This window comes from Acidovorax soli, assembly GCF_900107605.1.
GTDB lineage: Bacteria > Pseudomonadota > Gammaproteobacteria > Burkholderiales > Burkholderiaceae_C > Acidovorax > Acidovorax soli.
In genome coordinates this window covers 1-48,659 of record NZ_FNQJ01000026.1, presented here as the reverse complement: position 1 = coordinate 48,659, position 48,659 = coordinate 1, and the positions used below count along the sequence as shown (strand labels likewise).

General features: G+C 65.2%; 41 protein-coding genes and 2 pseudogenes. 29 read left to right on the top strand and 14 right to left on the bottom strand.

Features of this window, described 5'->3' with window-relative positions; translation table 11 throughout:
* From BLW02_RS15055 to BLW02_RS15040, 4 genes and pseudogenes are all read right to left on the bottom strand, one after another.
* Nucleotides 1–152 (bottom strand): annotated as a pseudogene (locus tag BLW02_RS15055) (electron transfer flavoprotein subunit beta/FixA family protein); the annotation flags it as partial.
* Nucleotides 153–341: 189 nt separating this feature from the next.
* Nucleotides 342–1,661, bottom strand: coding sequence for a mechanosensitive ion channel family protein (locus tag BLW02_RS15050; protein ID WP_092699879.1), 1,320 nt, complete (start codon nucleotides 1,659–1,661; stop codon nucleotides 342–344).
* Nucleotides 1,661–2,452 (bottom strand): enoyl-CoA hydratase, encoded by a 792-nt coding sequence (locus tag BLW02_RS15045; RefSeq protein WP_092699877.1) that lies wholly within the window; start codon nucleotides 2,450–2,452, stop codon nucleotides 1,661–1,663. Before BLW02_RS15045 ends, BLW02_RS15050 begins: the two co-directional genes overlap by 1 nt.
* Nucleotides 2,453–2,595: 143 nt before the next feature.
* The gene (locus BLW02_RS15040; RefSeq protein ID WP_208859743.1) at nucleotides 2,596–3,549 is read right to left on the bottom strand and encodes a histone deacetylase family protein; all 954 of its coding nucleotides are present in this window, start codon (nucleotides 3,547–3,549) and stop codon (nucleotides 2,596–2,598) included.
* A 41-nt stretch (nucleotides 3,550–3,590) separates the two neighbouring features.
* On the opposite strand from BLW02_RS15040, the gene BLW02_RS15035 reads away from it, so the two are divergent.
* The 6 genes from BLW02_RS15035 (at nucleotide 3,591) to BLW02_RS15010 (ending at nucleotide 10,628) form a co-directional block, all read left to right on the top strand.
* Nucleotides 3,591–4,511 (top strand): AAA family ATPase, encoded by a 921-nt coding sequence (locus BLW02_RS15035; RefSeq protein ID WP_092699873.1) that lies wholly within the window; start codon nucleotides 3,591–3,593, stop codon nucleotides 4,509–4,511.
* Nucleotides 4,512–4,522: 11 nt separating this feature from the next.
* The gene (locus BLW02_RS15030) at nucleotides 4,523–5,578 is read left to right on the top strand and encodes a DUF58 domain-containing protein (protein ID WP_092699871.1); all 1,056 of its coding nucleotides are present in this window, start codon (nucleotides 4,523–4,525) and stop codon (nucleotides 5,576–5,578) included.
* Between the two features lie 115 nt (nucleotides 5,579–5,693).
* Nucleotides 5,694–7,754, top strand: coding sequence for a transglutaminase TgpA family protein (locus tag BLW02_RS15025; protein ID WP_092699869.1), 2,061 nt, complete (start codon nucleotides 5,694–5,696; stop codon nucleotides 7,752–7,754).
* Nucleotides 7,755–7,764: 10 nt separating this feature from the next.
* On the top strand, nucleotides 7,765–8,865 hold the full coding sequence (gene mltB / locus BLW02_RS15020) for a lytic murein transglycosylase B (protein ID WP_092699891.1): 1,101 nt from the start codon (nucleotides 7,765–7,767) through the stop codon (nucleotides 8,863–8,865).
* A 30-nt stretch (nucleotides 8,866–8,895) separates the two neighbouring features.
* The gene (locus BLW02_RS15015) at nucleotides 8,896–9,861 is read left to right on the top strand and encodes an ABC transporter ATP-binding protein (protein ID WP_092699867.1); all 966 of its coding nucleotides are present in this window, start codon (nucleotides 8,896–8,898) and stop codon (nucleotides 9,859–9,861) included.
* 5 nt (nucleotides 9,862–9,866) lie between these two features.
* The gene (locus tag BLW02_RS15010; protein ID WP_092699889.1) at nucleotides 9,867–10,628 is read left to right on the top strand and encodes an ABC transporter permease; all 762 of its coding nucleotides are present in this window, start codon (nucleotides 9,867–9,869) and stop codon (nucleotides 10,626–10,628) included.
* A gap of 52 nt (nucleotides 10,629–10,680) precedes the next feature.
* On the opposite strand, the gene BLW02_RS15005 is transcribed toward BLW02_RS15010, so the two are convergent.
* On the bottom strand, nucleotides 10,681–12,027 hold the full coding sequence (locus BLW02_RS15005; protein ID WP_092699865.1) for a branched-chain amino acid ABC transporter substrate-binding protein: 1,347 nt from the start codon (nucleotides 12,025–12,027) through the stop codon (nucleotides 10,681–10,683).
* A gap of 93 nt (nucleotides 12,028–12,120) precedes the next feature.
* On the opposite strand from BLW02_RS15005, the gene BLW02_RS15000 reads away from it, so the two are divergent.
* Complete coding sequence (locus tag BLW02_RS15000; RefSeq protein ID WP_092699863.1) at nucleotides 12,121–12,510, top strand: Hsp20/alpha crystallin family protein; 390 nt, start codon at nucleotides 12,121–12,123, stop codon at nucleotides 12,508–12,510.
* Nucleotides 12,511–12,603: 93 nt separating this feature from the next.
* On the opposite strand, the gene BLW02_RS14995 is transcribed toward BLW02_RS15000, so the two are convergent.
* The 5 genes from BLW02_RS14995 to tsaD form a co-directional block, all read right to left on the bottom strand.
* Nucleotides 12,604–13,809 (bottom strand): ABC transporter permease, encoded by a 1,206-nt coding sequence (locus tag BLW02_RS14995; RefSeq protein ID WP_092699861.1) that lies wholly within the window; start codon nucleotides 13,807–13,809, stop codon nucleotides 12,604–12,606.
* A complete protein-coding gene (locus BLW02_RS14990; protein WP_092699859.1) occupies nucleotides 13,809–14,612 on the bottom strand; it encodes an ABC transporter ATP-binding protein in 804 nt (267 codons plus the stop codon). The genes BLW02_RS14995 and BLW02_RS14990 overlap by 1 nt, the downstream gene beginning before the upstream one ends.
* Nucleotides 14,609–15,964: an efflux RND transporter periplasmic adaptor subunit gene (locus BLW02_RS14985; RefSeq protein WP_092699887.1), complete on the bottom strand. Its 1,356-nt coding sequence runs from the start codon at nucleotides 15,962–15,964 to the stop codon at nucleotides 14,609–14,611. The genes BLW02_RS14990 and BLW02_RS14985 overlap by 4 nt, the downstream gene beginning before the upstream one ends.
* Before the next feature lie 75 nt (nucleotides 15,965–16,039).
* Entirely contained in the window at nucleotides 16,040–17,416 is a 1,377-nt protein-coding gene (locus tag BLW02_RS14980) for an efflux transporter outer membrane subunit (RefSeq protein WP_092699857.1), read from the bottom strand.
* 205 nt (nucleotides 17,417–17,621) lie between these two features.
* Entirely contained in the window at nucleotides 17,622–18,665 is a 1,044-nt protein-coding gene (gene tsaD, locus BLW02_RS14975; RefSeq protein ID WP_092699855.1) for a tRNA (adenosine(37)-N6)-threonylcarbamoyltransferase complex transferase subunit TsaD, read from the bottom strand.
* 122 nt (nucleotides 18,666–18,787) lie between these two features.
* Here tsaD and BLW02_RS14970 point away from each other — a divergent pair, with 122 nt between their 5' ends.
* Nucleotides 18,788–19,414: an ANTAR domain-containing response regulator gene (locus BLW02_RS14970; RefSeq protein ID WP_092699853.1), complete on the top strand. Its 627-nt coding sequence runs from the start codon at nucleotides 18,788–18,790 to the stop codon at nucleotides 19,412–19,414.
* 79 nt (nucleotides 19,415–19,493) lie between these two features.
* Here the strand turns inward: BLW02_RS14970 and BLW02_RS14965 are convergent, their stop codons facing one another.
* Nucleotides 19,494–20,279 (bottom strand): MetQ/NlpA family ABC transporter substrate-binding protein, encoded by a 786-nt coding sequence (locus tag BLW02_RS14965; protein ID WP_092699851.1) that lies wholly within the window; start codon nucleotides 20,277–20,279, stop codon nucleotides 19,494–19,496.
* A 429-nt stretch (nucleotides 20,280–20,708) separates the two neighbouring features.
* Complete coding sequence (locus tag BLW02_RS14960) at nucleotides 20,709–21,215, bottom strand: MarR family winged helix-turn-helix transcriptional regulator (RefSeq protein WP_092699849.1); 507 nt, start codon at nucleotides 21,213–21,215, stop codon at nucleotides 20,709–20,711.
* A 131-nt stretch (nucleotides 21,216–21,346) separates the two neighbouring features.
* Between BLW02_RS14960 and badH the strand changes: the two genes are divergently transcribed.
* From badH to BLW02_RS14890, 14 genes are all read left to right on the top strand, one after another.
* Nucleotides 21,347–22,114: a 2-hydroxycyclohexanecarboxyl-CoA dehydrogenase gene (badH, locus tag BLW02_RS14955; protein ID WP_092699847.1), complete on the top strand. Its 768-nt coding sequence runs from the start codon at nucleotides 21,347–21,349 to the stop codon at nucleotides 22,112–22,114.
* A gap of 39 nt (nucleotides 22,115–22,153) precedes the next feature.
* Nucleotides 22,154–22,936 carry a 2-ketocyclohexanecarboxyl-CoA hydrolase gene (badI, locus tag BLW02_RS14950; RefSeq protein WP_092699845.1) on the top strand — a complete coding sequence of 261 codons (783 nt, stop codon included), beginning with the start codon at nucleotides 22,154–22,156 and terminating at the stop codon, nucleotides 22,934–22,936.
* Nucleotides 22,937–22,956: 20 nt separating this feature from the next.
* Nucleotides 22,957–24,936 carry an AMP-binding protein gene (locus BLW02_RS14945; protein ID WP_092699843.1) on the top strand — a complete coding sequence of 660 codons (1,980 nt, stop codon included), beginning with the start codon at nucleotides 22,957–22,959 and terminating at the stop codon, nucleotides 24,934–24,936.
* A gap of 59 nt (nucleotides 24,937–24,995) precedes the next feature.
* Nucleotides 24,996–26,003 carry a tripartite tricarboxylate transporter substrate binding protein gene (locus BLW02_RS14940; RefSeq protein ID WP_092699885.1) on the top strand — a complete coding sequence of 336 codons (1,008 nt, stop codon included), beginning with the start codon at nucleotides 24,996–24,998 and terminating at the stop codon, nucleotides 26,001–26,003.
* Between the two features lie 78 nt (nucleotides 26,004–26,081).
* The gene (aliB, locus tag BLW02_RS14935) at nucleotides 26,082–27,239 is read left to right on the top strand and encodes a cyclohexanecarboxyl-CoA dehydrogenase (protein ID WP_092699841.1); all 1,158 of its coding nucleotides are present in this window, start codon (nucleotides 26,082–26,084) and stop codon (nucleotides 27,237–27,239) included.
* Nucleotides 27,240–27,270: 31 nt separating this feature from the next.
* Nucleotides 27,271–28,911 (top strand): cyclohexanecarboxylate-CoA ligase, encoded by a 1,641-nt coding sequence (gene aliA / locus BLW02_RS14930; RefSeq protein ID WP_092699839.1) that lies wholly within the window; start codon nucleotides 27,271–27,273, stop codon nucleotides 28,909–28,911.
* Between the two features lie 26 nt (nucleotides 28,912–28,937).
* Nucleotides 28,938–29,717, top strand: a complete 780-nt coding sequence (locus BLW02_RS14925; protein WP_092699837.1) for an enoyl-CoA hydratase — start codon at nucleotides 28,938–28,940, stop codon at nucleotides 29,715–29,717.
* A 138-nt stretch (nucleotides 29,718–29,855) separates the two neighbouring features.
* Entirely contained in the window at nucleotides 29,856–30,839 is a 984-nt protein-coding gene (locus tag BLW02_RS14920) for a branched-chain amino acid ABC transporter permease (protein WP_092699835.1), read from the top strand.
* A gap of 39 nt (nucleotides 30,840–30,878) precedes the next feature.
* Complete coding sequence (locus tag BLW02_RS14915; protein WP_092699833.1) at nucleotides 30,879–31,973, top strand: porin; 1,095 nt, start codon at nucleotides 30,879–30,881, stop codon at nucleotides 31,971–31,973.
* A gap of 100 nt (nucleotides 31,974–32,073) precedes the next feature.
* Nucleotides 32,074–33,270, top strand: a complete 1,197-nt coding sequence (locus tag BLW02_RS14910) for an ABC transporter substrate-binding protein (protein ID WP_092699831.1) — start codon at nucleotides 32,074–32,076, stop codon at nucleotides 33,268–33,270.
* 42 nt (nucleotides 33,271–33,312) lie between these two features.
* Nucleotides 33,313–34,086, top strand: a complete 774-nt coding sequence (locus BLW02_RS14905) for a 3-hydroxybutyrate dehydrogenase (RefSeq protein WP_092699829.1) — start codon at nucleotides 33,313–33,315, stop codon at nucleotides 34,084–34,086.
* A gap of 8 nt (nucleotides 34,087–34,094) precedes the next feature.
* Nucleotides 34,095–34,985 carry an FAS1-like dehydratase domain-containing protein gene (locus tag BLW02_RS20240; RefSeq protein WP_244273715.1) on the top strand — a complete coding sequence of 297 codons (891 nt, stop codon included), beginning with the start codon at nucleotides 34,095–34,097 and terminating at the stop codon, nucleotides 34,983–34,985.
* 13 nt (nucleotides 34,986–34,998) lie between these two features.
* The gene (locus tag BLW02_RS14895; RefSeq protein ID WP_092699827.1) at nucleotides 34,999–37,008 is read left to right on the top strand and encodes an acetoacetate--CoA ligase; all 2,010 of its coding nucleotides are present in this window, start codon (nucleotides 34,999–35,001) and stop codon (nucleotides 37,006–37,008) included.
* Nucleotides 37,009–37,037: 29 nt separating this feature from the next.
* Nucleotides 37,038–38,090 (top strand): zinc-binding dehydrogenase, encoded by a 1,053-nt coding sequence (locus BLW02_RS14890; RefSeq protein WP_092699824.1) that lies wholly within the window; start codon nucleotides 37,038–37,040, stop codon nucleotides 38,088–38,090.
* Between the two features lie 290 nt (nucleotides 38,091–38,380).
* On the opposite strand, the gene BLW02_RS14885 is transcribed toward BLW02_RS14890, so the two are convergent.
* The gene (locus tag BLW02_RS14885; protein WP_092699822.1) at nucleotides 38,381–39,811 is read right to left on the bottom strand and encodes a short-chain fatty acyl-CoA regulator family protein; all 1,431 of its coding nucleotides are present in this window, start codon (nucleotides 39,809–39,811) and stop codon (nucleotides 38,381–38,383) included.
* Between the two features lie 114 nt (nucleotides 39,812–39,925).
* Between BLW02_RS14885 and BLW02_RS14880 the strand changes: the two genes are divergently transcribed.
* Genes BLW02_RS14880 through BLW02_RS14860 form a run of 5 tightly spaced genes read left to right on the top strand, consistent with a single transcriptional unit; the run spans nucleotide 39,926 to nucleotide 46,192 of the window.
* Nucleotides 39,926–40,321 carry an acyl-CoA thioesterase gene (locus tag BLW02_RS14880; RefSeq protein WP_092699820.1) on the top strand — a complete coding sequence of 132 codons (396 nt, stop codon included), beginning with the start codon at nucleotides 39,926–39,928 and terminating at the stop codon, nucleotides 40,319–40,321.
* Nucleotides 40,318–41,472 carry a bifunctional 2-methylcitrate synthase/citrate synthase gene (gene prpC / locus BLW02_RS14875; protein WP_092699818.1) on the top strand — a complete coding sequence of 385 codons (1,155 nt, stop codon included), beginning with the start codon at nucleotides 40,318–40,320 and terminating at the stop codon, nucleotides 41,470–41,472. Before BLW02_RS14880 ends, prpC begins: the two co-directional genes overlap by 4 nt.
* Nucleotides 41,473–41,502: 30 nt before the next feature.
* Nucleotides 41,503–44,130 (top strand): Fe/S-dependent 2-methylisocitrate dehydratase AcnD, encoded by a 2,628-nt coding sequence (acnD, locus tag BLW02_RS14870; RefSeq protein WP_092699816.1) that lies wholly within the window; start codon nucleotides 41,503–41,505, stop codon nucleotides 44,128–44,130.
* Entirely contained in the window at nucleotides 44,130–45,311 is a 1,182-nt protein-coding gene (prpF, locus tag BLW02_RS14865) for a 2-methylaconitate cis-trans isomerase PrpF (protein WP_092699881.1), read from the top strand. Before acnD ends, prpF begins: the two co-directional genes overlap by 1 nt.
* Before the next feature lie 20 nt (nucleotides 45,312–45,331).
* A complete protein-coding gene (locus BLW02_RS14860; RefSeq protein ID WP_092699814.1) occupies nucleotides 45,332–46,192 on the top strand; it encodes an isocitrate lyase/PEP mutase family protein in 861 nt (286 codons plus the stop codon).
* Here the strand turns inward: BLW02_RS14860 and BLW02_RS14855 are convergent.
* Nucleotides 46,183–47,079 (bottom strand): LysR family transcriptional regulator, encoded by an 897-nt coding sequence (locus BLW02_RS14855; protein ID WP_092699812.1) that lies wholly within the window; start codon nucleotides 47,077–47,079, stop codon nucleotides 46,183–46,185. The genes BLW02_RS14860 and BLW02_RS14855 overlap by 10 nt on opposite strands.
* 233 nt (nucleotides 47,080–47,312) lie before the next feature.
* Between BLW02_RS14855 and msuE the strand changes: the two genes are divergently transcribed.
* Both msuE and BLW02_RS14845 read left to right on the top strand, forming a co-directional pair.
* Complete coding sequence (gene msuE / locus BLW02_RS14850) at nucleotides 47,313–47,894, top strand: FMN reductase (RefSeq protein WP_092699810.1); 582 nt, start codon at nucleotides 47,313–47,315, stop codon at nucleotides 47,892–47,894.
* Between the two features lie 42 nt (nucleotides 47,895–47,936).
* A pseudogene (locus BLW02_RS14845) lies at nucleotides 47,937–48,563 on the top strand (putative oxygenase MesX); the annotation flags it as partial.
* Nucleotides 48,564–48,659: the final 96 nt, after the last annotated feature.

The following is a 48,659-nucleotide window of genomic DNA, read 5'->3' as shown; positions in this document are numbered from 1 at the left end:
TCTTTCAGGCGCACCGCCTCTTCAACGGCGATTTCGTCAAACGGGTTCATGCTCATCTTCACGTTGGCAATGTCCACTCCGCTGCCGTCCGATTTGACGCGGACTTTCACGTTGTAGTCCACCACGCGTTTGACTGGGACCAGGACCTTCATTGCTGCGACTCCTCAATAGAGTTGGTTGAATTGACGTTTACGTTAAACGAAACATTCTATGCCGCACTGCAGCGAAATCGCTGCGACGGGCGATGCAAAGACATAAAAACGAACGATCGTGCTTTTTGTGGATTATAGGCCAGTGTGTCCACCCTTTGTCCAGCCCCTGTGTCACCTGCGGGTCGGGATTCAGGCGACCGGGGTTGGGCGGGCCTCCGGCGGTGCAGGCCGGTCCTGTGGACTCAGGTGCACGACACGCTGCGGGAAAGGAATGTCGATCCGGTGCGCACGCAGTGCCGCAAGAATGGCGCGGTTGATGTCCGAGCGCAGCCCCAGCGAGCCGTTTTCCGGGTCGGTGATCCAGAACCCCACGGTGAACTCCAGCCCATCGACGCCAAAAGCCGAAAGCGCCACCGCAGGCCCCGGGTCGTGCAGCACGCGCGGGTTGACCAGGGCCGCCTCGCCCAGCAGGCGGGTGACCAGATCGACATCGCTGTCGTAGCCCACGCTGACCACCGTGGACATCCACACGCGCGGGTCGGCCAGCGAGAGGTTTTCCACCCGCTGCGTGATCAGCATCTCATTGGGGACGATGGATTCGCGCCCCACGCCCGAACGGATCACCGTGTAGCGCCCCGTGATGTCGGTGATGCGGCCCTCGAAGCCATCGACGCGCACGTTGTCGCCAATGCGCAAGCTGCGCTCGGCCAGGATCACAAAGCCGCTCACATAGTTGGCCGCCAGCTTCTGCAAGCCAAAGCCGATGCCCACGCCCACGGCACCGCCCAGCACCGACAGGGCGGTGAGATCGATGCCCACGGCAGACAGCGCCAGGATCAGGCCCAGAAACATCAGCAGGGCACGCGCGGCATTGCTGAACGCCTTGCGCACCGACAGCTCGCTGCCCGTGACCGAGCGCAGCAGGCGCGACTCGATCGCCGACGAGATCCACAGCGCCACGATCAGCACGGCGCAGGCCGTGACAAAGCCTTCGATCATGGTGCGAACCGACAGCGTGGTGGCTCCCACCTTCCAGGTGATCTCGTCGAGTTGCTGCAGCACCAGCGGCAGCAGGCCCGTCACCCACAGCACCATGACCAGCCAGGCCAGCCAGGAAATGGTGCGCTCGATCGGGCGCACCCAGGTGGCCTGCGGAAAGGCCGCCTGCAGCACCTTGACCCCCACGCGGATCACCACCAGCGAGATCAGCACCGGAATGATCACCTTGAACGCCGCCAATGGCACCCACTGTGCCAGCACCGCCCGCGCGGCATAACCCAGGCCCAGCAAGGTCAGCGGAAACAGAACGCCATCCACCACCTTGCGCCCAAACAGGATGGAGCCCTGCTCATTGCGGTGCAGCGCGCGGCGCACGGCAGACACCATGAGCCAGGCCAGCGCCACGCAAACGGCCAGCGTACCCAGCTCAATCAGAACGGTGGGCTGCGCGAATGCCCGAAACCACTGCTGCACATCGTCGAAGATCGGCACGTCAGACTGCATGGGCATCAGGACTTCCAGGCGGGAGCACGTTTCTCGGCAAATGCCCGCGCACCCTCTTGCGCCGCCGCATCCATCATGTTGGCAGCCATGGCCTGGCCCGCCAGCTGGTAGGCCGCGTCCAGGCCCAGCTCGCGCTGCTGGTAGACCAGCGCCTTGCCCATGGCCACGGCAGTGCGTGGTTTTTGCACAATGGATTGCACCAGTTTTTCCACCTCATCATCCAGCGCCTCGGGCTCCACGACCCGGTTCACCAGTCCCTGCGCCAGCGCCGTGGGGGCGTCGATGAAGTCGCCGGTGAGCAGCATTTCCATGGCGCGCTTGGCCGGCACATTGCGCACCAGCGGCACACTGGGCGTGGCACAAAACAGGCCGTAATGGATGCCACTGGTGGCAAAGCTGGCATTGCTGGCCGCCACCGCCAGATCGCACTGCGCCACCAGCTGGCAACCGGCCGCGGTGGCCATGCCCTGCACCCGCGCAACCACGGGCACCGGCAGCTTGTGGATGCTCAGCATCATGCGGCTGCATTGCGCAAAGAGCTGCTGGTACCAGGCGAGATCGGGATGGGCCGCCATGTCCTTGAGATTGTGGCCGGCGCAAAACGCCTTGCCCGCGGCCGCCAGCACCACCACGCGGACGCTGTCATCCCGGGCCACGGCGTCCAGCGCCTGCTGCAGCGCGGCCAGCATCTCCGCGCCCAGCGCGTTGAAGCGGGCGGGATCGTTCAGGGTCAGGGTCACCACACCGCGCGCGTCGCGGGTGGTCTGCAGCAATTCATCAGAATTCGAAATCGTCATGTCTTTACTCCTATGTGTCGCAAGAGCTGGGCCGCCCGCAACCCACGCGGACCCCAAGCCAGTGCCACCGTGGAACTGGCTTTGCCAGGCCACGGATGGCGTCCCCCTCAGGGGGAAGACGCCGCAGGCGGCTCAGGGGGAATTCAAAGATCAGCCAGCACACGCACATGGGCTTCCACGCTGCGCGCCAGGGGGCCCATCACGTAGCCGCCTTCCAGGCACGAGACGATGCGGCCCTTGGCATAGCGCCGGGCGATGTCCATGATCCGGTGGGTGATCCAGGTGTAGTCGGCCTCGACCAGGCCCAGCTGCCCCATGTCATCCTCGCGGTGGCCGTCAAAACCTGCGCTGATGAAGATCATCTCGGGCTTGAAGGCTTCCAGGCGCGGGATCCACATCATCTCGATGATTTCGCGGATATCCATGCCGCGCGTGTAGGCCGGCACCGGCACATTCACCATGTTGGGCGCAGGATTCTGGTCGCCGCTGTAGGGATAGAACGGGTGCTGGAAGATGCCCACCATGAGTGCGCGCGGTTCGTTGGCCAGGATGTCTTCCGTGCCGTTGCCGTGGTGCACATCGAAGTCCACCACCGCCACGCGCTGCAGTTTGTAGCGCTGCAGCGCGTATTTGGCCGCCACCGCCACGTTGTTGAAAAAGCAGAAGCCCATGGCCTTGTCGCGGCAGGCGTGGTGGCCCGGCGGGCGCACCGCGCAAAACGCATTGCTGATTTCACCGGCCATCACCGCATCGGTGGCGGCCAGGGCCGCACCGGCGGCGCGCAACGCGGCCTTCCAGGTGTGCGCATTGATCGAGGTGTCGGTATCGAGCTGCGAGTAGGCGGGGCCACCTGCCATCAGATCTTCGTTGAGCAGGTCCGACAGGCCGCGCATGGCCGCCACATGGAGCCGGTTGTGCGCCAGCTCGATATCGGCCAGCGAAGCCTCGGGCGCTTCGTAGCGCTCCAGGGCATCGGCCACGCCGGTGATCAGCAGGCGGTCTTCGATGGCGTCCAGCCGCTCGGGGCATTCGGGATGCCCCGGCCCCATTTCGTGCTTTCGGCAATCGGGATGGGTGAAATAGCCTGTCTTGCTCACAGTGAAATCCCCGTGTCGCTTTTTTCAGATAACGTGGCGCCATGCATGCACAGCTCAAAATCAAGTCTCTTCTGGACCAGCTTAACACGGTGATTGTGGGCAAAAGCGCCCAGGTACAGGACTGCGTGGCCTGCCTGCTGGCGGGCGGACATCTGCTCATCGAAGACGTGCCGGGCGTGGGCAAGACCACGCTGGCCCACGCGCTGGCGCGCACGTTTGGCCTGCAGTTCGCGCGCGTGCAATTCACGGCCGACCTCATGCCCAGCGACCTCACTGGCGTGTCGGTGTACGAGCGCGGCAAGGAGGCCTTTGTTTTCCACCCCGGTCCGGTGTTCGCCCAGGTGCTGCTGGCCGACGAAATCAACCGTGCCAGCCCCAAGACGCAGAGCGCCCTGCTCGAAGCCATGGAAGAAAAACAGGTGTCGGTGGAGGGGGAAACGCGTGCCCTGCCGCACCCCTTCTTCGTGATCGCCACCCAGAACCCGCACGACCAGCTGGGCACCTTTGCGCTGCCCGAGTCGCAGCTCGACCGCTTCTTGATGCGCATCTCCATCGGCTACCCCGACCGCGCCGCCGAGCGCCTGCTGCTGGCCGGCAGCGACCGGCGCGACCTGGTGGACAGCCTGCTGCCCCTGCTGTCGCAGGACGAGCTGGCGCAACTGCAGCGCCAGGTGCTGGCCGTGCACACCGCCGAGCCGCTGCTCAACTATGTGCAGGACCTGATTGCCGCCACCCGCACGGGCCGCTGGTTTCTGCAGGGGCTGTCGCCGCGCGCGGGCATAGCGCTGGTGCGCGCCGCCAAGGCCCAGGCGCTTATCGAAGGGCGCGACTATGTGGCACCCGACGACGTGCAAGCGGTGCTGCCCCAGACCATTGCGCACCGCCTGGTGCCCGTGGGCGATGCGCGGCGCGGCGCGGTGGAGCAAGTGCGCGCGATGGTCGAGTCGGTGCCCCTGCCTTGAGCCTGCACGCCATGCCGCCCGCCTCTGCCGCCGATGCCGCAGCACCCACGCTCGCCGTGCCCTCCCCGCCCGCGCGCCTGTCCGGCCTGAACCCGCTGAGCCTGGCGCGGGCGCGCTTTCAGCGCTGGTGGGAAGCGCGCCTGCCGCTGTCCGACACCCTGGCCCTCACGCAGCGCAATGTGTACATCCTGCCCACCGGCGCGGGCTGGATGCTGGCCTGCACGCTGCTGGTGCTGCTGGTGGCGTCCATCAATTTCCAGCTCAACCTGGGTTACCTGCTGACCTTCTTGCTGGCCGGCAGCGCGGTGGTGGGCATGCACCTGAGCCACGCCACGCTGCGCGGCATCACGCTGCACCTGAAGGCGCCCGATGCACACTTCCTGGGCGGCAGCACGGCGTTTGAAGTGCAGCTGTTCAGTGACCGGCGCACCGCACGCCACGCCATTGCGCTGTCGGTACACGGCGATGGCCAGCGCACGCACGACTGGGCGCTGACGGACGTGCCCGCGCAAGGCAGCGCCAGCGTGCAGGTGGCGTTTCGCCCCGAGCGCCGGGGCCTGCACCGCGTGCCCACCCTGGTGGCCGAAACCCGCTTTCCACTGGGCACCTTCCGCGTCTGGAGCTATTGGCGCCCGGCCGCCCAGGTGCTGGTGTACCCCGCCCCCGAGGTGCCCGCGCCACCGCTGCCGCCCGGCGAGCCGCGTGCCAGCGGCACGGGCAGCGCCAGCACCCAGGGCATTGGCGAATTCGACGGTGTGCGCGCCTACCGGCGCGGCGACCCCCTCAAGCTGGTGGTCTGGAAGAAGGCCGCCAAATCGCTGGCCACGGGCACGGACGACCTCGTCAGCCGCGACGCCCAGCAGGCCCAGCGCCACGAGCTGTGGCTGGACCTGGCCCACGCAGCCCTGCCCGGCCACGAAGCGCGCGTCTCGCGCCTGACGGCCTGGGTGCTGCAGGCCGACCGGCTGGGCATCGACTACGGCCTGCGCCTGCCTGGCATGGAACTGGCCCCGGACACCGGCGCGGCCCACCGCCAGCGCTGCCTGGAGGCCCTGGCGCTGTGCTGAGCCTCGCCCCGACAATTGGTTGCAAAAAGGCCTGCAGCGCCCATCCCGAAAGCGCTGCAGGCTCTGCTTTTCACAGCGATTGCCTGCCGCTTGCGCAGGCGCCACGCCACACCCCATGACCCTGCGCCAGACCCTTGCCACCCTGCCACGCGACACGCGGGACACGCTGTTTCTGCTGCTGGTGATTGCCTGGGTCGTGGCCCCGCAAGTCGCCCACCTGCCGGTGTGGGCCAGCCTGATGGCGGGCGCCGTGCTGCTGTGGCGCGGCTGGCTGGCCTGGAACGGCCGGCAACTGCCGGGGCGCTGGGCCGTGGCCGGCTTGCTGGCGGTGGCGGTGGCCGGCACGCTGTTCACCCACCAAACCATCCTGGGGCGCGATGCGGGCGTGACGCTCATCGTTATGCTGCTGGCGCTCAAGACGCTGGAGCTGCGTGCGCGGCGCGATGCCATGGTGGTCTTCTTCCTGGGCTTCTTCACGATGCTCAGCAACTTCTTCTTCTCGCAATCGCTGCCCACGGCCGTGGCCATGCTGGTGGCGCTGCTGGGGCTGCTCACGGCCCTGGTCAACGCCCACATGCCGGTAGGGCGCCCGCCGCTGGCGCACGCGTTTCGCCTGGCCGGCACCATGGCGCTGCTGGGCGCGCCCATCATGGCGGCGCTGTTCCTGCTGTTTCCGCGCATGGCGCCGCTGTGGGGCATGCCCAGCGACGCCCTGGCCGGGCGCAGCGGGCTGTCGGGCGTGATGAAGGTGGGCAACATCGCCGAGCTGGCGCTCGACGACAGCGTGGCGCTGCGTGTGCGCTTCGACACCCCCGGCGGTGCCGCGCCGCCGCAGAGCGATCTGTATTTTCGCGGGCCAGTGTTTTCCACCTTTGACGGCAGCGAGTGGCACCCCCTGTCGTACCGCGTGGGCACGCGATCGATGGAGCGCCCTGCCACCCCGGCCCAGCTGCAGGTGCAGGGCGCCGCGCTGCGCTACGAGGTGACGCTGGAGCCCCACAAGCGCCCCTGGCTGCTGGTGCTGGATGCCGCGCGCGCCAAGCCCGCCGTGGCCGGCATGGGCGCCTTCATGACGGACGACCTGCAATGGCTCACCAGCCGCCCGATCACCGACGTGACGCGTTACCGCGCCGAAAGCCACCCGCAGTTTCGCCACGGGCCCGACGCCGCCACCCCCGCGCTGCGCGCCTACACCGAGCTGCCCCCGGGCTTCAACCCGCGCACGCTGGCACTGGCCCAGGAACTGCGCCGCAACCCGCGCATCGCCCCCGACCCGGCCCGCGACGCCACGCCCGCGCTGATCGACGCCGCGCTCACCCGCCTGCGCACCGGCGGCTACCGCTACACGCTGGAGCCCGGCGTGTACGGCCAGCACACGGCCGACGAGTTCTGGTTCGACCGCAAGGAAGGCTTTTGCGAACACATCGCCTCGGCCTTCGTGGTGCTGATGCGCGCCATGGACATTCCGGCGCGCATCGTCACCGGCTACCAGGGTGGCGAACGCAACGCCGTGGACGGCTACTGGACCGTGCGCCAGAGCGACGCCCACGCCTGGGCCGAAGTGTGGATGGCCGGGCGCGGCTGGGTGCGCGTGGACCCCACCAGCGCCGTCGCCCCCGGGCGCACCGGCGCCTTCGAGCGCCTGCAGGCCCCGCGCGGTGCGCTGGCCACAGCCATGGGCACCGTGATGAGCCCCGGCGTGGCGCAGAACCTGCGCGCCCTATGGGAGGCCGTGAACAACGGCTGGAACCAGTGGGTGCTCAACTACACGCAAAGCCGCCAGCTCAACCTGCTCAAGGCACTGGGGTTTGAATCGCCCAGCTGGCAAGACCTCGCCACCGTGCTGGGCGCGCTGGTGGGGCTGGCCGCGCTGGGTGGCGCCGGCTGGACGCTGTGGGAGCGCAGCCAGCACGACCCCTGGCTGCGCCTGCTGGCCCGGGCCCGCCAGCGCCTGGCCAGCAGTGGCTTGACCCTGCACGACACCCTGCCTCCCCGGGCCATGGCCGAACGGGTGCAGGCACAATTTGGCGATGCCGCGCAGGGCGTGGCCGGCTGGCTGCTGCGGCTGGAGCAATGGCGCTATGCCGCCCAGCCCGCTGCCGCTGCCAGCCAGCTCCGCGCCCTGCACCGCGAATTCCGAACCCTTTCCTGGCCCGCCCCCAGCGCGCGCCGATGAATCCACCGACATGCTGAAAATCGTTTCAACCGCCATTTTGTTGATAGCAATTTGCGCAATACCCATAAGCGCCACAGCCCAAAAACACCATCAATCCGAAAAAACCCGCAGCGCAGCCATCGCCCGCAGCGCTGCGGCAAACGGCAGCGTGGCCTACGCCACCCGCGCCGAGGCGCTGCAGTTTGCCGACGACCTGGCCGAGCGCCGCGACCTCGACCACGAATGGGTGCGCCAGGCCATCGGGCAGGCCCGCTTTCTGCCCCAGGTGCCCAGGCTCATGCTGCCGCCCGCCAAAGGCACGGCCAAGAACTGGCGCGTGTACCGCAGCCGTTTCATCGACCCGGTGCGCATCCGCGCGGGCCTGCGCTTCTGGCAGGACAACGCCGAAACGCTGGCACGGGCGGAGCGCGAATTCGGCGTGCCCGCCGAGATCATCGTGGGCATCATCGGCGTGGAAACCATCTACGGCCAGCAGATGGGCAACTTCCGGGTGATGGATGCGCTGGCCACGCTGGCCTTCGACTTCCCCGCCGCGCACCCGCGCGCCGCCGAGCGCACCGAGTTCTTCCGGCGTGAGCTGGAGCAGTTCCTGAGCCTCACGCACCGCACCAACGTGGACCCGTTCGAGCCGCGCGGCAGCTATGCCGGCGCCATGGGCCTGGGGCAGTTCATGCCGTCGAGCTGGGTGCGCTACGCGATTGATTTCGACGGCGATGGCCGCGTGGACCTGTTCAACAGCCCCGCCGACGCCATCGGCTCGGTGGCCAATTACTTCATCGCCCACGGCTGGAAGCCAGGCATGCCCACGCACTACAGCGTGCAGTTCGACCCCGACCCCGCCCGGGTGCAGCTCGACGAGCTGCTGGCCCCCGACATCCTCCCGAGCTTCAGCGCCGCCAGCATGCAGGCCAAGGGCGCCGTGCTAGATGCCGCCGGCGCACAGCACGCCGGGCCGCTGGCCCTGGTGGAACTGCAAAACGGCGACGAGGCCCCCAGCTACGTGGCGGGCACCGAAAATTTCTATGCCATCACCCGCTACAACTGGTCGAGCTACTACGCCATGGCCGTGATCGAGCTGGGGCGCGAGGTGGCGGCAGCGCGGGCACGCTAAGCTGCCCCACCTCTTTCACTCACCTACCGCATGTCTGCCAACCTCCCTTCGACCCCTTTTGCAGACGCCATCGTGCGCGTGCGCGGCCTCGGCAAAACCTACGCGGGTGGCTTCCAGGCGCTGAAGAACGTCAACCTGGATATTCGCCGTGGCGAAATTTTTGCCCTGCTCGGCCCGAACGGCGCTGGCAAGACCACGCTGATCAGCATCATCTGCGGCATGACCAATGCCTCCGAGGGCAGCGTGACGGCCGACGGCTTTGATACCGTGCGCGACTACCGTGCCGCCCGCTCCGCCATCGGCCTGGTGCCGCAGGAGCTGCACACCGATTCGTTTGAAACCGTCTGGGCCACAGTGAGCTTCAGCCGCGGGCTGTTTGGCAAGGCCCCCAACCCGGCGCTGATCGAAAAGATCCTGAAAGACCTGTCGCTGTGGGACAAGCGGGACACCAAGATCCTGGCGCTCTCGGGTGGCATGAAACGCCGCGTGCTGATCGCCAAGGCGCTGTCGCACGAGCCGAAAATCCTGTTCCTCGACGAACCCAGCGCCGGCGTGGACGTGGAGCTGCGCCACGACATGTGGCGCCTGGTGCGCGCGCTGCAGGGCGCCGGCACCACCATCATCCTGACCACGCACTACATCGAGGAAGCCGAAGACATGGCCGACCGCATTGGCGTGATCCGCCAGGGCGAACTGATCGTGGTGGAAGACAAAGACGTGCTGATGCGCAAGCTCGGCAAAAAGCAGCTGACCCTCACGCTGCAGCACCCCATGGAACGCGTGCCCGATACGCTGGCGCGCTGGCCCCTGGCCCTGTCGGCCGACGGCCATGCACTGACCTACAGCTTTGACACCCAGCAGGAAGACACCGGCATCGCTGCGCTGCTGCGCGCGCTGGGCGAGCACGGCATCGACTTCAAGGACCTGCATTCCTCCGAGAGCTCGCTCGAAGACATCTTCGTCAGCCTCGTCCACGAACGGAAAGCCAGCCAATGATGGGCCTGAACCTGCACGGCGTGCGCGCCATTTACCGCTTCGAGATGCACCGCGCCTTTCGCACCTGGGCGCAGAGCCTGATTGCGCCCGTGCTCTCGACCTCGCTGTATTTCATCGTCTTCGGCTCGGCCATCGGCTCGCGCATGGGCGACATTGGCGGCGTGGACTATGGCGCCTTCATCATCCCGGGCCTGCTGATGCTGTCGCTGCTCTCCGAGAGCATTTCCAATTCGGCCTTTGGCATTTACATGCCCAAGTGGTCGGGCACCATCTACGAACTGCTGAGCGCACCGGTCAACTGGGTCGAGGTGCTGCTGGGCTATGTGGGCGCCGCGGCCACCAAATCGCTGATGGTCGGTGCGCTGATTCTGGCCACGGCGCGGCTGTTCGTGCCCTACGAAATCGCCCACCCGGTGTGGATGCTGGGCTTTCTGGTGCTCACGGCCATCACCTTTTGCCTGTTCGGTTTTCTCATCGGGCTGTGGGCCGACAGCTTCCAGAAGCTGCAGATCATTCCGCTGCTGGTCATCACGCCGCTGACGTTCCTGGGCGGTGCGTTCTACAGCATCAGCATGCTGCCGCCGTTCTGGCAGACGGTCTCGCTGTTCAACCCGGTGGTCTATCTCATCAGCGGCCTGCGCTGGGCCTTCTATGGCGCGGCCGACGTGCACATGGGCGTGAGCGTGGGCATGACGCTGGTGTTCATGGCGGCGTGCCTGGGCCTGGTGTGGTGGGTCTTCAAGACAGGCTACAGGATTCGCCGCTGAGGTGGGTACAGCGCCCTGCGCAGGGAGCGCCCCGCCCACCGCGCAGACCCGCTCAATACCGCTGCATGCTGCAGCTGTGCGGCTGCTGCGCCCGGGCGGCGGGGATCTGCCGCACCACGCGAAAGCCGTAGCCTGAGCCTTCCACATCGAACTTCACACCGGGCGCGCCCTTTTTGTCCATCACGCCCACGGCCAGGGCCTGCTGGAACTGGTGGTCGGACGCGCGCATGCTGCCGCCCTGGCCTGCCAGCTGCACGCTGGCTTTTTCCATCTGCCGGGCCACGGCCACCACGTCGGTGCTGCCCGCGCGCTCGATGGACTGGGCCAGCGCCTCGACCATGAGCTGCATGCGCATGTGCACATAGTCGTCCTGCGGTTTGGGAAAGCGCGTGCGAAAGGACTGGTAGAACGCCTCGCTCTGCGCCCCCGGCACGTTGGGCAGCCAGTCGGCCACGGCCACCACCTTGCCCACACCGGCATCGCCCAGGGCGGCCGGCGCGCCCAGCGCGTTGCCATAGAAGGTGTAGAAGCTGCCGTCAAAGCCCACCTCGCGCGCGGCCTTGACCAGCAGCGTGAGATCGTTGCCCCAGTTGCCCGTGACCACGGCCTGCGCGCCGCTGGCCTTGATCTTGACGGCATAGGGCGCGAAGTCCTTGACCCGGCCGATGGGGTGCAGCTCATCGCCCACCACGGCCACGTCGGGGCGCTGCGCGGCCAGCTGCCGCTTGGCCTCGCGCAGCACGGCCTGGCCAAAGCTGTAGTCCTGCCCGATGAGGTACACGCTTTTGAGCGCCTTGTCCTCGCGCACCACCTCCATCAGGGCGGCCATGCGCATGTCGGCATGGGCGTCAAAGCGGAAATGCCAGAAGCTGCATTTTTCGTTGGTGAGGATGGGATCGACCGCCGAGTAGTTGAGGAACAGCACGCGCTTGCCCGGCTCGCGCTCGTTGTGCTTGTTGATGGCATCGATCAGCACCGCCGCCGTGGCCGACGAATTGCCCTGCAGGATGACCTGCGCGCCATCATCGATGGCCGCACGCAGGGCCGACAGGGCCTCTTCGTTCTGGCCCTTGCTGTCGTAGCGCTCCAGCGCCAGCGGGCGGGCACCACCGGCCGCTGCGGGCAGTTGCACGCCGCCGCGCGCATTCACGCGCTCGACCGCCCAGTAGATGTTGCGAAAAACCGCCTCGCCGGTATTGGCGAACGGGCCCGAGAGGCTTTCGATCAGGGCCATCTTGACGGGCCTGGCCTGCGCTACTGCCGCCGTAGGTGCCGGGGCCTGCGCCCAGCCGGCAGACACCGGGGCCAGCACGCCTGCCAAGGCGGCAAGCACGGCCCAAACGGATGGACGTAATGCCGCTGCGCCTGATTTCAAGCCCGGGGAGCGCAATTTATTCATGCCATTTTCTCCTTGAAATGCGGCGGGGCCGCACACACCTCTTTGGCATGCGGCGACCACGTCGAGAGCCGCGCAGTGTATAGGAGCCACCCCATGATTTTCGCCCCCATGATCCGCCGCGCCGCCTACGCCAGTGCACCCCGTTCTTCTGACCTGGCGCTGCAACGCTTCCTGATGGGCACTCTCGCAACACCGGCCCGCGCCAGCACCGCCGGCGTCACCGTGGCCCGCGATGACAAGGCCACCACGCTGCAACTGGACGTGCCCGGCCTGGCGCGCGAGCAATTGCAGATCAGCATCGACGGCAATGTGGTCCAGCTGCAAAGCGTGGAAGGCGCACCCCGCCAGTTGCAGCGCGCCTGGGAGCTGGCCAATGCCATTGACGCCGCCGCCAGCACGGCCAAGCTGGAGAACGGCGTGCTCACGCTCACGCTGGTGCGGCAGGTACCCGCCGACAAGTCAGTGCAGCTGGTCGTGCACTGAGCGGCGGCAAGGGGCAGCCTCCGGCTGCTCCCCATTCGACAAAAAAACGGTACGAATTAGCATCAAGCGGCGCGATCCATCACCGCGCCTGCGTCACTCGTGCCGCAGCGCATCAATCGGGTCCATGCGCGCCGCGCGGCGGGCCGGGAAGTAGCCGAACACCACCCCGATCCCCGCCGAGAACACGAACGACAGCAGGTTGACGCCGGGGTTGAAGAGGTAGGGCACATCCATCAGGGCCGACAGGCCCACCGAGGCGCCCGTGGCCAGCACGATGCCGATCAGCCCGCCCAGGGCTGCCAGCACCACGGCCTCGATCAGGAACTGCAGCAGCACCTCGCGTTCCAGGGCGCCAATGGCCAGGCGCAGGCCGATCTCGCGGGTGCGCTCGGTCACGCTCACCAGCATGATGTTCATGATGCCGATGCCGCCCACCAGCAGGCTCACCGCAGCCACGGCGCCCAGCAGCATGGTCAGCACCTTGGTGGTGCCCGAGAGCGTGTCGGCCAGCTGCTTGGTGTCGAGCACGTTGAAGTTGTCCTCGTCGGTATCCGACAGCTTGCGCAGCTCGCGCAACAGTTGCGTGAGGCTGGCCTTCACGCGCTCGGGGTCACTGCCGTCCTGCATGGACACCAGCAGCGTGTTGACGCGCGTGTTGCCGGTCACGCGGCGCTGCAGCGTGCGCAGCGGCACCAGCACGGTGTCGTCCTGGTCATTGCCGAAGGCGCCCTGCCCCTTGGAGGCCAGCACGCCCACCACCTCGCATGAAAACGCCTTCACCCGCAGCTGCTCGCCCACGGCATCGCGTGTGCCATACAGCTCGCGGCGCACGGTCTCGCCAATCAGGCACACGGCGGCACCGGCGCGCAGCTCGGCGTCCGTGAACACACGTCCGGTGCGCACGGCCCAGTTGCCGGTTTCGAGCCAGCCATTGGTGCTGCCGATGATGCTGGTGGTCCAGTTGCGCCCGCCGGCCACCACGGTGGCGCTGGTGCGCGCCTCGGGTGCCACGGCCAGGATGCCGCCAATCTGCTGGGCAATCACATCGGCATCGGTGTCCTTGAATGCGGGTGCCCCGGAACCACCGCCTGGGCCCATGCGCTGGCCAGGGCGGACCTGCAGCAGGTTGGTGCCCAGGCCCGAGATCTGGTTTTGCACCGCCATGGTGGCGCCATTGCCCAGCGTGACCATGGTGATGACGGCGCTGACGCCGATCACGATGCCCAGGATGGTGAGGAACGAGCGCATCAGGTTGCGCCGGATCGAGCGCAGGGCGAGCAAAAGGGTGTTGAGCAGCATCAGGAAACCTCGGGTGCAGGAACGACAGGCTCGACCGCTGCATGGGCGCGCAAGCCCACGGGGTGCGGGTTGGGCGCATCGCTGTCCACCCGGCCATCGACGAAGCGCACGATGCGCCGGGCATAGGCGGCCATGTCGGGCTCGTGGGTGACCATCAGCACGGTGATGCCCTGCTCGGCGTTGAGCCGCCAGAGCAGCTCCATGATTTCCTGGCTGCGCTGGGTGTCGAGGTTGCCGGTGGGCTCATCGGCCAACAGCACGGCCGGCTCGGTGACGATGGCGCGCGCAATGGCCACGCGTTGCTGCTGCCCGCCCGACAGCTCGGACGGCGTGTGGTGCTCCCAGCCCTTGAGGCCCACGGCATCCAGCGCGCGGGCCGCAGCGGCGTGGCGGGCCGTGGCCGATTCGCCCCGGTACAGCAGGGGCAGCTCGACGTTTTCCTGTGCCGAGGTGCGCGCCAGCAGGTTGAAGCCCTGGAACACAAAGCCGAAATACTGCCGGCGCAGGCGCGCGCGCTCGTCGCGCGAGAGCGATTCCACATGCACGCCCTTGAACAGGTATTCGCCGGCGGTGGGCCGGTCCAGGCAGCCCAGGGTGTTCATGGCGGTGGATTTGCCGGAGCCGCTGGGGCCCATGATGGCCACGAAATCGCCCTGGGTGATGTCGAGGTCCACCCCTTTCAGCGCCTGGAAGGCCAGCGCGCCCTCGCCATACACCTTGGTCACGCCGCGCAGGCGGATCAGCGGCGGCGCATTGCCGGGCAGCCGGCCGCCCTCACCCGGGGCGTTTGCGGCCTCGCTCATTTCGCGGCCCCGGTGGCGCGCTGGTCGGTGATGACGGCCATGCCCTCGGCCAGGCCTTCGCCGCTGACCTCGGTGCGGCGGCCATCGCTGATGCCCATCTGCACCGTCACGGCATGCGCGGCGCCATCCTGGAGCACCCACACCTGGCGGGTACGGCCCGCGCCGTCGGCCGCATCGCCGCCAGCGCCGCCAGCGCCGGATCGGCGTGTGCCCGAGCGCGGCATGCGCGGCATCAGCTGCGACATGATGCCGCCACTCGACGACGCAGGCTGCGCCGCCGCCCCTGCCGCAACGGCGGGCGTGAAGCGCAGCGCCGTGTTGGGCACCAGCAGCACATCGTTGCGCTCGGTGGAGGTGATGGTGGCTGCGGCCGTCATGCCGGGGCGCAGGCTCAGGTCGGCGTTGTCCACCTCCAGCCAGGTGATGTAGGTGACCACGTTGTCGGTCTTGGTGGAGCCGAACGACACCCGCGTGACCTTGGCCGGATAACGGCGCGACGGGTAGGCGCTGACCGTGAAGCTGGCTTTCTGGTCGAGCTTCACCGAGCCCACATCGGCCTCGTCCACGCTGACATCGAGCCGCAGCCGCGTGAGGTCTTCGGCCAGCGTGAACAGCGTGACGGCCTGCAGCGAGGCGGCCACGGCGTTGCCGGGCTCGACCGAACGGGTCAGCACCACGCCGTCGATGGGCGAGCGGATCGAGGCCTTGGACAGGTTGGTGGTGTCGGTGGACAGCGCCGCCCGGGCGTCGTCCACCGAGGCGCGGGCACTGGCCTCATCGGCGCGGGCCCGTTCGAGCGTGGCCCGGCCGGTATCCAGCTCGGCGGCCGAGGGCACCTTGCCGCCCGACAGGCGCGCCACCTCCTCCAGCCGCGCAAAACCGGCCTGCGCCTCTTTGGTGGTGGCCTGCGCCTGCGCCAGCCGCGCCTGCGCCGCCGCCAGCGAGGCGCGCGAGCGCAGCACCTGCGCATCGAGCTTGGCGGTGTCGAGTTCGACCAGCACCTGACCCTTTCTGACCTGGTCGTTCACGTCCACCAGCACGTTTCTGACGGTGCCCGACAGCTCGCTGCCAATGGTCACCGCCCGCGTCGGCTGCAAGGTGCCGTTGGCCGACACGTTGAGCGTGAGATTGCCCCGGACCACCTCTTCGGTCACATACACCGGGGCTGCGCTGGCGCGCTGGTGGCTCTGCCAGTAATAAAGGCCGCCCCCCGCGGCCACCAGCACTGCCACCCCCAGCCACAGGGAGGAGCGTTGCCACCAGCGGCGCGGCTTGCCTCCGCCGAGCAGCGCCTGCAGATCGGCGGCAGTGGAAGGGCTGGCGGGGGATGCGTTCTTTTCAGGAGAGTTCATGGCCATCGAATTCGGTGTCTGTTGGAGGTATCTGGTGGCGGTCCAACCGCTGTTTGCGGGCGTGAGGGGACGGCGCTACTGCCAGCCACCGCCCAGCGCCTTGTACAGCCGCACATGGTCGGCCGACACACTGGCCACGGTGGCGGCCACGCTGTCCTGGGTGGACAGCAGCGTGCGCTGGGTTTCCAGCACCGACTGGAAGTCGATCAGGCCGCTGCTGTAGCGCTGGCGGGCCAGCAAGTCCGCATTGCCCGCGGCGTCGGCGGCCGCCTGCAGCCGCACCAGGCGTTCGCGGTTCCCTTGCAGGGCTGCCAGGGCGTCTTCCACATCCTTGAGCGCCGTGAGCACCGAGGCTTCATAGGCCACGCGGGCCTGCGCCAGCGCCGCCTCCTGCACACGCACCTGCGCCCGCGCCGCGCCACCATCGAACACGGGCACCGACACACTGGCCAGCAAGGCGCTGACCACGGAGCTGCCATTGCCGAGGGCGCCCAGCGTGAGGGCGCGCAGGCCCAGATTGCCCGAAATGCTGAAGTCGGGGTAGCGCGCGGCATCGGCTTGCGACACCCGGGCCAGAGCGGCGGCAATGCGCTGCTCGGCAGCGCGCACATCGGGCCGCTGGCGCAGGGTTTCTGCAGGAATGGCCAGCGCCAGGTCTTGCGCGGGCTGGGGCACGGCGGCGGGCTCTGCCAGCAGCGCATCGAGCGCCAGCGGGGCCTGTCCGGTCAGCACGGCCAGGCTGTGGCGCGACTGTGCCAGGCTCGATGCGAGCGCGGGAATCTGCGCTGCCGTCTGCTCGGCCGCCGCACGGGCCTGCTCGGCCACCAGCGAGGTGGTCAGCCCGGCCTGCAGGCGCCACTGGGTGATCTGCAGCGTCTCCTGCTGGCTCGCCAGGTTGCTGCGCGCAATGGCCAGCCGCTGCTGCAGGCCCCGCAGCTCGACGTAGTTCACGGCGGTTTCGGCGGCCAGCGACACCTGCACGTCGGCCAGGCTGGCCTCGGCGGCCCGGGCATCGGCCTGGCTGGCGTTCACGCCGCTGCGCAGGCGACCAAACACATCGGGCTCCCAGCTGGCGTCAAACCCCGCCTGAAAGCTGTTGCCCGTGCTGTTCGAGGCCCGGCTGCGCTGCGCCGAAGCCGAAGCCCCCACGCTGGGCAGCAGGCCGGCAGCCTGCACATCCACCTGGGCGCGCGCCTGCTGCAAGGCGGCTTGCGCGCTGCGCACGCTGGTGTTGGCCTGCAGGGCCTGCGTGACCAGCTGCGTGAGCTGCAGGTCGTTGAACCGCTGCCACCATTGCGCCAGGGAGGTGGCGGGCATGTCCGCAGCAGTTGGCGCGGACCATGCGGGTGGCACCGGTGTCTGCGGTAGCCGGCTGTCGGGTGGCGCCAGGCTGGCACAGCCGGCCAGCAGGGCCACTGCCGAGGTCAAGCACCAGGGTAAAACCGCGCCCATCCGGCGACAAAGGATGCGCTGCGCAGGGCGCGCCGCGGTGGCAAAGGAACGTTCATTCATGGCAAAGAGGCAGCGTGCAAGGCATGCCCCATTGTGCGGTTCAGTCATGTCCTGCCCGCTACAGCCAAGTGAAGCCCGGGTAAAGCTGCCGCACATTGCACCCGAACGATCCCTGCGTAGCGGCGCCGGTCAACACCCCCGCAATTCAGCCCCCCAGGGCGTCCAGCGGCCAGCGGGGTTTGACGTCGAACGCATAGGTGCGGTTGGCCATCTGCTGGCCCGCCTGCAGCCGCATGGCGGCCGCCATGGCGATCATGGCGCCGTTGTCGGTGCACAGGTGCAGCTCGGGGTAGTGCACGCGCACCTTGCCCTGCGCGCAAGCCGCATTGAGCTGGGCGCGCAAATGCCGGTTGGCGCCCACGCCACCCGCCACCACCACGCGCTTCAAGCCCGTCTGCTTCAGGGCCGTGAGCGTTTTTTTCACCAGCACTTCCACAATCGCCGCCTCGGTACTCGCGGCCAGGTCGGGCTTGCGTGCTTCCAGTGTGTCACCCAGTTTTTTGGCCTGCGTCAGCACAGCGGTTTTCAAGCCCGCAAAAGAGAAATCAAGATTGCCGCTGTGCAGCAAGGGGCGCGGCAGCTTGAAGGCCGCCGGGTCGCCCTGCTCGGCCAGGCGCGACAGCGCGGGCCCGCCAGGGTAGCCCAGGCCCATGAGCTTGGCCGACTTGTCAAACGCCTCGCCGGCCGCATCGTCGATGGTTTCGCCCAGCAGTTCGTAGCGGCCCACGCCGTCCACCCGCATGAGCTGCGTGTGGCCGCCCGACACCAGCAAGGCCACGAAGGGAAATTCCGGCGGGTCGGCACTCAAAAAGGGCGACAGCAAATGCCCTTCGAGGTGGTGCACGCCCAGCACGGGCTTGTCGAGTGCGGCGCCCAGCGCGCAGGCCACGCCAGCGCCCACCAGCAGTGCGCCGGCCAGGCCCGGCCCGCGGGTGTAGGCCACCACATCGACATCGGCCAGGCGCTGGCCCGCCTCGGCCATGACGGCCTCGGTCAGCGGCAGCACGCGGCGGATATGGTCGCGGCTGGCCAGCTCGGGCACCACGCCGCCATAGGCCTGGTGCATTTCGATCTGGCTGTGCAAGGCATGCGCCAGCAAGCTGGGCACGGCCACCCCGCCGGTGGAGCGGACCAGCGCCACGCCGGTTTCATCGCACGAAGATTCAATACCCAGGATCAGCAAGCTCATGCCCCGAGTGTAAAACCCGGCGCCTGCCCAGTCGGGTCCACCGCCAACTCACAGCCAACACCCACAGCGTGCACCATCCCGGCGCACCAACATGTGGCGTAAATCTTGCTTGTTGCTGCGGCATGACCGACGCCCTGCGCATTGTGGTGGTGGCCCCCGACCTGGCCATTGCCGACCCCGACGACGAACACGCCGCCGCCCAGGCCGAACGCTCACGGGCGCTGCGCATCGGCCTGCTGGAAAACAACTTCAACCTCATTGCCACGCTGCCGGCCGATGTGTTTCTGGGCGAGCGGCTGGCCCAGCTGCAGCCCGACCTGATCATCGTGGACGCAGAAAGCGAGGCCCGCGACGCCCTCGAACATGTGGTGATGGCCACCCGCGACGCACGCCGCCCCATCGTCATGTTCACCAATGACGAGGACACCACGCATGTGAAAGACGCCGTGGCCGCCGGCGTGTCGGCCTACATCGTGGCCGGGCTGGCGCCCCAGCGCATCCGCCCCATCCTGGATGTGGCCATGGCGCGCTTTGCGCACGAGCAGGCACTGCGCACCGAACTGGCCGACGCCAGAACCGAGCTGCAGGACCGTAAAACCATCGACCGCGCCAAGGGCGTGCTGATGCAGCGCCAGGGCCTCACCGAACAGGCGGCCTACGAAAAACTGCGCAAAACCGCCATGGACAAGGGCCTGAAGCTGGGCGAAGTGGCCAGGCGGATGCTCGACATGGTCGATTTGCTGGGCTGAGGCACCACCCCGTCCAGGCAAAAAAAACGCTGCCCGAAGGCAGCGCTTTGCAGGTTGCGCAGAGATCGTGCAGGCGCGCTCAGAACGCTGGAACCACGGCACCCTTGTATTTTTCCTGCATGAATTTCTTCACCTCGGCGCTGTGCAGGGCCTTGATCAGCTTGGCAATGCTGGCGTCGTTGGCACGGTCGGCACGGGCAGCCACGATGTTGGTGTAGGGCGAGTCGGCACCTTCGATGAACAAGGCGTCCTTGGTGGGGTTGAGCTTGGCTTCGATCGCATAGTTGGTGTTGATCAGGGCCAGGTCCACGTCGGCCAGCGCACGGGGCAGCAGCGGCGCTTCGAGTTCCTTGAACTTCAGCTTCTTGGGGTTCTTGACCACATCCAGCGGCGTGGGCGTGAGGCTCTTGGGGTCCTTGAGCTCGATCAAGCCCTGCTTGGCCAGCAGGATCAGGGCGCGGCCGCCGTTGGACGGGTCGTTGGGGATGGCCACCGTGGCGCCGTCCTTGAGGTCCTTCAGGTTCTTGAGCTTGCTGGAATAGGCGCCGAAGGGCTCCACATGCACCTTGCCGCCCGGCACTTGCACCAGGCTGGTCTTGCGGTCCTTGTTGAAGCTGTCCAGGTAGGGCTGGTGCTGGAAGAAGTTGGCATCGAGCTGCTTGTCCTCCACGGCCATGTTGGGCTGCACGTAGTCACTGAACTCCTTGACCTGCAGGTCCACGCCCTGGGCCTTGAGCTGGGGTTTCACGAAATTCAGGATCTCGGCGTGCGGCACGGCCGTGGCGGCCACCTTCAATACATCGGCGGCATGGGCGCTGATGGCCAGTGCGGCGAGGGCCAGTGCGGACAGGGTCTTCTTCAACATGAGGGGGCTCTTTCAATGGATGAATACACGGCAGGGCTCCAAAAATACGGGATAACCCTGAGCTGGACAGCAAGTGTAAACAGCCATGCCGCCGGAAGGCGGCTCTTTAGCTATTTCTTGATATAAAAATTAGGTTTTATATACGACTCAATCCGCGCGTATCTCGTTTGCACCGGAGATGCCTCACGCGATGCCGAGGCATCCAATCGCCCGATTTCGCCCCAGCACTGAGGGCAAGTGCCTTGCGCGGCCATGAAAAGATCGTGAACACGTTCCGAGGCCAGCAAGCCAACAGGTCATGCCAGCTGCCACTCGACCGATGAAGGCGCGGGCCAGGCGGGTGGCATAGAGGTGATGCGAGGCCCCAGCCTGCGCGAAGACAGGCCTGCCGCCGCCGTCATCGGGGGCGAACTGGCGGCCTGACGCTTCTCAAGCTGGCTCATCTCCCTCTGCCGCGCCCTGCGCGGCATCGATGCGCTGCATGTTGTCCAGCAGCTTCAGCAGATAGTGCAGCGCATGCACCTGGTCGCTGACCGAGAAACCCTCCAGGGCCTGCGCGTAGTAGGCCTCGATCTTGACCTGGGCTGCATGCTCCCAAGTGTGGCGCCCTGCCTGCGTCATCGCAACCAGGCGTGAACGCCGGTCACGCCCGTCAGGGGCGCTACTCACATGGCCCTCGCGCTCCATGCGGCTGATCAGGCCGGCCAGGTTCTGCCGGCTCATCATCAGATAGCGCGCCAGCGCCCCGATGCTCATGCCCGCGGGCTCGCGCGACAACGCACCCAGCACGGCCCACTGCTGCGTGGTCAATCCCTCGGATTCGACCGCACGAGAGCCAGTTTTATGCAACATATTTGCACATTGATAGAGCCTGAAGAAAAGTCTATTGGCCAGCTCAGATTTCGCATGATCTCTCTTGAATTTAGGGTTTTCCATTATTTTCCTCTTGATTTCCAGTCTTGTTTTCAGGAATTTTTAGGCCTAATATAGGCAACATATTTACTTAAATGCTTGTCGCAACCTCTAACATGGCAAGCATAGCAACCCCTGACCAGGAGAGAAAGCACATGCAAGGACTCAAGAATCAGACCGTCATCGTGACCGGCGGCGGCGGTGGCATCGGTAGCGCCACCTGCCGGCGTTTCGCAGCGGAAGGTGCCAAGGTGGCCGTGTTTGACATGAACCTCGCCGCCGCTGAAAAAGTGGCTGCCGACATCCGCACGGCAGGCGGCCAGGCGGCCGCCTTTGCCTGCGACATCACCCAGCGCGACCAGGTGGACGCCGCCGTGGCCGCCACCGAGTCCCAACTCGGCCCCGTCAACGTGCTGGTCAACAACGCCGGCTGGGACGTATTCAAGCCCTTCGTCAAGACCGTGTCGGCCGAGTGGGACAAGCTGATCGCCATCAACCTAACCGGCGCGCTGCACATGCTGCACGCCGTGCTGCCCGGCATGAGCGAGCGCAAGTCGGGCCACATTGTCAACGTGGCCTCGGACGCGGCGCGCGGCGGCTCGTCGGGCGAGGCCGTGTATTCCGCCTGCAAGGGCGGGCTGGTGGCGCTGTCCAAGACCCTGGCGCGCGAGCATGCCCGCCACGGCATCAACGTGAACGTAGTCTGCCCCGGCCCCACCGACACGGCCCTGCTGGCCGGTGTAGCCGAGGGTGCACGCGACCCCGCCAAACTGATCGACGCCTTCAAGAGCGCCATCCCCATGGGTCGCCTGGGCCAGCCCGAAGACCTGGCTAACGCCATTGTGTTCTTTGGCAGCGCAGACGCGGCCTTCATCACTGGCCAGGTCATCAGCGTCTCCGGCGGTCTGACCATGCACGGCTGACCCCGCGCCGTTCCCATCCATTTTTCCAAGGAGCACATCATGCAATTCGAAGACATCCTGTACGAAGTGAAGAACGGCGTGGCCTGGATCACGATCAACCGGCCCGAGAAGATGAACGCCTTCCGCGGCACCACTTGCGACGAGATCATCAAGGGCTTGAACAAGGCCGGCTATGACAAGAGTGTGGGAGCCATCGTGCTGGCCGGCGCCGGCGACCGGGCGTTTTGCACCGGTGGCGACCAGTCGGCGCACGACGGCAACTACGACGGGCGCGGCACCATCGGCCTGCCCATGGAGGAGCTGCACACCGCCATCCGCGACGTGCCCAAGCCCGTGATCGCGCGCGTGCAGGGTTTTGCCATCGGCGGCGGCAACGTGCTGTGCACCATCTGCGACCTGACCATCTGCTCCGACAAGGCCGTCTTCGGCCAGGTGGGTCCCAAGATGGGCTCGGTGGATCCGGGCTACGGCACGGCCTTCCTGGCCCGCGTGGTGGGAGAGAAGAAGGCGCGCGAGATCTGGTACCTGAACAAGCGCTACTCGGGTCAGGAGGCCGTGGCCATGGGTCTGGCCAATATCTGCGTGCCGCACGAGCAGCTCGACGCCACCGTGCAGGAATGGGCCGAGACCATCTGTGAGCGCAGCCCCACGGCCATCGCCATCGCCAAGCGCAGCTTCAACATGGACACGGCACACCAGGCTGGCATTGCCGGCATGGGAATGTACGCGCTCAAGCTGTTCTACGACACCGAGGAATCGCGCGAGGGTGTGAACGCGCTCAAGGACAAGCGCAAGCCCGAGTTCCGCAAGTACGCCAAGTAAGCCCGACCGGAAAGCGCGCCATGCCAACCGATGCCCTCCCTTCGTCCGGCGCTGTGTGGTGGCCCGACCGCCACACGGTGGACAACGCCAACCTCACGCGCTTCATGCGGGCGCTCGGGGTCGACAGTTTCGAAGCGCTCAACGAGCGCGCCAGCGCCGACCCGGCGTGGTTCCATGACGCGCTGATCCGCTTCCTCGACTACCGGTTTGAACAGCCCTACGAACAGGTGCTGGACTTGGGCGAGGGGCTGCCCTTCGCCCGCTGGTGCGTGGGCGGCACCACCAACGTGGTGCTCAACTGCATCGACCGGCGCCGGGGCTCGCCGCGTTACGACCAGGAGGCGCTGGTCTGGGAGGGCGAAGACGGCACGGTGTCCGCCTGGACCTTCGCCGACCTCGACCGCGAAACCTGCCGTCTGGCCTGGGGCCTGCGCCAGCTGGGCCTGGGGCCGGGCGATGTGGTGGGCATGTACCTGCCCAACCTGCCGCAGGCGGCCGCCGCGATGCTGGCCGTGGCCAAGATCGGCGGCATCGTGCTGCCCATGTTCTCGGGCTTTGGCGCCGATGCCATTGCCCAACGATTGGCGGATGGCCAGGCCGCTGCGCTGATCACGGTGGATGGTTCGCTGCGGCGGGGCAAGCCGGTGGGCGCCAAGGCCGTCGCCGACGAGGCGTTGCAGCAGTGCCCGGGTGTGCGCCATGTGGTCGTACTGGGACACTTGGCCACCGAACACGGCTGGCAATCGGGGCGCGACCACTGGTGGCACGCGCTGGTGGCCGGCGCCCCAGCCGACTGCGCGGCCGTGCCCACCGAGGCCATGCCTGCCGACGCCCCCTTCCTGCTGATGTTCACCTCGGGCACCACGGGCAAGCCCAAGGGCGTGGTGCACTCGCACTGCGGCTTCCCGGTCAAGACGGCGCTGGACCTGTCGATCTGCATGGACCTCAAGCCCGAGGACCGATTTTTGTGGATGTCGGACATGGGCTGGCTCGTGGGCCCGATTCTGGTGTTCGGCGGCCTGCTGATGGGCTCCACGGTGGTGCTGGCCGAAGGTGCGCCCAACTACCCGCAGCCCGACCGGCTGTGGCGCCTCATCGAGCGCCACCGCGTCAGCTACCTGGGCCTGGCGCCCACGGTGGCGCGGTTGTCGATGTCGCTCGATGGCGCGGCGCTCGATGCCCTGGACCTCAGTTCGCTGCGCGTCATCGTTTCCACCGGTGAACCCTGGACGCCCGAGGCCTGGCAGTGGACCTTCGAGTGCGTGGGCCAGAAAAAAGTCCCGCTGCTCAACTATTCCGGCGGCACCGAGGTGGGCGGCATCCTCACCGGCACGGTGATCCACCCGCTCAAGCCCTGCGCCTTCGCCGGCCCGGTGCCGGGCACGGGCGCCGACGTGGTCGATGCGGAAGGCGCCAGCGTCGGCCCCGGCGTGACGGGCGAGCTGGTGATGCGCAGCCCCAGCATCGGCCTGACGCGCGGGTTGTGGCACGACCGCGAGCGCTACCTGGAGAGCTACTGGTCGCGCCTGCCCGGGCTGTGGGTGCATGGCGACTTTGCCAGCCGCGACGCCGACGGCATGTGGTACGTGCACGGCCGCTCCGACGACACGCTCAAGATCGCCGGCAAGCGGACTGGTCCCTCGGAAATCGAGGCGCTGCTGATGGCCACCGGCCTGGTCCAGGATGCCGCCGCCATCGGTGTGCCCGATGCGGTCAAGGGCACGGCGGTGGTCTGCATCTGCGTGCCGCGCCCCGGCATCGACCCGGCGGGCGCGCTCAAGACCCTGTCGGCTGCCGTCGTGGCCGGTCTCGGCGGCGCCTTCCGTCCGGCCCAGGTGGTCCTGGTGGACGACCTGCCGCGCACCCGCAACATGAAGATGATGCGCCGCGTCGTGCGCGCCGCCTGGCTGGGCGACGACCCGGGCGACCTCAGCACCCTGGTCAACCCTGAATCGGTCCAGGCCATCCGCGCGGCGTTGGCCGCCCAGGGAGGCGCGTGATGCGCCGTGACCACACACCGGCCTGGGTGCCGGCCAGCCATGACAACACAGGAGACACCATGACCCCCCTCGCATCCCACCGCAGCCTGCGCTGCCTCGCACGCCGCACCCTGGCCCTCGGTGCCGCCGCATTTCTCGCCACGGCCGCGCTGCCTGCCGCCAGCCAGTCCGCTGCGTGGCCGGCCAAGCCCGTGCGCCTGGTGGTGGGCTTCGCACCCGGTGGCGGCACCGACGTGATGGCCCGCGCCCTGGCGCAGTCGCTGTCTGAAGCCATGGGGCAGACCTTCATCGTGGACAACAAGCCCGGCGTCAGCGGCACGCTGAGCGCCAGCGAGGTGTCGCGCGCCGCGCCCGACGGCTACACCTTCCTCGTGGCGCCGACCTCGGTGGAAACCGTCAACCCGCTGCTGTTCAAGTCCAACCTCGTGCCCACGCGCGACCTGGCGCCCGTGATGGGCATCGGGCGCATGCAGATGTACCTGGTGGCGCGCCCGACGTTGGATGCCAAGGACGTCAAGCAGCTCCTCGCCCTGGCGAAATCCCAGCCGGGCAAGCTCAACTACGCGTCCTCGGGGCCCGGCACGCCGCCCCACCTGGCCGGCGAGCTGTTCAAGCAAAGTACCGGCACCTTCATCACGCACGTACCCTACCGAGGCTCCGCGCCGGCCCTGCAGGATGTGATGGCCAGCCAGGCCGATTTCGTCTTCGACCCCGGCATCGCCTTCCCCCACATCAAGGCCGGCAAGGTCAAGCTGCTGGCCGTGGCCAGCGACCGCAAGTCCCCGTTCTTCCCGGACGCGCCCACCTACGCCGACCTGGGCATCAAGAATGCCAGCCTGGACATCTGGTTCGGCGTCTGGGCGCCGAACAAGGTACCCGCCGAAATCACCGAGCGCCTGTCGCGCGAGATCACGAAGGCCCTGGCAGCGCCCGCGCTCAAGGAGCGCTTCAACAGCCTGGGCGCCGAGCCCGTAGCGCTGGAGACGGCCCCATTCCGCAAGCTGCTGGCCGACGAGGGCGGCACGCTGTCGGCGCTGATCAAGGACCGCAAGATCGTCGCCGACTGAGCACCCACGCCCTTGCCATCGACGGCGCCCCCGCCGAGCCACCACACCCGTGGGGTGGCGCCATTTCTGGAGACCCTGATGAACCCGAACCCCTATATCAACGAAGACCTGCAGGCGCTGGCCGAATCGGTGCGCCGCTTTGCCCAGGAGAAGGTCGCGCCTGGCTTCCAGGAGCGCGACCGTACCCGGGTGCTGGACCGTGCCCTGCTGCGCGAGATGGGCGAGCTCGGCTTCATCGTGCCCGAGTTGCCCGAGCAGTTCGGTGGCCTGGGGCTGGGCTGCCTGGCGGCCGGCGTGATCCACGAGGAAATGGCACGTGCCGACCTGAGCTTCTCGTACCTGAACCTGCTGGCCTCGCTGAACGCGCAGATCCTGTCCAAGTACGGCCAGCCCGAGGTGGTCAAGCCCTGGCTGCAAAAGCTCATCCAGGGCCAGGCCATCTGCGCCATCGCGCTGACCGAGCCGCGCGGCGGCTCCGACGCGGCCAACCTGCGCCTGCGCATCGAGCGCGTGGGCGATGCATACGTCATCAACGGTGAGAAGACCTCCATCTCGGCGGCCGACCAGGCCGACATCGCCGTGGTCTTCGGCCGCACCGGCACGCCCGAATCCGGCGCACATGGCGTCACGGCCCTGCTGGTGCCGATGGACACGCCTGGCGTCACCACCAACCGCTTCGACTGCCACGGCCAGCGCGCCATCGGGCGCGGCTCCATCTTCTTCGAGAACGTGCGCGTGCCCGTCAGCCACCGCCTGGGCGACGAGGACAAGGGCTTCGTGCAGGTGATGCACGGCTTTGATTTTTCGCGCTCGCTCATCGGCCTGCAATGCCTGGCCGTGGCGCGCGTGGCGCTGGACGAGACCTGGCAGTACATCACCGAGCGCCAGGCCTTCGGCCAGCCGCTCTCGGCCTTCCAGGGCGTGACGCACCCGCTGGCACAGTACGACACCGAAGTGGAAGGCGCGCGCCTGTTGTGCCTGCAGGGCCTGTGGCTCAAGGACCAGGGCCTGCCCCACACCGCCGAGGCCGGCATGGCCAAGTGGTGGGGGCCGAAGCTGGCCTACGACGTGATCCACCAGTGCCTGCTGTGCTTCGGCCACGGCGGCTACGACCGCGGCCTGATGGAACAGCGCCTGCGCGATGTGCTGGGTTTCCAGATCGGCGACGGCACGGCCCAGATCATGAAAACCATCATCGCCCGGACGCGGGCGGGACGCAAGAACGTACCCGCCTGAAGCTGCACACACAAAATCAAGGAGACAAACCATGCAATTCGACGCCGTACTGCTGCCCCCGCGCCGTGAGCGCATGATCACCCGGGGCCTCTGGCACGACCGCACCATCAACGATGACCTGGACGCTTGCGCCGCCACCTGCCCCGACAAGCTTGCGCTGACGGCATTGCGCGTGGAAACGGGAGAATTCCGGCGCTTCACCTACGGCGAGCTGGCACGCATGACCGACCGCATCGCCGTAGGCCTCACGCGGCTGGGCGTGGGCAAGAACGACATCGTGGCCTGCCAGCTGCCCAACTGGTGGCAGTTCACGCTGACCTACCTGGCCTGCTCGCGCATCGGCGCGGTGATGAACCCGCTGATGCACATCTTCCGCGAGCGCGAGCTGTCGTTCATGCTCAAACACGGCGAAGCCAAGGTCATGATCGCACCCAAGACCTTCCGCGGCTTCGATTTCGAAAAGATGGTCACCGACCTGCAGCCCAGCCTGCCGCACCTGCAGCACCTGGTGGTGGTGGACGGCACCGGCGCCAACAGCTTCGAGGCGCTGCTGAGCGGCCCGGAATGGGAGCAGGCGCCTGACGCGCGGAACATCCTCACGCGCAACCGCCCGGGCCCGGACGACATCACGCAGCTCATCTACACCTCGGGCACCACTGGCGAGCCCAAAGGCGTGATGCACTCGGCCAACACGGTGATGGCCAACATCGTCCCCTACGCCCAGCGCCTGCACCTGGACGCCGAGGACATCATCCTCATGGCCTCGCCCATGGCGCACCAGACCGGCTTCATGTACGGGCTGATCATGCCCGTCATGCTCAAGGCCAGCGTGGTGCTGCAGGACATCTGGGAGCCCAAGAAGGCGATCGGACTGATCCAGAAGGAAGGCGTGACCTTCACCATGGCCTCCACACCGTTCCTCACCGACCTGGCCAAGACCGTCACCGAGACGGGCCAGGGCGTGCCCGCGCTGCGCACCTTCCTGTGCGCCGGCGCGCCCATCCCCGGTCCGCTGGTGGAGCAGGCCCGCGTCGCGCTGGGAGCCAAGATCGTGTCCGCCTGGGGCATGACGGAGAACGGCGCCGTCACGTTGACCCAGCTCGACGACGAGGACGAGCGCTCCTTCTCCACCGACGGCTGCCCGCTGCCCGGCGTGGAGGTCAAGGTGGTCGATGTGGATGGCAATGACCTGCCCGTGGGCGAGACCGGCCGGCTGATGCTGCGCTCGTGCTCCAACTTCGGCGGCTACCTGCACCGCGCGCACCTCAACGGGACCGACGCCGAAGACTGGTTCGACACCGGCGACCTGGCACGCATAGACGCGCGAGGCTACATCCGCATCACCGGCCGCAGCAAGGACGTGATCATCCGCGGCGGCGAGAACATCCCGGTGGTGGAGATCGAGTCGCTGCTCTACCGCCACCCCGCCGTGGCCATGGCCGCCATCGTGGCCTACCCCGACGAGCGCCTGGGCGAGCGCGCCTGCGCCGTAGTGGTGCCCAAGCCGGGCCAGACCTTCGACCTGCCCACCATGGTGGAGTACCTCAAGGACCAGAAGGTGGCCCTGCAGTACATCCCCGAGCGGCTGGAAGTCACCGACACCATGCCGGCCACGCCGTCCGGAAAAATCCAGAAGTTCAAGCTGCGCGAGCTGATGCGCACCCCCGGCTGACCACGCCGCCACACCGGAGACAGCGCATGACGGACGATAGCCCGATCCGCGTGGAAACGCACGGCCGCGTGGGCCTGATCACCCTGCACCGGCCCCAGCAGCTCAACGCCCTGAACGACGCACTGATGGACGAACTGGGCGCGGCCCTCCTGGCCTTCGATGCCGACCCCGGCATCGGTGCCATCGTCATCACGGGCAGCGACAAGGCCTTTGCCGCCGGGGCAGACATCGAGGCCATGGCCGACTGGACGTTCATGGACGTCACCCAGGACAACTTCATCACGCGCAACTGGGAAACCATCCGCGCCGTCCGAAAACCCGTGATCGCCGCCGTGGCGGGCTACGCCATGGGCGGCGGCTGCGAGCTGGCGCTGGCCTGCGACATCGTCGTGGCGGCCGAGTCGGCGCGCTTTGCCCTGCCCGAGATCAAGCTCGCCATGCTGCCCGGCGCCGGCGGCACGCAGCGCCTGCCGCGCGCCATCGGCAAGGCCAAGGCCATGGACATGTGCCTGTCGGCGCGCATGCTCGACGCCCAGGAGGCCGACCGCTACGGCCTGGTTTCACGCGTGGTGCCCGACGCCGAACTACTGGAGCGCAGCCTGGCGCTGGCGGCGCAGATCGCGTCGTTCTCGCTGCCCGCGCTGGCGGCCATCAAGGAGTCGGTGAACCGTGCCTGGGAAAGCCCGCTGACCGAGGGCATCCTATTCGAGCGCCGCGCGCTGTACGGCCGCTTCGCGAGCAGCGATGCGCACGAGGGCATGCACGCCTTCCTGGACAAGCGCAGGCCGGACTTCCAGCACCGCTGAGGCGCCCCGGTAGTTTGCCAGGCGATTCCTCGCTCCAGGCTAATGAATATAAGAACTTCAAGCTATTAACAACATAGCAATAGACGGGTAGCCGGTGGCCACAACGTGGATCCGAGCCCCCGCACAGGAGACAAGAACATGTTGACGATCAATCTTTTCAACGGATTGGTGTACGGCGCCCTGCTCATCGTGATGAGCTCGGGACTGGCGCTGATCTACGGCCTGCGCCGCGTGGTGAACTTTGCCCACGGCGCGCTCTACATGCTGGGCGCCTACCTTGGCTACTCGGTGGCCCAGCACGGCAACTTCTGGGTGGCGTTGCTGGTGGCGCCCGCCATCATGGCGGTGGTGGGCGTGCTGCTCGACCGCTATGGCTTTCGCCTGCTGCAGGACCGCGAGCCGCTCAACGTGATGCTGGTGACCTTCGGCCTGCTGCTCATCCTGGAGGACCTGGTGGTCCTCATCTGGGGCAAGGCCAACCTGTCCCTGTTCACACCCGATCTGCTCAACTTCTCGGTCAACCTGCTGGGCAACGAGGTGCCGGCCTACCGGCTCGGTGTGATCGCGGTGGGCGCGGCAGTGGCCCTGGGGCTGACGCTATGGCTGCGCTTTTCCCGCGTGGGCCTGTTCGTGCGCGCGGCCAGCACCGACCCAGTGACCACCTCCATGCAGGGCGTCAACACCGATGCGCTGAGCGCCGCCGTGGTGGGCCTGGGCAGCGCGCTGGCCGGCCTGGCCGGCGTGGTGGCGGGGCCCTTCCTGTCGCTGTCGCCGCACATGAGTTCGGACGTGCTGATCGACTCCTTCGTGGTCGTGGTCATCGGTGGCCTGGGCTCGCTGGCCGGCGCCTTCATCGCGGCGCTGCTGCTTGGAATGATGCAGGCCGTGGGGGCGGTGTACCTGCCGGAAGTGTCGGTGCTGCTGCCCTTCATCTTCATGATCGCCATCCTGGTCTGGAAGCCCTCCGGGCTGGCCGGCACCGTGCGCACAGCCGACAACCAGATGCTCATCCCCAACTACGTCGCCCGCGTGAAGATGGCCGACGGCGCGCTGCGCCCGGTGATCGAGCAGAGCTATCCCGCTTCGATCGCGCCCGCCGCCTCTGCGCTCTGCAAGATGTAAGCAAATCGCCCACCCCACAAATACAACCAAGGAGATCCCATGCAACGCACCCCCCTGTTACTCGCCAGCGCCCTGGCCCTGTGCTGCACCCTGGCTGCCCCCGCGCACGCCCAGAGCGACGTCACCCTCTACGGGCTGATCGACGCGGGCGTCGAGCGCCTCAACCACACCAGCGCCGGCGGCGGCATCACGCGCATGCCCAGCATCGCCGGCTCCGCCGCCTCGCGCTGGGGCCTGCGTGGCAGCGAAGACCTGGGCGGCGGCCTGAAGACCGTGTTCACGCTGGAATCGGGTTTCGCCCCGGACAACGGCAGCTTGCAGCAAGGTGGACGCGCCTTCGGTCGCCAGGCCTTCGTCGGCCTGTCCGGCGGCTGGGGCACGGTGTCGCTGGGGCGCCAATACTCCATGCTGCTCCCCGGCGCGGCCAACACCGACATCTTCCTGGCGCAGATCTACGGGGCGGGCGCGTTCGACACCTACCTGGCCGGCCCGCGCCTGGATAACTCCATCGCCTACCTCGGCAAGTTCAGCAGCGTCACGCTGGGCGCGCTCTACAGCCTGGGCAAGGATGCGCAGACCTGCCCGGGCGAGCGCGGCCGGGGTAGCGAGTGCCGCGCCTGGTCCGCCGTGCTGAAGTACGACGCGCCCACCTGGGGCGTGGGCACCTGGATCGACGAGCAGCGGGGCCTGGACGGCAGCCGCGAAACGCCCGCCACCGCCGACCTGAGCGGCAAGAAGGACCAGCGCCTGGCCCTGAGCGGCTACACCCTGCTCGGCCAGACCAAGCTGACAGCCAACTACATGCAGCGCAAGAACGACGCGGCGTTGAATGCGTACCGCAAGAGCAACCTGTGGTCGCTGGGCGTGGCCCACCCGGTCACACAGGCCATCACGCTGGAGGCTCAGTACTACCACTTCGACTACAAGGACAGCGCCGACGGCGGCAAGATGCTGGCGCTGCGCGGCACCTATGCCTTCTCCAAGCGCACGACCGCCTACGCCACGGTGGGCGCCCTGCGCAACGACGGCAACGCGCGCTTCTCGCCCTCGGTGGGCGTGAGCAACACCGCGCTGGCGCCCGTCGCGGGCCAGAACCAGACCGGCCTGATGGTCGGTCTGCGCCACGCCTTCTAAGCCCGTGCCCCGGGGCGGCGCTGCGCAGACACGTGCTCCGCCTCGTTCCCCAAGGAAGTGACGGCACTCCCCCACCCACCTACCCACGAAGGAGACAAGTATGCCCCTGCATTCCCGCCATCTCGCCATCGCGCTCGGCCTGGTTGGCCTGATGAGCCTGCCCACCCAGGCACAGGACAAGATTCGCATCGGCTTTCTGACCGACATGTCCAGCGCCTACGCCGATCTGGACGGCAAGAACGGCGCCATGGCCATCCAGATGGCCATCGACGACTTCGGCGGCAAGGTCAACGGCCTGCCCATCGAACTCCTCAGCGCCGACCACCAGAACAAGGCCGACATCGCCGCCTCCAAGGCGCGTGAGTGGATGGACACCCAGAACATCAGCATGCTCGTGGGTGGCACCAACTCGGCCGCCGCCCTGGCCATGGCCAAGCTCGCGCAGGAAAAGAAGCGCGTGTTCATCGCCAACGGCCCCGGAACCTCGGCGCTGACCAACGAGCAATGCTCGCCCTACACCATCCACTACGCCTGGGACACCACGGCCTTGGCCAAGGGCACGGCGGGCGCACTGCTCAAGCAGGGCTACAAGAACTGGTTCTTTCTTACCGCCGACTACGCCTTCGGCGAGGCCCTGCAGCGCGACGCGACGAGCGTGATCAAGGCCAACAACGGCCAGGTCATAGGTGGCGTCAAGCACCCGCTGGGCGCTGCGGATTTCTCGTCCTTCCTGGTGCAGGCGCAGAACTCCAAGGCGCAGATCCTGGGCATCGCCAACGGTGGCAGCGACATGATCAACGCGCTCAAGGCATCGCGCGAGTTCAGCATCGGCAAGAGCATGAAGGTCGCCAGCCTGATGCTGTTCCTGGTGGACGTGCACAGCATGGGCCTGAAGAACGCCGAGGGCCTGCTGTTCACCACCAGCTGGGACTGGAGCCTGGATGATGAGAGCCGCCAGTTCGGCCGCCGCTTCTTCGAGAAGGCCAGGCGCATGCCCACCGACATCCAGGCGGCCAACTACTCGGCCACCATGCAATGGCTCAAGGCAGTGCAGGCCCTCAAGACCACGGATGCCGACAAGGTCATGGATTGGTTCAAGAAGACCCCGCTCAAGGACTTCTACGCCCAGGGCCATGTGCGCCCCGATGGCCGCTATGTGCACAACATGTACCTCATGCAGGTCAAGGCGCCCGCCGAATCGACCATGCCCTGGGACTATGTGAAGCGGATCGCCACCATGCCGGGCGAAGAGGTCTTCACCACCAAGGCGGAATCGCGCTGCACTCTGTGGAAGTAATCCGCAAGCCTGCCAGTACTGCCGCAACACCACACCAACAGCATGAGTCTCAGCAACAAAACAGCCCTCGTGACAGGCTCCACCAGCGGCATCGGCCTGGGTATCGCCAAGGCCCTGGCCCAACAGGGCGCCAACCTGGTCATGAACGGCTTTGGCGACGTGCAGGCCGCCATGCAGGAGGTGGCGGCACTGGGCGGCCGGGTTGAACACCATCCGGCCGATCTGACCAGGCCTTCGGATATCGCCGATCTGATGCGCTACGCCAGCGACCGGTTCGGGGGCGTGGACGTCCTGGTGAACAATGCGGGCATCCAGCATGTCGCTCCCCTGGAGGCTTTCCGCGCCGAACACTGGGACGCCATTCTGGCGGTCAACCTGAGCGCGACCTTCCACACCACTCGGCTCGCCTTGCCCGCCATGCGGGCCGCGAACTGGGGCCGCATCATCAACATCGCCTCGGTGCATGCCCTGGTGGCTTCGGTGAACAAGGCGGCCTATGTCGCGGCGAAGCACGGCATCGTTGGGCTGACCAAGGCCACTGCGCTGGAGACCGCGACCTCGGGCATCACCTGCAATGCGATCTGCCCAGGCTGGGTGCGCACGCCGCTGGCGCTCAAGCAGGTGCAGGACAGGGCCCAGGCGCTGGGCATTGACGAGCAGGAGGCCACCCGCCTGTGCCTGGGTGAAAAAGAGCCTTCCATGCAGTTCACGACGACGCAGGACATCGGGCAACTGGCTCTGTTCTTCTGCTCTCCCGCTGCGTCCAATGTGCGTGGCGTGGCCTGGGCCATGGACGGCGGCTGGACCGCGCAGTAAGGGGCGCCATGCTGGACATCTCGCTCAAGGGCACAGACCTCACGCCATTCAGCGCCGGGGTGGAATGTGACCGTCTGCGCTTGTTCGCCCAGGTGACCGGTGAGGAAAACCCGTTGTTCTGTGACGAGGCCGTGGCTCAGGCCCGTGGCTACCCTTCGCTGCCGCTGCCGCCCACCTTCCTGTTCTGCCTGGAAATGGCAGGCCCCCGGCCGATGGAGGTGTACGAGCGCCTGCAGGTCAACTATGCGCATGTGTTGCACGGGGAGCAGCACTTCGTCTACCACCGCCTGGCTTTTGCGGGGGAAACGCTGCACTTCAAGCCGCGCATTGCCGATCTCTATGAAAAAAAGGACGGCACCCTGGGCTTCATCGTCTGGGAGACCCGTGTCGAGGCCAGCGATGGCGCTCCCGTGGCCGATCTGCGCAGCGTGATGATCATCCGTCCTCCGCAGCCCCAAAGCGGGCACCCCACCCCGCGCGCCACCACTCCCGCTGCGAAAAGCGGCCTGCCCGGCCTGGCGGCAGGCCCCATCACCCGGCACCAGCTGGGTCTGTATGCCGGTGCATCGGGGGACTACAACCCGCTGCACATCGACATGGACTATGCACGCCAGGCCGGCATGCCCGATGTCTTCGCGCACGGCATGCTGTCGGCCGCATACCTGGCGCGTGTGCTCACCCGCAGGGTGGAACCTGCGGCGCTGCGGCGCCTTAGTGTGCGTTTTGAAGCCATCACCCATATCGGTGACGAAGTGCATTGCCAGGCCTGGGTGACGGGCCACTGCATCGAACAGGGTGATCCCTGCCTGACCCTGGCATTGACTGCACGCAACCAGGCGGGCGAGACCAAGCTCACCGGCACCGCGGTGGTCGCCGCCGCAGCGCTGAGCGCCCCCTGATTTTCAGCTTGCTATGCCCAGCACCACGACCCCCTCTACCTCCGACGTCCTCTGGACTCCCGGCCCCGAGCAACTGCAGTCCAGCCGCCTGGTGCAATACCAGGGCTGGCTGGCGCAGGAAAAAGGCGTTACCACCCACGATTACGCCGGGCTGTGGCGCTGGTCGGTCGAGCACCTGGATGAATTTTGGCAGTCGATCTGGAGCTATTTCGACATCCAGGCCGATGGCGAGCGCGAGCCCGCGCTGGGCCAGCGCAGCATGCCGGGCGCCGAATGGTTTCCCAAGGCTCGGGTGAATTTTGCCGAGCATGTGTTCCGCCATGCCACGTCCCAGCAACCGGCCGTGATCGCACGCAGCGAGGATGTGCCGCTGCAGCACATTGCCTGGAACGAGCTGGAGCGCGCCACCGCAGCACTGGCGGCCACGCTGCGCGGCTGGGGCGTGGGGCCGGGCGACCACGTGGCGAGCTACATGCCCAACCGCCCCGAAACGGTGATCGCATTTCTGGCCTGCGCCAGCATCGGCGCCGTATGGTCCAGCTGCGCGCCCGACATGGGGGCGCCTGTCGTGCTGGACCGCCTGCGCCAGATCGAGCCCAAGGTACTGTTCGCCGTGGACAGCTACCGCTACAACGGCAAGCCGTACGACCGTACCCGGGAAGTCGCGCAATTGCTGGCCGAGTTGCCCAGTGTCGAGCATGTCGTGCAGGTGGATGGGCCGCTGGCGCAGGAGCGCGCGGTCGATTGGCGCCAGCGCACGGGCTGGCAGGCGACCGTGGCCCGGGATGCCTCACCCCGTTACGAGCGCCTGCCTTTCAGCCACCCGCTGTGGATCCTCTATTCCTCGGGCACCACGGGGCTGCCCAAGGCGATGGTGCACGGCCATGGCGGCATCCTGCTCACGCACTTGAAGGAAATGGCGCTGCATAACGACCTGCGGCCCGGCGACCGTCTGCTGTTCCTGGGCAGCACTGGCTGGGTCGTGTGGAACCTGCTGGTGGGCGCCCTGGTCACAGGCGCCTCCATCGTGCTGTACGACGGCCATCCCTCCTGGCCCTGTAGCGATACCCTCTGGCAGTTCATCGACGAGCAGGAAGTCGCCGTTTTCGGCACGGGAGCGGCCGTCCTGATCGCGCACAAGAAGGATGGGCTGCGACCCCGGGATCACGCGCCGCTGAGGAAGCTGCGCACCATCCTCTCCACGGGATCGCCCCTGCCCGTGGATGCATTTGAATGGGTGTACCGCGACGTCAAGCCCGACATCTGGCTGGCGTCGGTCAGCGGCGGTACGGACATCGCCGACTGCTTTGTCGCCTGCGCACCCACCCTGCCGGTACATGCCGGAGAGATCCAGTGCGCGGAGCTGGGGGTGGCCGCCTACGCCTTCAACGAACAGGGTCAGGCGGTGATCGACGAGGTGGGCGAACTGGTGATCACCCAGCCGATGCCGTCTATGCCGCTGTATTTCTGGAACGACCCCGACGGAAGGCGCTACCGCGAGAGCTACTTCGAGGTATACCCTGGGGTATGGCGCCACGGCGACTGGATTCGTTTCACGCCCTATGGCAGCTCGGTGATCTATGGCCGCTCCGACAGCACCATCAACCGCTACGGCATCCGCATCGGCACGGCAGAAATCTACCGCGTGGTGGAGGAACTCCCCGAGGTGCTTGACAGCCTGGTCGTGGACCTGGAGTACCTGGGGCGCCCCACCTTCATGCCCTTGTTCGTCGTGTTGCAGCCGGGCGTGGCCTTGGACACATCCCTGACCGAGCGCATCCGGCAGCAGATCCGCACCAAGGCATCGGGCCGCCATGTACCCGATGCGGTGGTCCAGGTGAGCGAGATTCCGCGCACGCTGAGCGGCAAGAAGATGGAAGTGCCGGTGCGCAAACTGCTGCTGGGTGCCAGCCTGTCCCAGGTGGCCAGCCCGGACGCCATGCAAAACCCCCACAGCCTGGATTTCTTCGCCACGTACGCCAAGGCGCTGAACCTCGGCGGCCCGGGCGGGACGGCGCTTTGATTTTGAACGGTACTTCACGAGGACAGACCATGAAAGCAGCATTCATCACCGGTCACGGCGGCAACGAAGTCGTCGAGGTGCGCGAGCACCGCCTGCCCGAGCGCGCGCCCGGCGAGGTGCTCGTGCGCGTGCAGGCCGCCACCCTCAACCAGGTAGATCTGTACATGCGCAACAGTGGCGCCGGCATCACGCACCGCCTGCCGCAGATCCTGGGCCTCGACGCGGCCGGTGTGGTGGACGCCTGCGACGCCAGCGATCCGCTGCTGCACCCGGGCCAGGAGGTGGTCATTCACCCCGGCGTGGGCTGTGGCCGTTGCGAGTTCTGCCAGCACGGCGACAGCGCACTGTGCACGCGCATCCAGTTCCTGGGCGAGCACCGCGATGGCACGTTCGCCCAATGGATTCAGGTGCCGGCGACACAGGTCTTCCCCAAGCCCGCCCACCTGACTTTTGCCGAGGCGGCCGCCCTCGGTGTCAACCACCTCACAGCCTGGCGCATGCTGTTTTCCAAGGCGCGCCTGCAGCCCTGGGAAACGGTGCTGGTCTTCGGTATCGGCGGCGGCGTCTCGTTGGCCGCCCTGCAGTTGGCCAAGGCCATCGGCGCGCGCGTGATCGTGACCTCGCGCGACGACGCCAAACTCGAACGCGCCCTTGCGATCGGGGCCGATCACGGAATCAACAGCCAGACCCAGGATGTGGCGAAACAGGCCATGGCCCTTACTGGCGGTCGGGGAGTGGACGTGGTGTTCGAGAACACGGGTGCTGCCACCTGGCCATCGGCAATGAAGTCGCTGGTGCGCGGCGGCCGACTCGTCATCTGCGGCGCCACCACAGGGGACCAACCCGGTGCCGACCTGCGCCGTCTCTTCGTGCGCCAGTTACAGATCTTCGGCTCCAGCCTGGGAAGCTATGGGGAGTTCCACGACATGCTCGGCTTCGTGGATCGCACCAGCCTGCGCCCGCTGATCGACAGCACTTATGCTCTGGGCGATATCCACGCTGCACTCAACCAGCTGGAGTCTGGTGCGCAATTCGGCAAAGTGGCCCTGCGCATCGAAGGCCATGATGCACATCACGAGTAAGAACGCATGGACGCGGGCGGCGGCCTTGCCAGCCTTGCGGCGATGTTTGAGCATTTCGTTGCCGCGCCAGCGCGCAGGCGTGCGGCCAGCAAAACCTTTGCCATACTGGCGTCTCTGGGCGACTTCCCCTTGCCGGGTATTCCCGGGTACCCGAGGGCGCATCTTTCAAGAGAGAGAGCAGCATTGGAAATGCGCTCCCCTCCGAGGTTGAGCCCAGGCTGCCCTGCCCTTAGCCCCTCGTATTTGCAGTGACTGGTTTGGAATGAGTAAAAGAGAAACTGCTCATAACACTAGCCTCCACTCGCCGCACGAGGTTTGGCGCCGTATGGCATCACTCGACTGTGGTTGACGTCCACCTCCAGTGGTCGACCAATGAACGGAAATGCGCGCTGCTGACACTGCTCGCGCTCGCATACCTTACAGCCCATGCCGATGGGCGTTGCGGCATCAGGATCGCTCAGGTCTAAACCCTTGCTGTAAACCAAGCGGGTGGCGTGATGCACGTCACACCCCAGTCCAATCGAGAAGGTCTGTCGAGGCGTGCCATAACCTACTCCACCGCGCGAGACTGTGCGGGCTATCCACAGGTAACTACGCCCATCGGGCATGCGTGCGATTTGCGGAAGGATTCGCTCGGGCTGCGCAAAGGCCTCGTATACATTCCAGAGCGGACAGGTGCCGCCTGTGCGACTGAAGTGGAAATTCGTGGCTGACTGGCGCTTGGAAATATTGCCGGCCCGGTCAATGCGCACGAAAAAAAATGGAATGCCAGGAGCCTCGGCACGCTGAAGTGTGCTGAGGCGATGGCAGACGGTCTCAAAACCTACGCCAAACTTTTGGCCCAGCAATTCGATGTCGTAGCGTAAGGTCTCCGCTGCGTGCAGAAAGCGGCCATACGGCAACACCAGCGCGCCTGCAAAGTAATTGGCCAACCCAATCTGCGCGAGCTGGCGTGCCGCAGGATCGCCCTCCAGAGTGGCGTCTGTCGTGAGTTTTTCGAAAAGCGGCCCATGCTCTAAAAGCGCCAACTGGGTGGCCATCTGAAATGCTTGCTGACTTCGCTCGAGTACGCTCGCGAGGCGGAGTATTCGCATTTCGCTGTCGTATCGACGCTTGCTAGTCGCATCGTCGTCTACAGTCAGTACACGTACACCGTGTGTATGTACCAGTCGCTGAATGAGCCAGTCAATAAGTGCCATGCCACTTTGCTGCATCTGGGTCGCCAGTGTCTCAGCCGCGCGGTCTACGGGATCGAAATAGTTCTTGTGTGCAAAGAAGAAGTCGCGTACTGCCTCGAATGGCATCGTACGTCGTGGCACATTGCCTGAGCGATCATCGCCAAACGTTGCAGCCATAGCGTCAAGCTGCTCCGAGGCTTCCACCCCCCTTCTGTAGAGCGCCAACAAAGCCCTTCCCAACTTGGGCATCTGCGCCGCGACCTCGCGGACTTCGGTCAACGCCACAGGCTCTGGGGCATCAGCCAACGCCTCTTGCATGCCTGCCACGAGCCGCGACTCCTCGTCCTCAGAGAACTGTTGAACGTCGACTCCAAGCGTGCGATGGATCTTCAACAGTACAGATACCGTGAGTGGTCGCTGGTTCTGCTCAAGTTGGTTGAGGTAGCTCGGTGACAGCCCAAGAGCGTGGGCCATAGCGATCTGCGATAGGCCGCGTTCAGCGCGCATCGAACGCAGGCGGACTCCCATGAAGGTTTTTTTCATAGCGTATTTTCAATTAACAAATTCGCAAAATTCGCAATTATTAAATTTTTCATTGGCATGAATTCGCCCTTTTAGGACTGGAGCGGGATCCATATTTTGCGTAAATTGCGAATTATGACAAGCCTCAACGGAAGCGCCGAGATGCATGCAATGGTTCTGCCATCCCATGCCAACCACCATCACACTTTGTTTGCGGGTCAGGCATTGCGTTGGTTGGCCCAGGCGGCTTTCCTCGCCGCCCGCAACCGAGCACAACGTGAAGTGGTGGTGGCTGCAGTGAGCGGTGTCGACTTCCGCGTGCCGGTGCCTGTGGGTCACAGCCTCATGCTGCGCGCCCATGTGAGTCGTGTAGGCCGCACTTCTATGACCGTGTACGTCCGTGGTCTGAGTCAAGCGCCTGGTGCGCCGACTGACGAAACCCTGCAGGCCGTGTTTGAAATGGTCGCCGTTGACGCTGCCGGTCACCCCCACCCCATTGATCCACTTTCGCATCATCAGGAGACACCATGAGCACCACCGAAACTACGGGTTTCAAACCAAAGAAGTCTGTTGCGCTGTCGGGCGTTACTGCAGGCAACACTGCACTGTGCACGGTCGGCCGTACCGGCAATGACTTGCACTATCGGGGCTACGACATTCTCGACATCGCCGAGGTTTGCGAGTTCGAAGAGGTCGCGCACCTTTTAGTTCACGGGAAGCTGCCCACACGAGCAGAGCTCAAGGCTTACAAGGCGCGTCTCAAAGCCCTTCGCGGCCTACCGGCCAGTGTGAAGGACGCACTCGAGAAACTGCCGGCCGGTGCTCACCCCATGGACGTGATGCGTACTGGTGTGTCGACCCTGGGCTGTGTGCTGCCCGAGAAAGATGATCACAATCTTCCCGGCGCGCGTGATATTGCTGACCGGCTCATGGCTTCTCTGGGTTCAATGCTGCTTTACTGGTATCACTTCAGTACGCAAGGTAAACGTATCGACGTAGAAACCGATGACGAATCAATTGGCGGTCACTTTCTACATCTGCTGCATGGCGAGACGCCTCCGGAGAGCTGGGTGCGTGCAATGCATACTTCACTGAACCTTTACGCTGAGCATGAATTCAACGCGTCTACTTTCACGGCGCGCGTCATCGCTGGAACGGGTAGTGACATGTACTCGTGCATCGCGGGTGCTATCGGCGCCCTGCGCGGCCCTAAGCATGGCGGCGCTAACGAAGTTGCGTTCGAAATCCAGAAGCGCTATGACAACCCGGACGAAGCCGAAGCTGATATTCGTGCCCGCGTTGAGCGCAAAGAAGTCGTCATCGGGTTCGGCCATCCGGTTTACACCGTGAGCGATCCACGCAACGTGGTTATCAAGCGTGTGGCGAAACGACTGTCAGATGGAGCTGGCTCCACCAAGATGTATGACATTGCGGAGCGGTTGGAGTCGGTGATGTTGGAAGTCAAGAAGATGTTCCCTAATCTCGACTGGTTCAGTGCCGTGAGCTATCACATGATGGGAGTTCCGACCGCTATGTTCACGCCGCTGTTCGTGATCGCACGCACCAGTGGCTGGGCCGCTCACGTTGTGGAGCAGCGAGTTGACAACAAGATCATCAGACCCAGTGCGAACTACACCGGCCCAGAGGATCTCGACTTCGTTCCTATCGAGAGCCGCAAGTAATCACTGGAAGAGTCATCAACACCCAATCTCATGAATACTAAATACCGCAAAAAGCTGCCGGGAACGCAATGGGACTACATGGATGCGCGCGAGGCGGTTGAGACATTACGAACTGGTGCCTGGGCAGGGCTGCCCTATACCGCACGCGTACATGCCGAAAACCTTGTGCGGCGGGCAGATCCGGCACGACTGGACAACTATCTTCTGCAACTGATTGAACGCAAGCGTGAGATCGACTTCCCATGGTATCCCGTGCGTGTGGTCTGTCACGACATTCTTGGGCAGACGGCGCTGGTGGACCTAGCTGGCCTGCGCGATGCTATCGCCAACGAAGGCGGCGACCCAGCTCAGGTGAACCCTGTGGTACCTGTTCAATTGATCGTGGATCACTCCCTGGCCATGGAGTGCGGCGGCTTCGACCCCAATGCTTTCGCTAAAAACCGCGCTATCGAGGATCGCCGTAATGAGGACCGCTTCCACTTCATTGAATGGACGAAGAAGGCCTTCGCCAACGTGGACGTGATCCCCGCAGGCAACGGCATCATGCACCAGATCAACCTGGAGAAGATGTCACCCGTGGTCTACGTGCAAGATGGCGTGGCATTTCCCGACACCTGCGTGGGGACCGACAGCCACACCCCACACGTAGATGCGCTGGGCGTGATCGCCATCGGCGTGGGTGGCCTGGAGGCCGAAAACGTGATGCTAGGCCGCGCCTCCTGGATGCGCCTGCCCAGCATCGTAGGCGTAGAGCTCAAGGGCCGCCGGCAGCCTGGCATCACCGCGACCGACATCGTGCTAGCCCTGACCGAATTCCTGCGCAAGGAAAAGGTAGTGGGCGCGTATGTCGAGTTCTATGGCGAGGGAGCCGAGAGCCTGTCCATTGGCGACCGGGCCACCATTTCGAACATGTGCCCTGAATACGGTGCCACCGCTGCACTGTTCTCTATCGACGAACAGACTTTGGAATACCTGCGTCTGACAGGCCGCAAGGAGAAACAGGTGCAGTTAGTGGAAACCTATGCCAAGACAGCCGGCTTCTGGGTCGACAGCCTGCGCAATGTGCAGTACGAGCGCGTACTGAAGTTCGACCTCTCGACCGTCGTGCGCAACATGGCTGGGCCATCGAATCCGCACCGTCGCCTGCCGCTCTCGGCGTTGGTGGATCGAGGCATTGCCGGTGCCATCAAGCTCGAAATGGCCCGCGCCGATGAGGCCGAGGGCCGGATGCCCGATGGCGCCGTGATCATCGCCGCCATCACCAGCTGCACCAACACCAGCAATCCGCGCAACGTAATCGCCGCCGCGCTGCTGGCGCGCAATGCGAACCGGCTGGGCCTCACGCGCAAGCCCTGGGTCAAGACATCGCTTGCGCCCGGCTCCAAGGCGGTGGAACTGTACTTGAAGGAAGCAGGGCTTTTAGGCGATCTGGAGGCATTGGGATTTGGCATCGTCGCCTTCGCTTGCACCACCTGCAACGGAATGAGCGGCGCGCTCGATTCCAAGATTCAGCAGGAAATCATCGACCGTGATCTATACACCACCGCCGTGCTCTCGGGCAACCGTAACTTCGACGGGCGCATCCACCCCTATGCCAAGCAGGCATTTCTGGCCTCGCCGCCGCTGGTGGTGGCCTATGCCATCGCTGGCACAGTGCGCTTCGACATCGAGAACGATGTCCTGACGATTGTGGACGGCAAGGAAATCCGCCTGAAAGACATCTGGCCCAGCGATGAAGAGATCGACACCGTGGTCCAGGCCGCAGTCAAACCCGCGCAATACCGCTCCGTGTATGAGCCGATGTTCTCCCTGCGGGTGGACGATGGTGAACGTGTGGCTCCCCAATACGACTGGCGTCCGATGTCCACCTACATCCGCCGTCCTCCGTACTGGGATACGGAAGGCGTCGGCGCCCTGGCTGCCTTTCCCCGCACGCTCAAAGGTATGCGCCCTCTGGCAATCCTGCCCGACAACATCACCACGGACCACCTTTCCCCCTCCAACGCTATTCTTATGGACAGCGCGGCTGGTGAGTACCTGCACAAAATGGGTCTGCCCGAGGAGGACTTCAACTCCTACGCCACGCACCGTGGTGACCACCTGACGGCCATGCGTGCCACCTTCGCCAACCCGCAGCTCATCAACGAGATGGCCGTGGTCGATGGCAAGGTGCAGAAAGGCTCCCTTGCCCGTGTGGAGCCCGATGGACAGGTGGTACGTATGTGGGAAGCCATTGAGACCTACCTGAACCGCCGTCAGCCGTTGATCATCATTGCCGGCGCTGACTATGGTCAAGGCTCTAGCCGAGACTGGGCGGCCAAAGGTGTTCGCCTGGCGGGCGTCGAGGTGGTGGTTGCCGAGAGCTTCGAGCGCATCCACCGCACCAACCTGTTCGGCATGGGGGTGCTGCCGCTGGAGTTTCAATCCGGCACCACCCGGATGACGCTTGGACTTAACGGTACGGAAACCTTTGACGTCAAAGGGACGCGCACACCGCATTCGGAACTAACGCTGGTAATTCATCGCAAGAGCGGCGAGACGCTGCAGGTGCCAGTGAACTGCCGGCTCGATACTGCCGAAGAGGTCTCTGTCTACGAGGCTGGGGGTGTTTTGCAACGTTTCGCGCAGGACTTCCTTGCGCAGAAAAGGGCTGCATGATGGTCGCTTCACCACAAATCAGAATTCCAGCCACCTACATGCGTGGAGGGACCAGCAAGGGTGTATTTTTTCGTCTTGAGGACCTGCCACCCGCAACGCAACAAGCGGGCTCAGCACGAGACCGCTTGTTCCAGCGCGTCATCGGCAGTCCGGACCCCTATGCTGCACAAATCGACGGCATGGGCAGCGCCACGTCTAGCACCAGTAAGTGTGTGATTCTTTCGAAAAGCAGACGCCCTGGGCACGACGTGGACTACCTCTATGGTCAAGTTGCCATTGATAAAAACATTGTTGATTGGAGCGGCAACTGCGGCAACCTGTCGACAGCGGCCGGCGCGTTCGCAATCCATGCAGGCTATGTCGAAGCGATGCCGCGCGATGGCATCTGCACTGTGCGTATCTGGCAGGCCAACATCGGCAAAACCATAGTTGCTCATGTTCCGGTTCTCAACGGGCAAGTCCAGGAGACAGGGGACTTTGAACTCGACGGCGTGACCTTCCCAGCAGCAGAGATCGTGCTCGAGTTCATGGAACCAGCAGACGATGCCGATGGTGACGGTGGCATGTTCCCAACGGGGCAGGTAGTGGACGCATTGGAGGTGCCGGGCATCGAAATGCTCCAGGCTACGTTGATCAACTCGGGCATTCCCACAATCTTCGTCAATGCCGCTGACATTGGCTACACCGGTACCGAGCTGCGCGAGTCCATCAACGGCGATACCACTGCGTTGGCGCGCCTCGAGTCCATCCGCGTGGCAGGCGCATTGCGCATGGGTCTTATCCACACGGCCGAGGAGGCCACGACTCGGCAGCACACACCCAAAATCGCCTTCGTGGCTCCTCCGGCCGGCTATACCGCGTCGAGTGGCAAGCGTGTGCGAGCTGAGGATGTGGACATTCTGGTTCGCGCACTCTCCATGGGTAAGTTGCACCACGCCATGATGGGCACGGTATCGGTCGCCATTGCCACTGCGGCCGCTGTGCCGGGCACGCTGGTGAATCTTGCGGCTGGCGGTGGCGCGCGCCACAGCGTGCGCTTTGGCCACCCTTCGGGCCAGCTGCGCGTCGGCGCCGAGGCGAACCTGGTTGACGGTCAATGGACCGTTACCAAAGCCGTCATGAGCCGCAGTGCGCGCATCCTCATGGAAGGCTGGGTGCGCGTGCCCAATGACAGTTTCTGAATTTAGATTGTGATAACTTGATGTCCACCCGTAAGCAACTCAAATCCCTTGTCGAGGCGCGCCGCGGCGTACTGGTACCCGGCGCGTTCAACGCACTGTCTGCGAAGGTCGTGGAAGACCTGGGCTTCGAGGCCCTCTACGTTACCGGTGCCGGAGTTACCAACATGTGGTTCGGTATGCCCGATCAGGGCTTCATGGGTCTTTCAGAGATCGCCAACCACACAGCCCGCATACGTGATGCGGTGAGCCTGCCACTCATAGTAGATGCCGACACTGGCTTCGGGAACGCGCTCAACGTGTACCACACCGTACGCACGCTGGAAAGAGCCGGTGCCGACTGCATTCAGTTGGAAGACCAGGTTTCACCCAAGCGCTGCGGTCATTTCTCGGGCAAGGAAGTTATCTCGACGGAAGAGGCGGTGAGCAAGATCAAGGCCGCTGTGGATGCACGACGCGATCCGGATTTCCTCGTAATGGCGCGTACCGACGCGGCAGCTACGCACGGCTTTGAGGCTGCCGTAGAGCGAGCGCAAAAATTTGCAGAGGCAGGCGCGGATATCCTTTTTGTAGAGGCCGTAACCAAGGCCGAGGAGGTACGTGCACTGCCCCAGCGCTTGGCCAAGCCGCAGCTGATGAACATGGTCATAGGCGGCAAGACCCCTATGTTCGGCGCCGAGGAGCTTGGCCGACTGGGCTACGGTATCGTGCTTTACGCCAACGCTGCGTTACAGGGCGCAGTGCATGGCATGCATAAGACGCTCACCACCCTAAGAGACGACAAGCAAGTACTTGAAAGCAGCGGCTTGGTCACATCGTTCACTGAGCGTCAACGCCTAGTCGGTAAGCCAGACTGGGACGAGCTAGAGAAACGCTACACCTGAGAATGAGATAGCGTTCTTGCCAGGAGCACGAAGGCTTGTACGTAATCGGTGTTCATGTCCAACTCGCGTACGCCAAGGTAGATCTGCTTGGCAATCCCTTGTGGTCCTAGACGCACAGGCTTCACGGGCATCTTGCACGCGTACTCTTCGACAAGCCAGCGTGGAAGCGCGGCGACGCCGCGCCCGCTGGCTACCATCTGCAACATGATGTCGGTGGTCTCGATGGTCTTATGCCGGCGTGGACTCACACCAGCAGGCGATAGAAACTGGGTGTAAACATCCAGCCGATCCGGCGAGACCGGGTAGGTAATTAAAACCTCACTTAGCAGATCACGGGGGGTGATATGCGGTGCGCTGGCCAAAGCATGGTCGCAGGCCACCACAAGCACTTGTTCGTAGTCGAACACGGGCTCGAAGTGCAATCCGGGCTTGAACAAGGGGTCAGGCGTGACCAGCATGTCAATCTCATAGCCGTAAAGCGCCCCCAGGCCGCCAAACTGAAACTTCTGCTTCACGTCCACGTCGACGTCGGGCCAGGCCGCCAAGTACGGCGACACCACTTTGAGCAGCCACTCGTAGCAAGGGTGGCATTCCATACCGATACGCAGCGTGCCGCGCTCGCCTTGCGCAAACTGGCGCAGGCGCTCTTCGGCCAAGTTCAACTGCGGCAGCACCCGGTTCGCCACCGCAAGCAGGTACTGGCCAGCCTGGGTTAAACGCAGGCTACGGCCTTCACGCAGCCAGATGTCAGTGCCCAGCTGCTGCTCAAGCTTTTTCATGCTGTGGCTCAGCGCCGACTGCGTGAGGCACAACACGTTAGCCGCCGCAGTCAAGGAGCCCTGTTTCTCGACCTCGGCCACGATGGCTAAATGTGCGCGCTCCAACATATATGAGAAATATTCATGAAATCGTGAGATAAAACCATTTTACTTCATGATCACTGATGTCTAGCATTCGCTTCCATTGTTCGTTGGCAGTTCAAAGGAAGCCCATGGCCGTCAAACAACTCACCGCATTCAGCGGACCGAACTTGCAGGCGCAGCACGATGGCAAAGCGACTTGACCTTGCGCACTCCATCAAGCCTCTAGGCACCAGAAATCAGTCGATACGAAAGACAGAATGAAACACACCACGCGCATAGTCGCCGTCTCCGGAGGGCTTCAACGTCCCTCTAAGGCAGCAACCTTGGCAGAACACCTGCTGGAGTTGATCGCACATGAAATGCCGTGTGAAAAGCACCTTATCGAGATGAGTCTGATCGCTCCCCAACTAGCCGGCGCGGTCCTGCGCTCCCAACTGCCTTGTACGGCAGAGCGTGCGCTTGTAGAAGTCGAGCAAGCAGACGTGGTCGTCGTAGTCACCCCGGTCTACCGCGGCGCCTACTCGGGATTGTTCAAGCACTTCTTCGACTTCATCGATCAGGATGCATTGATCGACAAACCAGTGCTACTAGCAGCCACCGGTGGTAGTGAGCGCCATGCCCTGGTGATCGACCATCAATTGCGCCCGTTGTTCAGCTTTTTCCAGACGCGCACGATGCCGCTAGGTGTTTACGCAACCGACAAGGACTTTGCGGAAGGCCGCCTACGCAACGGGGCCTTGCTCGAACGGGCCAGGCTCGCGGTCGAGCGGGCAATGCCGTTGGTGACATTGGCGCGCCACGCCTTGCCCCGCCTGACCATTGAAGCGCACGTGGCCTGATTCACGACTTGGCCAACCTAACAACTTCCAGACGCAATCGCCATGAACGAAGAACTCCGCTTTGAACTCAAGAGCATCCTTTTCGATGAAAACTACATCCCATCAGACAGCACGCGCATCACCACCAACTTTGCCAACCTGGCACGGGGAAAGAGTCGCCAGCAGAATTTGCGCAACACGCTGAGGATGATCAACAACCGTTTTAATGAGCTAGCGCATTGGGACAATGCGACAGGAGATCGCTACTCTGTCGAACTGGAGATCATCTCCGTAGAGATGAGCATGGCTTCCAGCATTAGCAATGCTTCATTTCCGTTGATTGAAGTGCTGAAAACCAGCATTCTCGACAAGAAGACGGGAAAACGCATCGATGGGATCGTTGGGAACAACTTTTCTTCCTACGTCCGCGATTACGACTTCAGCATCCTGCTTCCCGGCTACAACGCTGATCGGGCGCAATTCGGTGTTCCTGAAGGTTTTGGTGAATTGCATGGAAAGCTGTTCAAACAGTTTGTCAGTTCGGTCACTTACAAAGCGCACTTAGGCAAGCCACCTGTCATCTGCATCAGTGTATCGACCAGCAAACGTTACCAGCGGAATGGAAATCAGCACCCGGTACTGGGCGTTGAGTATCAACAGAGCGAACTTTCAGCGACCGACCGGTACTTTGGGGCCTGTCCGAATTTCTGTGTGTGAGGCTCATTGAACCTTCACCGATTTCGTGAAGCTGGTTGACTATCTTACGTGCTCGATTTCGTGAACCGA

What these genes read in the sequence shown, in the direction of transcription:
- BLW02_RS15050 (WP_092699879.1), bottom strand. Translation starts at nt 1,661, where the DNA reads ATGCCCATGCAGTCTGACGTGCCGATCTTCGACGATGTGCAGCAGTGG.
- BLW02_RS15045 (WP_092699877.1), bottom strand. Translation starts at nt 2,452, where the DNA reads ATGACGATTTCGAATTCTGATGAATTGCTGCAGACCACCCGCGACGCG.
- BLW02_RS15035 (WP_092699873.1), top strand. Translation starts at nt 3,591, where the DNA reads ATGCATGCACAGCTCAAAATCAAGTCTCTTCTGGACCAGCTTAACACG.
- BLW02_RS15030 (WP_092699871.1), top strand. Translation starts at nt 4,523, where the DNA reads ATGCCGCCCGCCTCTGCCGCCGATGCCGCAGCACCCACGCTCGCCGTG.
- BLW02_RS15025 (WP_092699869.1), top strand. Translation starts at nt 5,694, where the DNA reads ATGACCCTGCGCCAGACCCTTGCCACCCTGCCACGCGACACGCGGGAC.
- mltB (WP_092699891.1), top strand. Translation starts at nt 7,765, where the DNA reads ATGCTGAAAATCGTTTCAACCGCCATTTTGTTGATAGCAATTTGCGCA.
- BLW02_RS15015 (WP_092699867.1), top strand. Translation starts at nt 8,896, where the DNA reads ATGTCTGCCAACCTCCCTTCGACCCCTTTTGCAGACGCCATCGTGCGC.
- BLW02_RS15005 (WP_092699865.1), bottom strand. Translation starts at nt 12,027, where the DNA reads ATGAATAAATTGCGCTCCCCGGGCTTGAAATCAGGCGCAGCGGCATTA.
- BLW02_RS15000 (WP_092699863.1), top strand. Translation starts at nt 12,121, where the DNA reads ATGATTTTCGCCCCCATGATCCGCCGCGCCGCCTACGCCAGTGCACCC.
- BLW02_RS14995 (WP_092699861.1), bottom strand. Translation starts at nt 13,809, where the DNA reads ATGCTGCTCAACACCCTTTTGCTCGCCCTGCGCTCGATCCGGCGCAAC.
- BLW02_RS14990 (WP_092699859.1), bottom strand. Translation starts at nt 14,612, where the DNA reads ATGAGCGAGGCCGCAAACGCCCCGGGTGAGGGCGGCCGGCTGCCCGGC.
- BLW02_RS14985 (WP_092699887.1), bottom strand. Translation starts at nt 15,964, where the DNA reads ATGAACTCTCCTGAAAAGAACGCATCCCCCGCCAGCCCTTCCACTGCC.
- BLW02_RS14980 (WP_092699857.1), bottom strand. Translation starts at nt 17,416, where the DNA reads ATGGGCGCGGTTTTACCCTGGTGCTTGACCTCGGCAGTGGCCCTGCTG.
- tsaD (WP_092699855.1), bottom strand. Translation starts at nt 18,665, where the DNA reads ATGAGCTTGCTGATCCTGGGTATTGAATCTTCGTGCGATGAAACCGGC.
- BLW02_RS14970 (WP_092699853.1), top strand. Translation starts at nt 18,788, where the DNA reads ATGACCGACGCCCTGCGCATTGTGGTGGTGGCCCCCGACCTGGCCATT.
- BLW02_RS14965 (WP_092699851.1), bottom strand. Translation starts at nt 20,279, where the DNA reads ATGTTGAAGAAGACCCTGTCCGCACTGGCCCTCGCCGCACTGGCCATC.
- BLW02_RS14960 (WP_092699849.1), bottom strand. Translation starts at nt 21,215, where the DNA reads ATGGAAAACCCTAAATTCAAGAGAGATCATGCGAAATCTGAGCTGGCC.
- badH (WP_092699847.1), top strand. Translation starts at nt 21,347, where the DNA reads ATGCAAGGACTCAAGAATCAGACCGTCATCGTGACCGGCGGCGGCGGT.
- badI (WP_092699845.1), top strand. Translation starts at nt 22,154, where the DNA reads ATGCAATTCGAAGACATCCTGTACGAAGTGAAGAACGGCGTGGCCTGG.
- BLW02_RS14945 (WP_092699843.1), top strand. Translation starts at nt 22,957, where the DNA reads ATGCCAACCGATGCCCTCCCTTCGTCCGGCGCTGTGTGGTGGCCCGAC.
- BLW02_RS14940 (WP_092699885.1), top strand. Translation starts at nt 24,996, where the DNA reads ATGACCCCCCTCGCATCCCACCGCAGCCTGCGCTGCCTCGCACGCCGC.
- aliB (WP_092699841.1), top strand. Translation starts at nt 26,082, where the DNA reads ATGAACCCGAACCCCTATATCAACGAAGACCTGCAGGCGCTGGCCGAA.
- aliA (WP_092699839.1), top strand. Translation starts at nt 27,271, where the DNA reads ATGCAATTCGACGCCGTACTGCTGCCCCCGCGCCGTGAGCGCATGATC.
- BLW02_RS14925 (WP_092699837.1), top strand. Translation starts at nt 28,938, where the DNA reads ATGACGGACGATAGCCCGATCCGCGTGGAAACGCACGGCCGCGTGGGC.
- BLW02_RS14920 (WP_092699835.1), top strand. Translation starts at nt 29,856, where the DNA reads ATGTTGACGATCAATCTTTTCAACGGATTGGTGTACGGCGCCCTGCTC.
- BLW02_RS14915 (WP_092699833.1), top strand. Translation starts at nt 30,879, where the DNA reads ATGCAACGCACCCCCCTGTTACTCGCCAGCGCCCTGGCCCTGTGCTGC.
- BLW02_RS14910 (WP_092699831.1), top strand. Translation starts at nt 32,074, where the DNA reads ATGCCCCTGCATTCCCGCCATCTCGCCATCGCGCTCGGCCTGGTTGGC.
- BLW02_RS14905 (WP_092699829.1), top strand. Translation starts at nt 33,313, where the DNA reads ATGAGTCTCAGCAACAAAACAGCCCTCGTGACAGGCTCCACCAGCGGC.
- BLW02_RS20240 (WP_244273715.1), top strand. Translation starts at nt 34,095, where the DNA reads ATGCTGGACATCTCGCTCAAGGGCACAGACCTCACGCCATTCAGCGCC.
- BLW02_RS14895 (WP_092699827.1), top strand. Translation starts at nt 34,999, where the DNA reads ATGCCCAGCACCACGACCCCCTCTACCTCCGACGTCCTCTGGACTCCC.
- BLW02_RS14890 (WP_092699824.1), top strand. Translation starts at nt 37,038, where the DNA reads ATGAAAGCAGCATTCATCACCGGTCACGGCGGCAACGAAGTCGTCGAG.
- BLW02_RS14885 (WP_092699822.1), bottom strand. Translation starts at nt 39,811, where the DNA reads ATGAAAAAAACCTTCATGGGAGTCCGCCTGCGTTCGATGCGCGCTGAA.
- BLW02_RS14880 (WP_092699820.1), top strand. Translation starts at nt 39,926, where the DNA reads ATGACAAGCCTCAACGGAAGCGCCGAGATGCATGCAATGGTTCTGCCA.
- prpC (WP_092699818.1), top strand. Translation starts at nt 40,318, where the DNA reads ATGAGCACCACCGAAACTACGGGTTTCAAACCAAAGAAGTCTGTTGCG.
- acnD (WP_092699816.1), top strand. Translation starts at nt 41,503, where the DNA reads ATGAATACTAAATACCGCAAAAAGCTGCCGGGAACGCAATGGGACTAC.
- prpF (WP_092699881.1), top strand. Translation starts at nt 44,130, where the DNA reads ATGGTCGCTTCACCACAAATCAGAATTCCAGCCACCTACATGCGTGGA.
- BLW02_RS14860 (WP_092699814.1), top strand. Translation starts at nt 45,332, where the DNA reads ATGTCCACCCGTAAGCAACTCAAATCCCTTGTCGAGGCGCGCCGCGGC.
- BLW02_RS14855 (WP_092699812.1), bottom strand. Translation starts at nt 47,079, where the DNA reads ATGTTGGAGCGCGCACATTTAGCCATCGTGGCCGAGGTCGAGAAACAG.
- msuE (WP_092699810.1), top strand. Translation starts at nt 47,313, where the DNA reads ATGAAACACACCACGCGCATAGTCGCCGTCTCCGGAGGGCTTCAACGT.